Below are 51,046 nucleotides of genomic sequence, written 5' to 3'. Positions count from 1 at the left end.
GCCCGGATAGCCGGTCCAGGGCGTATCGAACTGCGACACCGCCTTACCGAAGGTGAAGCCGGCGAACTGGATGAAGGCGTAGTACACGCCGAGCGAGCCGTTGGCGACCGTGTCGGTGCCGGTGGTCCAGTTGAAGGTCGCATCGAAGTAGGTGCGAACCACGCCATACTCGGTCGCGGTGCGGGTATCGATGTTCAGATCCTGACGGGACCGGAAGATGTAGTCGTTGGCGAGGCGGTTCTTCTGGCCGGCGTTGCCGTTCCAGGCCGGCATGTTGTAGGCCGAGCCGCCACCGATCGTCACGTCGGCGCGCAGATAGCCGCCGAGCTTGATGCAGGTGTCGGTGCCCGGGATGTAGTAGAAGCCGGCGCCGTAGATCGAGCAGACCTTCACGTATTCGACCGCCTTGGCCTTCAACGGGAGATCGGCCGCCTGAGCGCCGCCGACGGCGAGGAGAGCCGCCGCTGAGCCGAGGAACAGGCCCTTAACAATGTTCATGTAAACCTCCAAGTTGCTCTGTCGGGAAGGTTCCGATCCGCAAAGTGCAAGCACCCGCTGTGGTCCCTTAGTCCCAGAAACCCGCCTAGCCGCTTCGCGCCTTTGGACACACCCGCTGAACGCGAGGGACTTAAGCGAACCACCTAATACGGGGCGACCTCGGGATGCCCCCCTCCGTCGCACCACGACAATTACCTAACAGTGATGCACAAGCAACAAGGGAGCCATGCTCGCGGCCCGTTTTCGAATGGGTGTTGCACAAATAACACTCAGAGCATTTCACCCCTCCATCTAAGTCACTGGCTTACAAGCATTTTTTCAGACACCCTCGACTACCGATGCCGCGTTGCAGCACTCGGCTGGAGGTGGATGAGTGGATCAGACAGGACCGTTCCGCGGTGCCGCGGCCGGCGAATCCTGAGAATCGATTCCTTGGCTCGGGCGAATCCGAGCGCGCGCCAACAATGCGATGGAACCGGAAGATCAGGGGTTTCGTCGCGATCGCGGCGCGCACGTCGTGCACAGGCCCAAAGGTCGCGCCCTCAATTCGCGCAATCCCGCTTGCGAGCGGCGACCGTGTCGGGCATATCGAGCGCACCGGAGACGTGGCCGAGTGGCTGAAGGCGGCGGTTTGCTAAACCGTTATAGGGTTGTAAAGCCCTATCGAGGGTTCGAATCCCTCCGTCTCCGCCAGCCAACTTCCGCCCCCATCGCGCAAACCTTCGACTCAGCGGCTCCGCCGTCGGGTGCCCCTTGCGCGCAAGCGCCGCAGTTCCAGGTCCCGCGTAAAAAGCAATTCCGATCTGCGGCAATGCGCGTCGTATCAAAAGATACAAACCCACGGTGGCTTCCTGCCTAGATTGCGGCGACGCGTTCCATCGCCGGAACAGCAAGTCGAGGAGCATCCGCCCAGCAATCAGCGCGCGGTGGCTCCATCGGAGGTATCTTGCCCTACAGAGCCTTTCTCGCACGCATCCGCCAGTTCTTCGACGGATCCGACGAACATCTCGATCTGATCGCGAACGGTCTGGCGGGCGGGAGCCTGAGACAGCCGTCCACGCCGATGACCGACCAGGAACTGGCGGAAGCGATCCGTGAATTCAAGAATGCGCCGCCCTCGCCCGATTCACTGAAGAAGCTCGGCGCCAAGCTGTCGCGCGATCGATAGGACTCGGGCGGTCCGCGCTCAATTCGGGATCGGCCGCGACGCCCGCCGCAGCAGTGCGAACACGCCCAGCGACACCATGCCGAGCAGCCCCGACAACACCACCGCACGGCCGTATTCGCCATTGAACACCGCGTTGTAGACTTCGAGCGAGATCGTGTTGGTCTTGCCGACGATATTGCCGCCGAGCATCAAGGTGATGCCGACCTCGCCGAGCGATCGCGCGGTGCCGAGCACCAGGCCGGCGACGATCGCGCCGCGGATGTTCGGCAGAATCACGAACAGGAAGGTCTCCAGCTCGTTGCGGCCGAGGGTGCGCGACGCCTCGCCGAGGCTGCGGGACACGCTGGCGATCGCCGCCTCGATCGGCTTGACCACCAGCGGCAGGCCGGCGATCACCGAGGCCAACAGCACGCCCTCGACCGAGAACACGAAGCTGAAGCCGAACCCGGCATCGAGCCACTGCCCGACCGGGCTGCGGCGGCCGAGCAGCAGCAGCAGGAAGAAACCGAGCGCGATCGGCGGAAACACCAGCGGAATCGTCACCAGCGCGTCGAGCACGGTGCGGCCCGGCCACGATCGCTGCGCCAGCGCCCAGCCGAGCAAGGTGCCGAGCACGATGTGCAGCACCAGGGTCGCAGCGGCGATCTCGAGCGACAGCAGCGCGGGGGCGATCAGCGCCGGATCGCGTAGCGCCTCGATCGCCGCTGCCAGCATCGCGGCTTACAATCCGTGGCGCTGCAGGATGGTACGAGCCTGCTCGGTGCCGAGGAATTGCACGAAGCCATCGGCGGCCTTCGCGGCCGGGGGCCGTACGCCGCAGACGATCTCGACCGGATCGTACAGCTTGCTGTCGACCGCGACATAGCCGCCGATGTTACCGGCCGCGCCGATCGCATCGGTGGCGTTGATGAAGCCGGCATCGACTTCGCCGCTGGCGACGTAGCTGGTCACCTGCGGCACCGTCGCGACCGGGACCAGCCGTGGATCGACCGTCGCGGCGAGCCCGCTGCGTTCGAGAAACTGCCGACCGGCCTTGCCGTACACCGCGCTGGCCTGATCCGGGATGCCGATCCGCTTGACCTCGGGCGCCGACACGTCTTCAGGCTTCGCGAGTGCCAGCCCCTTGCGATAGGCGATCACCAGCCGGCCGATGCCGAGCGGCGCGATCTGCGCAAAGCCGAGATCCTTGGCCTTCTCCAGCACCGCTTTGTCGCCGCACACCAGGACGATCTGACTGCTTTCCCGGGCCTGCGCCAGCACCTGGCCCATGTGGCCGTACACCTGCAGCAGCTTGTCGCCGGACTGCTTCTCGTAGGCCGTGGCCAGCTCGGCGATCGGCCGCCGATAGCCGGCGCCCGCCGCCAAGGTGATCTCTTCGGCTACGACCGGCCCCGCCCACGACATCATCGCAGCGCCGACAACCGCCGCCTTGGTCCACACAGACATCCCACCCCCCGCTTGGCTTGAACAATCGGACCCTTGCTAGCAGGCCCGGAGGCCGTTGTATATTTCACTATATAACGATAACCGCACCATGGCACCGGATGCAAGACAATGGCTGAGGAGATCGCGCTGCAGGTTCGGATGCCGCTGACCGGCCCGGCCGGACCGTTCGCACTCGATATCGACCTTAAGATCGCGACGGGAGCGCTGGTGGCGATTGCCGGTCCCTCCGGGTCCGGTAAGACCACCCTGCTTCGCGCCATAGCGGGGCTGGCACGGCCCGCCGAGGGTCGCGTCCGCGTCGGGACGGCATTGTGGTGCGACACCGCGGCACGGATCCACGTGCCGACGCGCCAGCGTTCGATCGGACTGGTGTTTCAGGACTACGCGCTGTTTCCGAACATGACGGTGCGCGGCAATGTCGACTATGCGATCGGTTCACGCGCGCGTTCCGATGAGGTCGACGAGCTGCTGCAACTGGTGGAGCTCGATGGGCTGGCCGACGCCATGCCTGACCGTCTGTCGGGCGGACAGAAGCAGAGGCTGGCGCTGATCCGGGCGCTGGCGCGGCAACCTTCGCTGCTGATGCTCGACGAACCGCTGTCGGCGCTCGATCCGGCGATGCGACGCAAGCTGCAGGACGATCTGTTGCGGCTGCATCGGCGCTTCGGCACCACCACGCTGCTGGTCAGCCATGATCCGTCCGAAATCCTCCGCCTCGCCGACCGCGTGATCCGGCTCGAGCATGGTGAGGTCGTGTTCGACGGCACACCTGCGGCGTCGCTTGTCGGCGCTGTAGGCGAAGATCCGCTGCTCCTCACCGGCATCTATCTCGGCGCGTGCGACAGCAGCGACGCCTGTGCGGTGCTGGTCGAAGGCCGGACATTGCGGCTGCGCCTGTCGGAGGTCTCCGGCCTCGGCGTCGGCGATCCGGTGACGCTTCGGATCGACGACGCCGTTGTCCAGCGGCACGCGCCCGGACACCGCGATCGTCTCAACGGTTGTCCGGCTTCGGCCGCTGAGTCGGCCGAGTTTCCTCGCATTTGACCACGATCTGAAATACGCCGCCGCATTGCGGACACGGGTAGTCGCGGAGCTCATAGCCCTCGAGCAATGGCCGCGCGCGCAGCAGCTCGGTCGCGGATCGGCAGATCGCGCAGTCACTGCTGCTACTCGGCACCGCGTCCTCCCCGGAAACGCGGCTGTATAGCCTGATCCGTGGGCCGCGTCGCAACTGATCAGGACGCGGTCCGCAGTTATTTCGTCGTCACAACGCAACGACGGTATTGGAGGCCAGCATCATTCCATTGCACAGAAATAGAACGGCAACTTCCGGGCCGTCGTTGATCAGAACTGCACACCGCGGGTCAGCGCCCCGTCGACCACGACGTTCGTCCCGGTGATGAAGCTGGCGGCACGGCTGGCCAGAAACACCACGGCATTCGCCATCTCCTGCGGCGTGCCCATCCGGCCGGTCGGGTTGAGAGCCAGCGCGGTGTTGTAGAGATCGGGGTTGCCGTTCTTGATCTGCTCCCACACGCCGCCCTCGAAATACGTATTGCCGGGCGAGACGGTGTTGGCGCGGATTCCCTTGCCGGCGAGCTGATACGCGAGACCCTGGGTATAGTGGATGATCGCCGCCTTGAAGGTGCCATACGGTCCGGCCGCGAAGTCGATCTCACGCCCCGACACGCTGGAGACGGTGACGATCGCCGGCTGCTGGCTCTGTTCGAGAAACGGCATCGCGGCGTCGACCAGCCGCACCGTACCCATCATGTCGGTGGCGAAGCCCTTGGCCCAGCTCTCTTCGTCCGAGCCGATGGCCAGCGCGCTGACGTTTGCGACCACCACATCGATGCCGCCGAGCTTGGCCGCCATGTCGGCGACCCATGCTTTCAACCCCGGGCCATCGGACACATCCACGGCGCCGCCGAAGGCCGACACGCCGGTCGCCTGCAGCGCCGCCACCGCGCTGTCGACCTCTGCCGCATTGCGCGCACAGGCCGACATGCGCGCCTTCGGCTGCGAAGGTTTCGGCGATCGCCCGCCCGATGCCTTTGGTGCCGCCGGTGACCAGTACCTTGGCGCCCTTCAATCCCAGATCCATGCTCGCTCCCCTTGGTTAGTAGTTGCCGGCGACGGCCTGCACCAGCGGCCGGTAGCTGTGCGGCATCCGCATCGCCACCAGATCCTTCCGCCGCACCACGTTGGTCGGATAAACGCTGTCGAGATTGGAGGTGTCGATCGTCGCGGTGGCGACGCCCTCCCCGCCTTCGATCAGTGCCTCGCGGCGCGGGAATTCGAAGGTGTCCGGTCCGAACACGCCGCTCAGCCCCGGATAGCCGCGCGCCGTATCGGCAACGTTGGCGAAAGCGAAGAACACGTTGTTTTCGCCGGCGCGGACCCGGAAGTGGTGCCAGTGGTGCGGATCGGCGCCGGTCGGGATCGGCGCCGGCTGAGAGACGCTGGTGCCGGCATGCGGCGTGCTGAACCGCGTCGCGATCGCCGCCGGGCACGCGATGATGTCACAGCCGCGCAGCGCCAGCACGCGGCCGGCTTCTGGAAACATCGCATCGTGGCCGATCAGCAGGCCGACCCGGCCGAGCGGCGTATCGTTCAAGACGAAGCTGTCACCAGCCGTAGCCCAGCTCCGCTCGTCCTCGGTCAAATGCGTCTTGCGATAGGTGGTGATGCCGCCGTCCGGGGCGATCAGCGCCGCGCTGTTGTACAGCACGTCGCCGTCGCGCTCGGCGAGGCCGCAGACAAGATGCAGCGACAGCTCGCCCGCCAGCGCAGCGAGCCGGTCAGTCGCCGGACTCGGCACAGCGACGGCAGTACGCGCCGGATCATCCAGCCCGGTAAGGCTCAATTCCGGAAACACCACCATCTCCGCGCCGGCGGCCTTCGCCTGTCGCGCCAGCGTCTCGATCCGATCGAGATTGGCGCTGATGTCGCCGCTCGGGGCGAACTGCGCGGCGCTGAGCCTGGAGCGCTTGCCCTTCGGCCAGGCCTCGTGGCCGTAAAGCCCAAAGAAGTCGTACGGATTCCAACTGAAGGTGCCGGTCAGCAGCTCCGGATACAGTTCCGGCCGCCGCTGCCGGAACACCGCCTCGCCGCCGATCCGCCGCGCCCGCGCGGTTTCAAGATCGATCTCGGCGAACGCCACGCCGTCGCCGCCGTCGATCACGGTGGCGATGCTGCCGTCCGGCGCGATCACGCAGCTTCCGCCGGAGAACTGCACGGTCCGCTCCAGCCCCCAGCGATTGCTCTCGATCACGTAGCAGGAATTTTCGAACGCCCGGCTGATCCAATACGGCGCAGGGGTGCGTTCGGCGAGCCAATTGGAGATGTGGCAGATGATATCGGCACCGCCTAGCGCCATCAGTCGCGCCGTCTCGACGAAATGGATGTCCATGCAGATCAACAGCGAAATCCGCCCGATCGGGGTGTCGAACACCTGATTGTGCAGATCGCCCGCCGCCGACCATTTCGGCTCGGAGATGTAAGGATGCGTCTTCCGGTGACGCCCGATCAATCCCTCCGGGCCGATCAGAACGGCGGAATTGAAATAGATGCCGTCCTCATCGACCTCCGGAAGGCCGACGACGATATAGCAATCGTGCTTGCGCGCCAGTTCGGCGAACCGCGCCGTGGTCGGCCCCGGGATCGGCTCGACGAACGGCGCTACCTCAGCGCGATCGAACCAGCAATAGCCGGTGGTGCCCATCTCCGGGGTGACGATCAGTTTGGCGCCGCCCACCGCCGCCTCCTCACACAGATCGAGCAGGCGCGCGATGTTGCGCTCCTTCTCGGCCATGATCGGCTCGAACTGAACGGTAGCGACCTTCAGCAGTTGCGACATCGCCGTCGCTCCCCTCACACCAGGAACGACTTCTTGATCGACGCTCCGAGCGTGTACTTCGGATCGACCATGTTGCCGAGCCGGACACGGCCGGCCTGCGTCAGAAGCATATAGGCGTCGATCTCGTCGAAGCCGTAGTCCGCCGCCATCCATCGGCACAGTTCGCGGTAGGCGATGCGGGCGGCATCCTCCATCGGCCGCGCCGAGCCGATCGTCATGATGAAATCCTTGGTCTCCAGCCGCGGCCAGTGGATCGGCCACCCCTTGATCAGATCGATCTGCACCGTGGTCACGGTCGGATGCTCGATCGCGACGCCGCAGAGTTCACCGTCGCCCTGGGCGGCGTGGCAGTCGCCGAGATACAGCAGCGCACCTGCGGTGTTCACCGGCAGATAGATGATGGCGCCGACGCCGACGTCCGGAAGGTCCATGTTGCCGCCGTAATAGTCCGGAACCAGCGACGAGATCGCTTCGATCTCCGGCGAGGTGCCGATGGTGCCGATGAACGGCTCATACGGCAGCGTGATCTTGTCGTTCCATTTGGTGCCGTGCTCGGCGGTGATTTCGAGCTTCTTGACGCGCTCCGGCAGCGGCGGATTGAGCAGCGCGGTGTTGCCGGTGCCGACCAGGCCGCCGAATTCCGGCATCACCACCGTGGTGCCGCGCGGCTGCGGCCCGCGCGGCACGATGCTCTCGATATAAACCGCCAGCGTATCGCCCTTCTCGGCGCCGTTGACCCAGATCGGGCCGTTCTGCGGATTGAGAAACGGGAAGTTGAGAATCTTGGACGGAACGTCGGTCTCGCTCTTGATCGCGCCCTCGAACGCGTCGTGGGTTTCGGCCGCAACCACGGCGCCGGGGTCGACGGTCAGCACCTTGTCGAAATACGGCCCGTAGACGTAGTGATACTTGCCCTGCTCGGCCTCTGTAATGGTGTGGCTCTTGCCGCGCACGCCCTTGGCGACGCCCTTGCGCGCCATGATCGATTCAGTCTGCCAGGCCATGTTGGTCTCCTTTGTTGAATTCGGTCACACCGCGAGGTGGCGGCGCATTTCGGCCTCGTCGTCGAGCGCGGCGCGGTCGAGGTCGGCGACGATCCGGCCCTTGTCCATGACGTAGCAGCGCTGCGCCATCGCCCGGATCATGTCGAGATTCTGCTCGACCAGGATGATGGTGACGCCGGTCTTGGCGTTGAGCGCGACCATGTCGCGGGCGATGTCCTGGACGATGTTCGGCTGGATGCCTTCGGACGGCTCGTCGAGCAGGATCAGTTCGGGATCCGCCACCAGCACCCGCCCGATCGCGAGCTGCTGCTGCTGGCCGCCGGACATCGTGCCGGCGCGCTGGCTCCAGCGCTCGCCGAGGATCGGAAACGTCTCGATCACCTCGCGCCGCTGCTGTTCGGTCAGCCGCCCCTTGATCGACGCCCCGACCGCGATGTTCTCGCCGACGCTGAGCCGCGGAAACACGTCGCGGCCCTGCGGCACATAGCCGATGCCGAGCCGCGCCCGCTTGAACGCCGGCAGATGCTCGATGGCGTCGCCGCGGAACACGATCGAGCCGTCCATCGCCGGGATCAGGCCGATCAGGCTCTTCATCAGCGTCGACTTGCCGACGCCGTTGCGGCCGATCACCGCGATGATCTCGCCCTCGCGGACCTCGATCTCGAGACCTTGCAGCACCGGCTTGCCGCCGTAGCCGGCCCGCAGCCCCACGGTGTTGAGGATGACTTCCTTACGCATGGTGATGAGCCTGCCCGAGATAGATCGCCGCGACCCGCTCGTCGGCGACGATGTCGTCGATCGAGCCTTGCGCGAACACCTGACCGAGATGCAGCACGGTGACGCGCTGCGCGACCTGGCGGACGAACGCCATGTCGTGTTCGATCGCCAGCACCGTCATGCCTTCGGCATTCAGCCGCTTGACCATCTCGCCGGTCTGGAACGTCTCTTCCGGCGACATGCCCGCGGTCGGTTCGTCGAGCAGCAGCATCCGCGGCTTCAGGCTGGTCGCCATGCCGATCTCGAGCCACTGCTTCTGGCCGTGGCTGAGATTGCCCGCGGTCTGCTTCTGCTCGGCTTCGAGGCCGAGGAACGCTAGCAACCGGTCGATCTCCCGGTCGAGCTCGGCGCCATGCCGCGTCCGTTGCAGCGCGATCTCCAGGTTCTGACGCACCGACAGCCCCTTGAACACGCCGGGCACCTGAAACTTCACCGAGAGCCCGCGCGCGATCCGCGCGAACGATTTGAGCGCGGTGATATCCTCGCCGGCGAAGAAGATTTCGCCTGAGCCCGGCGCGTATTCGCCGAGGATCAGCCGGAACAGCGTACTCTTGCCGGCGCCGTTGGGGCCGATCAGGCAGTGGATCTCGCCGGTCTCGAACGACAGGTTGACCTGATTGGTGACGTGCAGCCCGCCGAAATGCTTGTTCAGGCCACGGAGTTGCAGCAGCGCCATCAGTTCCGTCCTCCCTTGGCGCGGGCGACGAGCCGGCCGATCACGTTCATTGCTCCCAGCACCAGGCCATTCGGCGCGATCAACACGGTGAGCACCAGCAGAAGCCCCATCACCACCAGCGCATATTGGCTGCCGTAGATCGTCAGGGCCTGGAAACCGGCGAGCACCACCAGCGTGCCGACCAGCGTCGAGGTCAGGTCGCTGCGGCCACCGACCGCGACCCAGATCAGCGGCAGCGCCGCCGACGTCATCCCCATGCTCGACGGGGTGATGTACTGGCCCCAGGCGGTGTAGAGCACGCCCGACAGGCCGGCGAGCCCGGCGCCGATCACGAAGTTGACGAGCTGATACTTGCGGATGTCGTAACCGAGCATTTCGGCGCGCTCCGGATTCTCACGGATCGCCACGATGACGTTGCCGAACGACGAGTTCACCAGGATGCGCAAGCCCAGATAGACCACGACCACCAGCGCCAGGATCAGATAGTAAAGCCCAACATCGGCGAACAGCACGATCGGCCCATCGAACCATGGGATGGTGATCGGCGGCATCCCGCTCATGCCGTTGAAGCCGTTGAGCCGCGCCGCACCGATCCGCCATTCCGGGCCGGCGGTCTGGGCCATGAAGCGCTCCAGCATCAAGGTCACGGCGAGCGTGACGATGCCGAGGAACACGCCCTCGATCCGGCCGAAGAACATGAAATAGCCGAGCAGCAGCGCCACCACCGCGGCGATCAGGACCGCCGCGAGCACGGCGACGAGCGTGAAGCCATACGCCGCGCCGAAGTTCAGCGTCAGGATGCCGTAGCTGTAGCCCGCGATGCCGAAGAACGCGGTCTGGCCGAACGACAGCGCGCCGCCATAGCCCCAGATCAGGCACAGGCTGAGCGCAATGAACACCCAGACGAAGAAGTACGCGGTGTTGCCGACGGTGTAGCCGTCGCTGAACATCGGATACGCGATCGCGCCGATCAGCGCGAGCACGAACACCGACCAGAACAGCTTGCCGCGGCCCTTGGTCTGCGGGCCTTCGAGCCGGCGAAACACAGAGATCAAACCGTTCACCCTCGCCTCCCTCAGGTCCGTTCGCGCAGCAGGAAGCCGGAGATGCCTTTCGGCAGCACCCGAACCACGATGATCACCGCGACCAGCAGGCCGATCTGGCCGAACAACTGCCCTTGCCAGGAGGTCATCGCCGACTTCACCACCGCGAGCACGGCAGCCGCCGGCGCGGTGCCGAGGAAGACGTCGGCGCCGCCGATCACCACGGTGACGAACGCTTCCATCAGGAACGTCGCGCCCATCGTCGGCACCAGCGTCATGGTCGGCGCGTACAGCCCGCCGGCGAGGCCGGCGAGCCCGGCGCCGCAGGCGAAGGTCAGGCTGTAGATCCAGCGGGTGTCGACGCCGAGCGCATCGGCCATATGCGGCACCTGGATGGTGGCGCGTGCTTTGACGCCGAACGACGTCCAGTTGAAAAGCGCGTACAGCCCGCCGAGCACACCGAGCGCGGCCAGGAACAGCACGATCCGATAGATCGAATACGAATAGGCGCCGACCTGAAAGCTGCCGAACGGCGTGCCGACACCGGCCATGGTCGAGCCGATCACGATCAGCGTGCCTTGGGTCGAGATCAGGCTGAGCCCCCAGGTGGCGACGATGGTGTCGAGCGGTCGCTCATAGAGATGCCGCACCACGACGAACTCGACCAGCATGCCGACCACCGCTGAGACCACCGCTCCGGTCAGGATGGCGAGCGGCAGCGGCAGCCCGGCGTGCACGGCGGTGGCGGTGACATAGGCGCCGCACATGATGAACTCGCCGTGGGCGAGATTGATGACGCCCATCATGCCGAAGATCACGGCGAGCCCGCAGGCCGACAGCACCAGGAAGGCGAAGGCGTCGGCGAATTGATACAGCGCCGCGAAGGCGAAGGTGGCGATGTCCATCTGACGTCCAGCAAGGTGGCGTGGAGGGCCGCGGCACGGGCGGCAGCCCGATGAAGAACCGTTGACGGGAGAGAGCGACCGCTCCGGCGCGTCAGGGTGCGCCGGAGCGGTCCGCCGCACTTACTTGGGCGGCGGGTTCGACGGCGTGTATTGCGCCATCGGATCCTTCTTGGTCAGGTCGCAGCCGGCCTCACCCAGCCAATACGGCTTGATATCCGGCCAGACTTTCGGGAAGTCGATCGAGTGGTCGGCATTGACGTGCGCCAGGTAGATGGTGTGCGACATGTGCTGGCTCTTCGGATCGATGCAGACCTTGCCTTCCGGCGCGTCCATGCAGACGTCGCCCTGCGCGATCACCTTGCGGATGTCGTCGCGATTGGTCGACTTCGCCCGCTCCACCATCTGCTTGTAGAGATACACCGCGAGGTAGGAGTTCTCGGCCTCCTGATTGACGTACGGCTCGTTGGGGAACTTGGCCTTGAATTTGGCCAGGAACGCCTTGCTCTGCGGCGAGTCGATTTCCTCGATGTAGTTGGTGGTGACGTACATGTCCTTCAGGCTCGGCGGCTTGAAGCGCTTGTGCTCGTAGCCCTGGCCGACATTGACCGAGGACGCCATCGGCAGGTTGACGTTGGCGGAGGCGGCCTGTTCGTAATACGAAGCCTGCGCAGTGCCGACCAGCAGCGTCACGATGAAGTCCGGCTTGGCCTTCTGGATGTTCTGGATGCTCTGCGAGAACTGCGACACGCCGAGCGGGATGAACTCCTCGCCGGCCATCTCGCCGCCGTGCTGCTTGACGATGTTGCGCACCCACTCGGCCGAGATCTGGCCGAAATTGTAGTCGGCGGCCAGCGTGTAGACCTTCTTGCCGTATTTCTCCATCATCCACGGGATCAGCGTGGAGAACTGCTGCTCGGGCACCGCGCCGGTGACGATCATGTGGCCGTCGCAGACGCCGCCTTCGTACTGATTGTTGTAGAAAGCCAGACCGTTGAGCTGATCGACGATCGGCCGATACGCCTCGCGTGAGGCCGAGGAGAAGCCGGCGAACACCGCGTCGGCCTTGTCCCGTTGCAGCACCCGGCGCATGAACTCCTGGTAGCGGGTGTTGTCGGACTGGGTGTCGTACACCACCAGTTCGAGCGGCCGGCCCATGATGCCGCCGGCCTTGTTGATCTCGTCGGCGGCGAGCTGGATGGCGTGGACCTTGCCGATCGTCGCCACCGCGAAATCGCCCGACTGATCCTCCAGCACGCCGAGCTTGATCGGCTTCTCCGCGGCCAGCGCCGCGCCTGACGCGAGGACGAGCGTCCCCGCGAGGACTGCGGCATGCAGTCCCCGTAACCCAGTTCTGGTCATGTTGCTGTCTCCTACATCGCTCGTTTGTCGCCACGGTGCAGCGGCGGGATGCCGGTGTGGCCAGAGGGATCGGGCGGCCTCGCCCGTCGGCTCAGCAGATCCTCGCAATAGCTCTCCAGGCTCTGCCTCACGCGCATGCTCTCCCGGCGGATCTGGTCGTAAGCGCCGTCCTCGTCGAGGCCGCTGTCCTGCATCCGCTGGACCACGGCGCGCAGCACGGCACGACGGCCGCGGCGGCGCTCCTCGAGCGTCTGCAGGCGCTCCTGCATCCCGCCACGCAGGAGAAACTGGTTGATGCCCATGAACAGCGCCGAGTACACGGCGCCGCCGTGCACCGGCTTGCGCAGGAACGCGGTGGCGCCGAGATTGACCAGCGCCTTCAGCCGGCTCGGCGCTTCGACGCCGACCAGCCCGATCACCGGCACCGGCGGCAGGTGCGACAGCGGATTGAGCTCGATCGCCAGCACGCCGTCGAGATCGCCGTCGACAAACAGGATGTCGCGATCCGGCTGCAGCGATGCGAGGTCGATCTGAGCCCGGCCGTCGACGATCGGCAGTGCCTCGCAGCCGACGCCGAGCTTGGCCAGCGTCGGCTCCAGCGCGCCTTCCCTGCCCGTGCGCTCCATCACCACGAGCGCACGGCCGCCCTTGAAGTTCTGAACCGGTCGAAAGGTCATGACTTCACCAGCCTCAACAATGGGGAACGCATGGCGGCGGCGAACCGCGGCGAGGTTTGCACCAGATACGGATCGGGTGCGATCGGCTCGGGAGCTTCGAGCAGCACTTCGAACTGGCCGGACGCGGTCGACCGCCCGATCCGCGGCGTCAGCCAGGCGTGATACGTCTGCGGATCGATCCGCACCTCGCCTTGCGGCGCGACCAGGCGCTGATCGGCGACCGCCGCGCGCACCGCGCCAGCCTCGTCGGTGCCGGCCTGGTGCAGAGCGGCGGCGAGCAGCTTGACCGCGATATAGCAGGCCTCGGCATCGGCCGAGGTCGGCGGCGCATCCGGAAATTTCGTCGCGTAGGCATGGGTGAAAGCGTCGTTGGCCGCCCCGGTCAGCGAGGCGAAGTACACGCTCGACGACAGATGGCCGTCGACAGCTTCGGCGCCGATTTCGGCCAGCTCCGGCTCCGCCAGCGTGCAGCTCGCCACCGGGATCTCGGCGGCCTGGTCAATGCCGCGGGCCCGGCAGGCAGCACGAAACGCGCGGAAGAACGCATAGGCACTGGTGCCGATCAGATTGTTGAAGACGAAATCCGGGCGCTGCTCCAGGATCGCCGCGACGGCGCGATCGACGTCGGTGTCGCCGACCGCAAGATAGCGCTCGGCCAGCACGGTGCCACCGCGCGCGATCAGCGCTTCACGGAAGATCCGGTTGTTCTCCCACGCCCAGATGTAGTTCGAGCCGACGCAGAATGCGCGCTTGCCGTGCTTGGCGGCGAGATAATCGACCAGCGGCAACACGTGCTGGTTCGGCGACGCGCCGGTGTAGACCACATTGTCGGAGCTCTCGAAGCCCTCATAATGCGACGGGTACCACAACAGGCCATCGTGCTTCTCGAAGCACGGGATCACCTCCTTGCGGCTCGACGACGTGTAGCAGCCGATCACCTGCCGAACGCCCGACGCCAGCAGATCGTGGGCCAGATCGCGATACTGCGACAGGTCGCCGCCAGGATTGACGATGACCGGCTCGATCTCCGGCCCGTTTCCGCCGGCGGCCACCTCGCCGAGCCCGAGCAACACGCCGTTGAGCATGGTGCGCCCGACCGCCCCGTAGGAGCCGGTCGTGGAGAACATCACACCGATGCGCAGCCGCTTCGTCATGCCCGTGTCCAAAAACAAAAAAACGCCCACCGGCTGTCGAGCCGAGGGCGCTTTCGCCACCAACCAAACGCGCATCGATCAGCGCGGTGTCGGAAATGGTTCAGAACTCTTTGCGTCTCAGGGCTTAGTTGCCCAACGCTTGACGATTACGGTCGTCGAGTTCCTACTTCAAGTCAAGCGCATTGTTGATGCGAATCCTGCCGCTTTTCCCGCCTCCGTGCAGCAAATTGATGCAGCGCGATCGACCGCTTTCGGATTACTTCGCGTGCGATCAGAACCTGATACCCCGCTCGCCGCGCCTGAGCTTCCGCAACATTCTCGACTCCGAATGCAACCGCCGCTTCTCGATTTAAACCGGGAGTGGTAGAGCACCTGCGACCATCGCAGGGGCGGATATGACCGACAGTCTTCGAGGTTTCTACAAGGCCGCATTCGAGACCGCGCGCAAGAAGTCGCACGGCGTGGTGTTTCTGCAGGACGGCAAGATCCAGGGTGGCGACTCGACCTTCCTGTACCTCGGCACGTATTCGCAGACCGGCGTTGCCGTCGCCGGCCAATTGCGCGGTGTCCGGCATTCGTCGGATCATTCCCGGCTGTCCGTGTTCGGGGTCGAGCCGTTCGAGGTAACGTTCGACGGTGTCGCGAAGGATGGCTACGTCGCGATCGAGGGCTACGCGCACGAAACGCCCAGCCTGTCGCTGAAGGTGACCCTGACGCGCGTCGATGACTGAACATCCGGCTGTGCGGCAGCGGTGTTCGTCGGTGAGCACTGGTCTCCGGCAGGCGGCGAGCGTGACCGCATTCTTGGTATCGAAGTAGTCCGTCCCGACGATCGGTTCTTTCACCTTCAATCTCCGCTAACGCTCCAAAGTACGAGCCCTGCGCTTCCAACCAGTTGTTAAGCGGTTTCGCCGACGCTGCCACCCGCACCGGCGCACAACGGCGTCGGCGGCGCTCAAAAACAACAAACGGGTGGCAGTCATGGCTTCATTCGCTCAGGCGTTCCGCGCAGACGACATCGACACGCATGGCGCTCTGTACTGGGGCATCTTCGATTTCATTCATCAGTTCGTCGCGCTGCTCGAAATCGAACAGCACTAATCGATCCAGGTGATCGTCACGCGCAGCCCGCGTGCCTCGGCAGGCATCGACGGCCGGTTCGCGGCTCCGGCCGATCACTCCGATCAGTCGCGACATCCGCGCGCACTCGGCGGGGATGTCGACAAGGTCTCCAGGGAAGCCCTGCCAACCGCCGGGCCTCCCTGCGCGGGCCACTACGCGACATTGCACCCTTGCTATATTACCTCCAACCGTCCCATCGCCGCGCAATCTCGCCGCGTCACGCCTCGATATTAACCGTCGATTAAGCAAAACCTTGCGGCGCGCGGCCGCAGTCGCTTCGATGCCGACGACCTCGACCCATTCCGGCGCCGACGAGCGGCATCGCCGAGGGACGATCGGAGCGACGCACGGCCATGTTCCAGCGTTTGATGTTCTTCGTCGCAGGCGTCGACCGTGCAACGATGTTGGAATGCCCCGCGACTGACCGGATGTGGGCGACGCATATCGGTTTCTCGCTGTGCCTCTCCTTCACCGTGGTGTTCGGCATCGCCTACGTCGCCACCGGATACATGATCGATCAGTTGGCCGCCCGGATTGCGATCTCGATCGTGGTCGCCGCGACGGTTTTCATGTTCGATCGCGCGCTGTTTCAATCCGACTGGTTCGTCCAGGGCGCCTTCCATCCTGACGACGGCCTGTCGCATGCCGGCGGATGGCGTCACGTCGCCGGCCGGTTCGTCCGAATCGCGACGCGACTGACCATCTCGCTGGGGCTCGCCTGGGTGATCGCGCTGTTTCTCGAACTGGCGATCTTCTCGGACACGATCAGCGCCAAGATCGAACGTGACCGAATAGCCGCCAACCGTCCGGCGTTCGACGAACTCACCAGCTACAGCGCAGAGCTCGACCGGCAGATTGCAGAACGTTCGGCCAGGCTTGCCTCCCTCGAGCAGACGCTGCTGGGCGCATTGGCGGAGACCGCCGCATCGGACGGCGTCAACGCCTTGTCCGATGCGGAGATCGGACAAAAGGCCAAGGCCCTCGCCGACCGCGAAGCCGTGCTCCGCGCCGAGATCCGGCAGATCGAGGCGTCGATCCAGCAATACGCCACCGAGATGCACGCCGAGGAGCTCGGCCAGAAGCTCAGTGCGTCGAATTCCGGCCGCACCGGCCAAGGACCGCGGTTCGAGTTCGCCAAGCGCCAGAAGGACGTGCTGGAGACGACCCTGCAGTCGCGCCAGGCCGAACTCGCCCAGATCGCAGGTCGTGAAGAGGCGCTGCGCAAGACCGAGGCAGATCGGGTTGCGGCTGCTGCGCAGCGCGACGCGGAGAGCCGCGCTGCGCTGGTGACCAAGCGCGATGCGCTGCGTGCGCAGCTGGACGCTGCGCGAGACGAACTTCGGCAAGCGGAAGCCGACAAGGCGGCGCGGGTTGCGGAATTTCGCCGCGAGGTGATGGAGCGCAGCTACGTGCAGGCGCGCAGCGACCGAGCCGATCCTCTGACGAGGATCGCCGCTTACCAGGAATTGAAGAACGATCCCAAGGACGGCCGCACGATCACGCTGTTCTCGTGGATGACGCGGTTCCTGGTGATCTTCCTCGAGATCGTTCCGGTGATCGCCAAGATCTTCTTTTCCCCACCGAGCGTGTACGCCACGCGGGTGCGCGACGATGTCCGCCGGGCCAGGCAGCGGGTGCTCGAGCGGGCCGGCACCGAGCCGTCTCAGGCCGGGGCAGTGTCTCCGGGCACGTTGTCGGGCCTGATTGGCGGAAGCTTGCAGCCGTCAACGCGCGTGCGCATCGCAGCCGGCCGGGCGCCGTCGCCGACCAGTCCCGGGCCGAACACGTCCGGCGCTCCCCCGGCCAGCCCCGGACCGGCGCGCCAAGGACGGTGGGACCAAGTCGCCGGCCGTCGGACGGCGGGAGCGACCGCCGCCCCAGAACGAACCTCGCAGGAACGGGCCCCGCCGCAGCGACCGACGCCGATCAAGCCCGATCAGATCCCCCCGACGGAGCTGTCCGCCCCGTCACTGCGCTCCGGTGCCAGGCGTGCCGAAGCCGCGCCGAGCGGCGAGCTCCCGGCTCCAGCGTCCCGCCGCGGCGACGTCGGTCCGTCAGTTGCTGCCCCCTCGGGCAAGGCGCCCATGCCGCAGCCGGCCGCCTCGCAGACGACGAGCACCGCCCCTCCGCAGCCCGCTCGCCCCGGTGTCCCGCCGATCCGGCCTGCGACGTCCGATCGCTCGGCCGTCCCGAGCCCCGCCGTAGCCGGAGGGGAGAATGCGACCGATGCCGTCACCACGCTGATCGGCATGATGTCGGACGAGTTGAGCGCGACCGGCGTCAAACGATGAGAACGGCGGCCGCACGCTAATTGTCCGGCCCGGCCGCCAAGGCCAGCAGCTTCGGCACCTGATCGCGGATCGCTGTGACCACCTCGCGATCGAGCCGGTCGAGCCAGCGTTTCGGAATTGCAGCAAGTCCGTAGGTGGCGCCGGCGAGCATCGCCGCCAGCGCGCCGGTGGTGTCCGCGTCGTCGCCCTGATTGACGGTGGCGATGACGCAATCGGCGAAATCACCGGTCGCGAAGTAATAGTGCAGCACGGTGCGAAGCGTATCCACCACATAGGCGGTGGCGGGGCCGCGATACGGCGCAAAGCCGAAACAGCGATGTGCCTGAACCAGGTCGTCGGCGATGGCGCGGGCACGGATTTGTCCCTCGCCGGCCAGCAGCGCGTGCAACATCTTCACCAGGGTGAGCGCTGCGGCATCCGACAGCGGATGATGGTGGGTGACGCGGGCCTGGGCGATGGTCCACGCCTCGGCCTGCTGCGGCCGGCCGACCGTCGCCAGCGCCAACGGCAGGATGCGCATCGCCGCGCCGTTGCCGGCGTCGCCGTCGAAATATGGCCCCTGCATCTCGCCCGTCGTGATGTAGCGGCGGATGCCGCGCCGGCAGGTGCTGCCGACATCGACCGGCCCGGTCTTGAGCCATGCGGCAAATTCATCGCAGAGGTCGGCAAGCTCCAGGCCGGCGCAGCGGATCAGCGAGCGGCCGAGCGCCAGCGCCATCTCGGTGTCGTCGGTCACCTGCCCCGGCTTCAGCCGCAGCCAGCCGCCGCCGGTGATGTCCTTGTGCACGCCGTAGCGCGCCGCGATTTCGGATCTGGTCATGAACTCGACGGTGGCGCCGAGCGCATCGCCGATCGCGAAGCCGAGATAGGCGGCGAGCGCGCGGTCTTCCAGGCTCGGCGAGCTCATGCGGCGCCCTCTCAGAAGTAACTCGCGGTGACGCGATAGTCGCCGCCGATCACCAGATACTCGCCTTCGCCCTTCAACGGATTCATCGCGAGCAGCCGGTTGAAGAACAGGATCTTCGGCACCGGCACGCGGACCGTCAGGATCGTGTCGCCGAAACAGTCGGCGATGCCGCGATCGGAGGTGAACGAGGTCAGGTTGTTGAGCCGGATGATCGAGTGCCGCTTGTCGATGCGCTCGACGATCTGGTGCTCGTCGAAGTCGTTGACGCCGCGATACAGCGTGACATGGGTGCTGCCGGTGGCGGCGAAATGCGTCAGCGCCCATTGGCAGAATTCGTACAGCAGGTCGAGCTGAACCAGAATCGCATTGTTGTGGAAGCGGCTGGACATCTTTTCTTCGACATAGGCCGTCCACACCGGGCTGGCGATCCGCCGGATCGGCTCCTTGTGGAAGGTCGGAAACAGCCCGAACCGGCTTTCCACCCAGCCCTTGAGCACCGCGCCCTCGGCGCCGTTGCTGTCGAAACCCCACCCTTTGATCAGATCGAGATAGGACGAGCGAAAGCGACGGCGGCCGTCGCGGCCGCGGACGCGCTGCTCCGCATCGATCCCGAACAGCGCCGTCATGTAGCAGGCGAACGCCTCGCCGGCTTCCGGCAGATCGCGCGCTTCCGCAAGCATCTCGAACAGGCTGGGGTTCATCTCGCGCACGCCGGCGATGTGCAGCGGCACCGGCGCATCGTTGAAGCCGACGCCGGTGAGGAACCGCATCGGCACGCCGACGAGGTTGCTGGAATGCCCGATGCTGCCGCCTTCGTTCACCTTAGCCGGCCCTGCCGCTCCCACGCCAGCCCGCGGCGCGCCCGATCGATGACTCTGGCGGTATCGTTAGCCAAGACCACGCCGCCTGCCTATGCGCAACTCGGCGGAGCAGCGCGGCAGCCGCCGGCGCCGCTCAGCGCCGCCGCGCCAGCGTCTCGGAGGGCAGCTCACCATGGCGGCGCCGGTAGTCGTTGGCAAAATGACCGAGATTGGTGAAGCCGCAGGCGAACGCCACCGCCGTGACCGAGCGCGACGGCTCGCCCGACAGCAGCAGCTCGCGCGCCTTGTTGAGCCGGACCGCCTTGGCGAAGGCCATCGGCGAGTAACCGCGGTGCTTCTGAAACGCCTTGAACAGGCTGCGCACGCCGACATTGGTGACCGCAGCCAGATCGACGATGGTGATCGCCCTGTTCCACGACGCCTCGATGAACTCCTCGGCAACACGGACGTAGTCGGGAGCGGTATCCGGCGCGTCGCGGTCGAGCTGGCCACTGTAATTGTGCCGCGCCACGCTGAGGAACGACACCACCAGCGCCTGCTGGATCTCGCGCAGCATCAGCGGCGGCAGCGCCGGGGCGGCCGGATCGACGTGGCGCGCGGCGTATATCATCAGGTCGCGCAGCGCGCCCGCCCCCGCCCGGTCGCCGGGCAGATCGGGCTGAAACGTCAGCCTGCCGCGCGGCTTGACGCCGAGCAGCGCCTCCAGCGTCGCGGTGAGGGTCGCATCGGGGATGCGCAGGATCACCTGCTGATAGTCGGCACCGAATTCGATCCGGGTCGGCGTGGCCGCCGACGACACGCACCAATGCTGCGGATCGAGATCGACGCTGGACGCGCCCGCGGAGGTCCGGCTGCTGCCGCGCAGCGCGATCTGCACCCGGGCGAAATCGGTCTCGCCGAATTCGGCGGCCGCCGGCGCCGCATAGGCACAGAACCCGAGCCCGGCGGCCTCGAACGCGACGTAGCTGCCGAAGCCCTCGAACCCTTCGGCCTCGGCCGTGAACTCCCGGGCGCCATACACCGACAGCATCGCCTCGCGCATCGCTTCGGGATCACGGGTGTGAATGACGGGGGCGCGATTGAGCGGATAGTCGTTCTGGTCGGCGTTCGGACCAACGTCAAACGCGGGCTGGCGCATTCCAACAGACTCACTTCCCGGGATCTGGCTCGCGGCGGGTGACAAGCCAACTTGACAAGACTAATGCTCAATTCCGAGCATTACTGCTCAGAGCCGGTACGCCGCTGCTCTTTGGCCGTACCGGTCGGGGCCGCGGCATGGGCGAGCTGCGGCCGGCGAAGCCGCAGACCGTGACGATCCTCCCCGCATGGGGAACACGATTCGTCCCTTCCCGACATTGACCGGGCCGGGCAATGCCCCCTAAACAGACGTGGCTGGCGCCGCGACAACCGCAGCCGGCAGCCTCGCGCTCATGACGCAGCCGAGGACGATCGCACCAAGCTGGAAGGGTGGCCGAGCGGTTTAAGGCACCGGTCTTGAAAACCGGCGTGCCCGCAAGGGTACCGTGGGTTCGAATCCCACCCCTTCCGCCACGCCTAACTCTTTGATTTCATTTATCAACAGCCAGCTTCGGAACCCCGATTCTGTTACAATTCGATGTAACGTTTCGAGGCCGTTATGTACCTATGGAAACGAGGCGACGTTTACTGGTTCCGCCGATCGATCCCGACCGAATTGAAGGCTCATGTCGGCTCGTCCGACGCCGCGGTGAGCCTCCGGACCGGCGACCGCAGAAAGGCCCGGAAGCGGGCAATGAGGTTGGCAGTGGCAATGGACCAGTGGTCGGACGCAGTTCGACAAGCTCATGCAGATGATCCGGATCAGCCCGACCGCGCTCTCCTGCTGCGGATGCTCGACGACGCTATGGGTCTCGCGGAAGGCCAGCAGGCCATCATGAAGGCCAGGCGGCAGGCAGACGCCATTCAGGCCGCAGTGACCGATTACAAGTCGAAGGTCGAAACACTGGGGCAACTCTCCGGGATTGCTGATCGCATCTCTGCAATCAGCGACCGAGTAGCGGCCTTGCGGGCGGCGCCGGCTAAGGCGCGCTCAAACGAGTTCGCCGACTTGCGGGCGGTGTTTATGAACGAGTTCGGGAAACTTCGCGACGACGTTCAGAACGTGCATAAAAATCAATGGTCGTCTGATCTGCTGTCTACAAAAGTCGAAGCGTACGTCGCGGCGAAGGCTAAGGATCTTGGCGGCACGAAGCATGTTTCGACGATCGGGCCAAGGATCCAGAACTTCATTCAAACGATCGGTGATAAACCTCTCCGGGAGTACACGCGACAGGACTTCGAGCGGTATCGCGACATCTTGGATCGAACGCCGAAGCGCGCCTACGACCGGTTTAAGACATATGACCTTGCTGTCGCTACCGAACAGAACGAGAAGCGCCTGCGGCCTTTCGATGTTATCGACGACAAGACGGTGGACGACGACTATCTGACACCTGTGAAGACCTTCTTCACACACCTTGTCCGCCATTCATTGATTCCGGCGAACCCTGCGGTCGGAATCGTTTCGACGCGAACGCGCGAAAGCCGCCGCACCGAGCGGCCGGATGAAGGTCGTCTTGCCTTCACGTCTGATCAGATTAGCGCCTACTTCCGCTACATCGTCCGGACGCGTTCCCGCGCCACCGAAGACTATTGGTTGCCCATCTTGGCCCTGTACACCGGCGCCCGGCTCAATGAACTCTGCCAAATCGAACCCCGCCGGATCGTCATGCACAATCGACGTTGGCACATCGATCTGCTGACGGTCTATGACCGCGACGAGATCGAGCGAGCCGTGAAAGGACTCAAGCCGAAGGACAAGGCCGTCGCAAGACTGAAGCTCAAGACGGCATCCGCACGTCGGCAGATTCCGATTCACGATGATCTCATTTCAGCCGGCTTCATCGATTTGGTCGAAGAACGCCGTGAACACCCCAAATTCGTTCGCCTCTTCCCACGCCTTCGGACAGATCGGTACGGATACTATTCTTCTGCGGTCGGAAAGCGCCTGAATCGCGACCTCCAGCGCGCCGGCGCGAAGACTGCCGCCACCTCCTTCTACAGTCTTCGACACAATTTTTCGGCTGCCCTATCGAGAGCCCTTACTCCCGACCGAACGAAGGATAGGATCATGGGCCACCTGATCGACGGCGCCCAAGGTCACTACAACAACCCCAAACTTGAAGATTTCGAAACCGCCGTCATCGAGCGAGTCGACTTTCCGGGAGTCGATATCTCACCCTACCTTTCGCGAAAAAAACGATAAAAGGCAAATCTTCACTTGGAGGCAGCAGGTCGATTCGTCAGTTACCTCTTCACGCTTCATTTCAAACCATCGGGCTGCACTTCATCGATCTTCTGCTTCAATCCAAAGAACTCAGATAGAATTGTTTTCAGAGCAGCCAAGTTAGTTGTCTGACACTGCCAGACTACAAGTGTCCGCCAACCGCAACCCTCGAGTTCTTGGATCACTCGTTCATCTCGCGCTACGTTGCGCTCAAACTTGGTCCGCCAGAATTGCCTGCGGGATTTCGGCATCGTTGCCTTCTTGCAGCCGCGGTGCCGATGCCAGAAGCAGCCATGAACGAAGATCGCAATACGCCAACGAGGAAAAATCAGATCCGGCTTGCCGGGAAGATCCTTCTGTTGGATTCTAAACCGCAACCCCAGAGAATGAGCTGCGCGCCTCACCACCAATTCAGGAAGTGTATCACGTCCCTTTACCCGGGACATCAGCCAGGACCTTCTCTGAACGCTCAGGCGATCAACCATTCCTCATTCACCGACGAGACCCGCAATGGAGGCAAGACCGAGCTTCTTTCGGATCGACAGAAAGACGGCCTGGGAAACAATTGGCGACACGCTGTTACCAATCATCCGAAAGCTATGCCAGATCGTCGGATGAAAAATATGTCGATCCGGGAAGCCCTGCAATCGAGCCGCCTCGCGAACAGTTATGACCCGCGGCTCTTCTGGGTGAAGTGGACGGACCGCCTGCCGCGACCCCTTATCAGCGCCTGTACCGGCTCGAAGCGTCGGGCATTGCCCATCCCAAGCCAATCGCGGATGACGACCTACAGGATCGGTATCACCTGGTGCAACCGAAGCAAACCGTCGGGCAACGTCTGCCTTATGTTCCACCATTCGATGGCTCGCAAAAAGCCCGTCGTGGCTACGAAGCGAACGCGCATACTCGGAAGGACGACCACGCCTCGTGATACGCCAGTAATCGAAATTGTCTTCTCGGACCCCGAGAGGTTCTGCATCAACAAGATCCGCGATCGCCGACCTCACCGTCGCAGCCGGCCGCTCGAAGGCACGAATATCCGACAACAACAGAGGAGACTTAGCCTTTTTGTGTATGCCAACCACAAATACTCGGCGTCGACGAGTAGCGGCACCGAAGTCCGCCGCGTCCAATATCAGGGGACCCAAGATATCATATTGACCGGCAACCTGCTCGATGGCGCTTCCAAGAACCCCTCGGGAATCCTCGTAAACCAACCCCCTCACGTTTTCCATGACGAAGAACAATGGCTTCAACTCGGATACGATCCGAAAGAAGTGCGACAATAGCTTTCGACGTGGATCACTCGCATCTCGTCGGCCGATATCACTGAAACCCTGACATGGCGGTCCTCCGAATATGCCGGTTACTGACCGCCCGAGCAACTTTGTGATCTCAACACCCGTGAGCTTTCCCACGTCGCGTAGATACAAACGCGTCTTTGGAAAATTCGCATGAAACGACGAGGTCAGTGTGGCATCGACATCAAATGCGGCTGCAACATCGAAGCCAGCCTTGTGCGCTCCTAACGAGAAGCCGCCACAACCGCAAAAGAGATCAACAAGGGTCATTTCGGCTCGTCCCTGCCTTCGAAGACCGAAGGTTTGTCCTCACCCAACAAGCTCGCCGAAAATGGGATACTCCAAGTAGAAACGCTGATAAGCCGCAACCTCGCTTGGTCGCAGTTCAAACTCCAATCTCCTTGGATCGAGTCCCTCCTCCGAAGGGAGAAGCTTATCCAAAGCGCGCTTCTCCTTTTCAGTGAGAACTGGCAAATCGATATCAAACAACTCACGTCCAGTGGCAGCGGCAAAGGTGGAAGCGTCTGAGGCCCGCAATTTGTCTCGATCCATATGATCGGCAATCATCCCACCGACAGTCACCATGGTCACGCCATCGGCGTACCGATAGGACCAGATCGGCACGTACTCACAACCCGGCTTCTTCTCCAGAACCGCAGACTTAATCCGATCGTGCAGTATCTGCGCAGCTAGAGCGGGAAACTCATTAGCTGTCAGTCGGAGCTCACTATTGAGAAGCTCCTCATTCTCGCAAATGTCCGCCAGATATACATTGGCTTCCACCTCCTCACCCTGAAGCTTCTGGTTTCGCAATTGATCGACCGAAGCATTGACACTGACCAGAAGCATACTTCCAGAAACCATTTCGCCCACCGCCGTTTCGAGGTCTCCAGTCATTGCACTCTTGAGCGGACCGTCGTAGTCTAGCCAGACTATGCTCTGCTTACCGTCAAGAACATCGCCCAGGGCAATTGCCGCTTCATCCATCCGCACCTCGATACAGGCGAACGGCTTGTTGAATTCCACTCGCTTTTTTCTGCTCTTCTGATTCTCAATTGTGATCAGATCGCAAATATTCAGGTAGCGATGGACCAGGACGAAATCGGAAAACCACATTGAGCCGAAGCCCACGTATCTGAACTTCGGAATGTCGAACTGAGGCTGCAATTTCTTTAGCGTAGCTACAATTAGCTTGCGCTCGACGTTTTTGTTGGGACGGAGCATATAATTGATCGCTTCAAATGAACGTTTGCTCATCGCACGACTTCTCGCTTGAAGAAATATTCAAACGTCTGAATGCCAACTTCGGTCGGGGAAGAACCTACGATTCCCAATGCTTCCGCAGCTGCCTCGACATCTGCCGCTTCCCGCACATACTCAATGACGACGACGTCATTCTTGGTCGTCATAGGCAGACGCATTTGCTCGCTCACCGTAATCCTGGAAACAGGAACCTGTTTCGCAGCCCTCTCCATCTTCTTCAAACGCTTGGCGTCGGCGCGCCTTTTGTTTGTGTAGTCAACCCACCGTTTGGTCGCTTTGATCATTGTGGGAAGAGCTAGTTGATAGAAGGTATTGCTCGCCTCAACATCTCGCTTCGTCGTCTTCCATGGCAACTTGCTAGGCTCGGCACTATCAAAGCGAACAACGCCCATAAAGCCGATGAACTGCGGGTGCCAAGCTGGCACCGGTCTCATGCCCCACCCAGTATCCGACGACTTGTCGGCGCTCACCACGACGCGATCGTTACAGACTACATACCAGCCGTACACGCCACTATCTGGATTTCGTGCAGTCGCGGAAGTGTCATCAGGAGGCGGATCCGCCAAACCCGCGGTTATCTCTATCTTTACGCCCTCATGAATTTCAACGTGCTTGAATGGGGCAAACTCGTCACTTACTCGCATTCGAGGCATCACGGGGACGATATCTGCGGTGTTTACCCTCACCTTCAATCCGCGACTAAGAATGAAGGCGTAGTCGCGGGCAATCATTCGGCGCAAACGCTCAATAAAGGCTGGGCTGTCAAACTGTCTGCCGATTCCCGGGTAGAGCTCTTTGACTTCGATCACGGTACCCGCCGGCACCGTACTGCCATTCCTGACCACACGCGTGAGAGGAAACGACCACTCGACGAGCTGACGACCGTGCTCCAAGCGTATTTGAGGATCACGACGCCATTCATCGACATTGAGATTCAGCTCGAAGGATTCCGAGCCTGTACTGGACTTTATTTCGACCAAATTTCCCATCTTGAACATGGCGCGCTTCATGCCGATACCATACAAACCGATGGTCCCTTCTTGAAGAAGTGGCGCATCGTCTGGACGACCGAAGCGGAACGCATAGTCCTCAGCGACTTGGATCGGAATGCCACCCGAGGCATCGGAAATCCGGAAGCTATCGCGACCGAAGGAGATCTCGACTAGGTGGCCGACAAATGGTTGATCATGATCCAGTTGGACGCCCTGACGTCGCGCCGCCTCTCCGATCCCGTCGACGGAATTGTCCAATAGATCAAGGATGCAATCGACCAGGTCGATATCCCTGGTCAGCATCGCGATAAAGAAACTCTTCGATGGATTCGCGTTTGCGAGCAAATCCTCGTTTCCGCTGATCGGCATCCGCCTACCCCCCAGATCAAACCGATAGCCTACCCTCGGTTGAAAACCAAGTGTTCGGCTCACTTTTTGGATGATTCGCCGCGCAATCCAAAGGGGGCCGGAGATCCGTCATCCCGACCGAACGTGAGTTGGCACGTCGTTTGATCGGTGGCTGGGATAGCCACTCTCTGTACAATCCAAGCGACTTCCTCAAATCGGATCGCGTGCCCGTGGGCATGGTCTTGAATTGTTCAACCTCTTCGAGCGCAGCAAGTTCAAGAGCGCCGTTTTTGAAGGTCCGTCCGTCGAGCAGACGACGTGTACGGTTGAGCCGACTTTTGGCATTGCGAACTGCCGCCTTCGTGTACCCACGCGAATCGGCCAGCCAGACGCCAAATCGACCCAGAAGCGCAGGGATAGTCTCGCCAGATTCCCTTGCGAGGATCACCCGAGCGACAGCTTCGGCCAACGGAGACGGCACCGCGTTCGCGATCATTTGGTCCACCTCTCTTGATGTCGCGGCAGACCAGTCCCAATCCGACGGAAAGCCTTGGATCCGAGAGACCTGCTGTTGGGTCAGCAGGGCCGCATCGATCGCCGAAATCGGATCGTCCGGGTGTGGATTCTTCAAATACTTCGGACGGGGTCGTTCTCGCGACGTCCTGATCACGGCCGGCGCTGGTTCGTCCAGCGTCCGAACACCTCGTCCTTCGTAGTATGGTCGAGTAAAGAACGCGCCGGCGCGAAGCAATCGAAGATCCTCAACGTCATTCGTCAACATCTCTCGCATCGTCATGGCTCGTTCAGATCGAGCGGCAGCAATAGCAGAATCCAGAAAGCCGTGCTGTTCACCAAGCCTGCCCACGACAAAAAGTCTTCGTCGTCGCTGCGGCACACCGTAGAAGCTTGCATCCAGTCTTGCTTCGGTCAGGCCATATCCCGCTTTGACGATGATCGCTCGAGAGTCAACCCAGGACTGCGACCGAGCGGCCAAAGGGACGTTTTCCATCAAAATCCATTCTGGTCTCGCGATCACGACGAGCATGGCGAACGCCCTGGTCAGCGCCGCTCGCTCACCCTCGACGCGCTCTCCGGCGGCCGAAAAGTCCTGGCAGGGAGGGCCACCGACAATCATGTCCGGAGCGAGGGAAGCGATCATAGGCCCGACGTGGAAGATGTCCTTGAGATCCATCTGCCAGACGTGCGGACCGACATTTCTTCGATAGACATCGATTGCCGGCTTCCAAGAATCGTACGCTTGAATGACGTCGATACCGGCACGCATCAGGCCGAGGCTCATCCCGCCCGCGCCCGCGAAAAGTTCAACAGCCCGCATTCCACACTCGACAGAACGTAACTGAAAAGTCAGTTACGGAATCAACCGTTGAAATTTGATTGAGCCACCGGCGGACAAAGCTCATCCGCTCGAAATCTGCGAGCCATCTTTCCGAAACTTCTACTCAAATGAAGGATCGCTACCTGGATCCGAACGTCCTGGCCCTGGTGCTCGCTTGCATCGCGCGTCGACCGCTCCAATCATCAAGAGATAGACCCCGGGTCATTGCGGTCGGAAGCCGCTCGCCGGGGTCATCTGTGGAGCAACTCGAATGCTGGCTTCGGCCTCGTCTTGTGTCAACGACACACTCAAAACATCAGTCTCTCTTCCACGATTCCGCTTCGCCGATGCGAACGAACGGACGGCCTTCGGCCCCGCTCAGCATATTCGGGCGGTTCATCCCGCCAACCAGCGAGGTACTCGGCTTCGTAGGGGCTTCGTGATCTGGGGGCAAGGCGTCAGGTGGCGCGACGGCGCTGGTCGCGAATACAATTGGAAGCAATGGTCGTCGAGATTGGTAAATGCCGAGGTTGAAGCGGAATCCCTGATAGCATCAGGGCACCAAGGCACCGTCAACCAACTGTACTTTTCGATGCAGTCATTCCGGAAGCCGAATTCCCGGAAGACTTGGAATCTTGCAGCCCTGGGCTGCTGCTTCGTCGACCTCGACTACAAGGCGAGGTCGCGATGGAACGGCAAAGATCCGCTCGTGGTCTTGCGAGCGGCGCTGGCCGCGCTCGACGATGCGAGCATACCGCCACCTTCTTTTGCAATGGATTCTGGAAACGGAATCCATGCGGTTTGGCTTCATGATCTCCTGCCTCCGACGGCGATTAGAAGGTGGAATCTGGTTCAGGAGCGACTTGTGCAGGCTTTGCAGTCATTCGGCGCCGATCCTGCCGCAAAGGATGCCTCCCGGGTGCTGCGCCTCGCAGGGAGCTGGAATCCGAAGGCGAAGAACGGCCGCGGCCATGTCCATCTGATTTGGATCCAAGGCGCCGAACTGGCGAAGCCATATCGTTATGAATTCGACTCCATGGCTGATGAAATTCTGCCTATGAGAAGAGCCGAAATCAGGTCCCTCCGTGCGGAGCGTGCGAAGCGACGAGCGACATCGAAGACGGGCCGGAAATCGGCCGTGCGACGAGATTCAGCGAGCTACGCCGAGACGATCCTCGAAGATCTCGAACGCCTCCGGATGCACCGATACAGCTCTGCCTTTGGGCGGCTTCCCGTCGGTCAGCGTGATACTTGGCTGTTCGTGGCATCCATGGCGTTGTCCTGGGTGACGCCGGCCGCCGCGCTCGAAGGCCAGATTGTGGCACTCGCGTGCGAAGTCTCGGGTTGGAGCGAACGCGAAGCCCGCTCCCGCATGGGTTCCATCATCCGACGAGCCAAAGATGCAGCGGCCGGAAAATCCGTCGAATTTGAAGGACGTGAACTCGATCCCCGCTATCGGATGAAAGCCGAGACAATCGTACGGTGGCTCTCGATTTCCAACGAAGAGATGCAGGCGGCCGGCTTAAGGGTCCTGCTGGATGCATCCTCTCGTCGTATCCGGAACGTCGAAGCCTGCCGAGCGCGTCGACTTAAGAACGGCGCGACCTCGCATGAGACGAAGCGAGCCGAGCGAATAAAACTTGGAAAACGCGCGTTGTGGCTGGTTCGCGACGGCCTGACGCGGAAGCAGGTCGCCACCGAAATCGGTGTCTCGGAAGGCTTGATCGGCAAAGCCATCGAAGAGGTGCGTCGTACGATGACGTCGACGAGCCAAAACGCCTCGAATACCGAGGCAATCACGATTCGACATGTATATGGTGGATATTCCCCCCCGAAGGGGGGGATGCCCGTACCAGGGGGTACGGGGTGCTCGCACCCCGCCCGGCAGAACCAGAAAAGACATATCGATCCTTCGGATGGAGGCACGGCCCTGCGGCAACCGAAGACTCTCGCTGCCCTCGGCAGCGAAACGGACCTGCGACCGCCAACAGCCGCGAAGCAGCCTCCGACAGGACAACAGATGGATGTGAAGCAGAACCTGAGCTGCTCCTCCTCCAGAACCGATCGAGGCGACGGAAGGCGTGTTCTGGACGCTTCTACGACTGAATCTACATGGATGCCTCCACGGTTCTTACGTCGAACCGGCTGACATCGTCGCGAGAGCGTGTCGCGTTGGAATTCCGGGCGCTGCCTTGTGGCTTAAGGAAGCGCGCAGCCGACAATTTGCGGGGATCAAGCGATCTGCTATGCGCCAACGAGGATCATTCTGACGCGACCGTGCACCAGATCTGAGAGCGTCGATGGATCGAGAGGTCCACTCGTCGAGTTTCTGAGCGCTGAAATCAATCCAGAGGCCGTTGCCGACGCCGGCCTACGTCGTTGCCGAAATCGCTCGCATGACCGGCCGCGACGTCCGGTGCGATGATCGACTACGTGCCGCGTGACCGCGACATGTCGCCGCGGCTCGAATCCTTGTCAACAATTGTGAATCCTTGCTGAGCAAGAACTCGATTCTTCCCGGCTCCGAACGAGTCCTTTTCCCTTATTTTTCGGGCATTTCGCCCGTTCCGGGAAGCACTGGACCGCCGCTACTTCACTGCTGTAGCGTCCGCGTCGTTGATAGCAACAACGTCGGAGGTTTGGATGACATCAGCGCTCAGAATTGACGATCTCGAATTCACGTATGACGATGATTTGTCGTCATACGCGTCTTACGTCGCCGGAATCGACATCGTCGTTCAGCCGCTCCGAGACGGCTTCGCGGCGGAGATCATCGACGGAGTCGACGTCTACCAGCTCGGCACATTTCCGAGCGATCGCTGGGCAAAAGTCGCCGCTCTTCAAGCCGCGATGAAGTTCGTAGAACCCTAACTGAGATGTCAGTTACAGCTTTTCTTTCAATTTGAAACGGCTTCTCTGTCGAGCAATTAACCTGACGGACGGCGTCGGGGTGGCAGACAGTTGACAGACTGCTACCCCAACGCCATGATCTCCTAGTTACCCGCCGCACAGGCGGCTCGTTGACCGCCGCACAGGCGGCTCGGAATTATATCGTCTAGCCTTTCAATGAACCGGGTGGCTTTAAGGTCGCCCGGTTCATTCGTTCGTGGATCAAAGAGCTTCCGTTGACACTTCGCTTAGTCATGACACATCGCGAAAGTGTAATACGGTGCATTACGAAGGTTCGCGGATCGCAAGCCCCCGGCGAGCCTGTCGGCAAGGCTTCGCTTGGCCTCCTGAAATCGAAGAAAGCCAGCCATATCGTCTAACGTCGATAAACTGGCCAGGGGGAGGCACGCCTCCCCATGGACCCCCACCAAAAGCGCATCCGTCACCCTTTGCGTCTCCATCGTATGACGACATGGATTGCGTGACACTCAGGCCAACATCGGACAGCATGGCTTGTCTGGCATTCGCCGGTGATCTCATCATTGCGTAGTACTCACGATCGAGCGACTACGTCATGTCCGTCCCTCCCGTTCTATTCTTCCGCGCCGACCCCGCGACCCGCGCCGCAGTTGCTTCCGCCGCAGCGAACGCCGGATCGACGATATCCGGCTGGCTCCGTGAAGCCGCCCGGATGCGGCTCCCGGATGGCGGTGCCACCCTTCCGCCCTTGCCGCCGAGCCCGCCGCGCCGCCGACCGCGCGCCCCGGACGATGACGTCGCCGCCGTCGCCAAGCTGACCGGCAGCGTCGGCCAGCTCACCGGCGCGACGATTCAGCTCGCCCGCTCCCTGCGTGAAGGCGGTCACGCTCCGGATCACGACGTCGTCGAAACGATTCTGCACGATCTGCGCGCAACGCAAGCTGGGCTCGTCAAAATCGTCGACCGCCTGCGAGCGGCGGATGTCGCTCCGTGATCGCCGGCGCCACTCGCGGATCAGGCGGACCGGCCCTCGCCCGCCATCTGCTCAAACAGAAGGACGGCCAGAAAGTCGAAGTGATGCCCGCCCGTGGCCTCGCTGCCGAGCATCTGCGCGATCAAATCCGTGAGCTCGTCGCATCCTCGGCTCATGGCCGCACTGACCGGCCCGTTCATCACGTCCACATTGATCCGCCCCCGGACTGCGCCGACCCGGACGCCGTGATCGCCTCTTTCCTCAAGCATTACGAGCGCGAATTCGGACTTGAGGAATCTCCACGCGCGGGTGTCTTCCATACCAAATCCGGCCGCCGACACGCTCACGTCGTCTGGTCTCTCGTCCGCGACGACGGCTCCGTGATCTCGCTCGCGCACGATCACGCGCGCCGCGAAAAAATATCGAGAGTCGTTGAGTTTGAACACGGCTTGCCGATGACCAAAGGCAAGCACAATCGGTCCGCTGCCGCCGCGCTCCGGAAGGAAGGCCGTGAAGACGTCACGACCGCCATGGAGGCCGCCGGTCTTCTCGATGGTCGCCGGCCGGTCGCACATTCAACACCTCGGCAGCGCTCTCAAGCCGAGCGTACCGCCGTCCCGCTGGAGGAAATCCGAGCCCAGGCATTTGCGGCGTGGAGAGGGTCATCTGACGCGCAGTCGTTCGCCGTCGCGCTCCACGCCTTCGACTTCAGCGTCGCCACCGGCGAGAAGGGATTCGTCCTTATCGACCGCTCCGGAAGCGTCCACTCTTTGAATCGCGTCCTCGCTGCCGCCGCGCGGCAGACCGGCGGCGAGAGAATCACCGCGGCCGCCGTCCGGAGACGGCTCGCTGGAATCCGTTTTCCAACCATTGATGAGGTCAAAAATGCCCAATCAGAACGACGAAATCCTGACTCAAGCGACCAGAGCACGGGAGACCTCGGAGCGCCTGCTTCCGCTTCTGAGCCTTCTCGACGAGCCGGAAGGCGAGACGAGCCCGTTGGACGAACTGAGGGGCCTACTTCAAGCGATCGTTCAGATTCTCGGACACCACACCGAGACGTTGCAGCGGCTCGAAAGCGCCTGCGCGAGCGGATCGCCGCGCAACGCATAGGCAGCATCGATCTACAAGCAATAATTGCAGCAAAGGGGGCAGTCATGGCGGAGATCAAAGCCCAGAATTTCAAAGCAAAACTCTTGTCGGAGATCGCTCCGGAGGGCTTCGATGTGCATGCATTTACACTTGATCTGCGCATGATCAAAAAGCCCGCGCCCGGCAAGGCGGCGCGGATCATGACGACGGATGGCGGCTGGATCGAGTACGATTCTGTTCGCCGATCCGTCCGGACTTGGGGGCCCATCGGCCGCGCCCAAATCCTCGCCGGGGCACTCGCCGCAAAGGTCGGCTGCGAGGTTCAGCACCTTGCGAAATCGACTTCTGTCGCGGCTCACGCTGACGCGCTCAAGGTCACCAAAGCGGCTGAAGACACGGTGAAATCGCTGGTGATCTTCTGGTCCATGCGCGGCTACAACGCGACCGGCGGACCGGACGGCTGTTGGGTTAACGCCGGGACCTCGCGGATCTGCGACACCGGCGACCGCCTTGACGTCCATGGCGGGCTCACGGACGAAGCGATCGCCGCAGTCCTCGTCAAAGCTCGGGATTCTTGGGACGGCGGCATGTGCTTGGACGGCGACGACTGGACCCAGGCCGAGCAAGATCGGCTGTGGATCGCTGCTCAGCGTGCAGGCGTCGAAGTCCGGAACTGCGAACCGTCCGACGCGATCCGGTCAAGGTGGCAACGCGAGCACGAAACCGCCGCGAAGACGACGAAAACGTTCTCTTCTGCCAAGTCTGCAATCGCCGTCGCCGGCGATGTCCGAAACGCCGCCGCCGGCGACCTCGCCGCCCTCAACCGCCTCCCGAAAGCTTTGCAGGCTTTCGTCGTCGCGCATCTCGACGACGAGCAGCGCAGTCAGCTGTCCGCGAAATCCATCGCCGATATCACGGCCGCGCTGAAGAGGTTCGGTGATCTCGGGGAGACCGAGCTTCAGGAGTTCGAACGCGCCGGCCGCGAGTTCACACCGCCGAACCCGCGTCGCGATAATCACGACCGCGAGGCCGGGTACACGTACTCACGATGACCGTCGCTCCGCATATGCTGCGCCGCTACATTGTCGACCGGGCGTCCGGGCGCATGCCGCGGTCGGAATGGACCTACTACGCCCCCGAGGCCGCCGCTTGGATTCGCGCTGATGAGAGGACCGCGCGGCGTCACGAGCATCACCGGCGGGTCCGGATCGACGGTCTGGCCTGGTGTGATGTCCTCGGCCATCGCACCGTCGTGGCCGACGACGCGGCCTTACAGGCGTATTTCCTGACGATCACGCCTGACGATTGGCAGCGTCTCGCGATCGATGTCTCCGAGCATCCGACCCGCTGCCTCCGGGAGTGGCGCGCCGCCGGCGCGCTCATCCTCGCCACCGTCGATCCGGAAACGGAGGCTTCCGGAGGACCGCTCTCAGACTGGCCGACATCGCGCGGCACAGGCCCGCGGAGCTTGCTGACGCGTTGATCTAAGGGGGTCTCTTTCCGGATGAGCAATCATCCATGTGACCCCCGCCGAGGCCATAAAACCACCGCGCAAAAGCTTCGAATTGTGGCAGGCTTCCGCCACAATTTCTGAAATGGTCTTTTAGTACCGCTTCCCCGTCGGATCACTCGCCCCTTCCTCGACCTGGCACACCGGCCCGCCGGGCGGCCCCTCCGGGGCCTCGCAAGGGGACCGAGGCTCCTCCAGCCTTCGGCCTACGTGCGCCCGCACCACTCCCCTTGCGCCAACGTACCGGCGCGCCGAATTGGCCTTCAGGGCGAGCGACGCGACGGGAAAGATCATCACCGGCTGGGCGGTATCTGCCGCGCCGGCGGCAGGATGCCCAGCTTGAAGGGGGCTCGCTCCGCTCAAGGAAAGGCGTTCGCTCCCTCCTGCCATCCCGTGTTGCGCCGGGCCAATCCACCTATGGCGCGTCGATGCAGAAGCGATGTCATTTCGCACGAGAACAAATGACGAACTTGGGGGTGGAAGTCGATGCCTCTTTTCCACGTAGTGGCGGCGTCCTAGGTTGCGCTGATTCAACTTGAGGTTGGAGATGCCAGACTTTACCGCAGAACGACCTTGCCGAATTCTGGCTCTCGATGGGGGCGGCGCGAAAGGTTTCTATACGCTCGGCGTGCTCCGAGAAATCGAAGGCCTGATCGGATGTCGGCTTTACGAGAAGTTCGATCTGATCTTTGGGACGAGCACCGGCGCGATCATCGCTGCCCTACTGGCGCTCGGCTACTCCGTCGAGGAGATCCATGGGCTCTACAGGGAGTACGTCCCGACGATAATGCAGAAGAAGACCCCGTGTGAAAAATCGGCGGCCCTCGCCAAGCTATCGGAAAAAGTATTCAAGGAGGACAAGTTCGACTCGGTGAAAACCGGCGTCGGCGTGGTCGCTACTAAGTGGGAAATCGAGCGACCAATGATCTTCAAAGGAAGCGTGGAACAGGCGCACGGGCGCGTTGGAACGTTTGTACCAGGCTTCGGAGTAACGATCGGCGAAGCCGTTCAAGCATCATGCTCTGCTTATCCATTCTTTGAGCGAAAGACCATCAAGACCGCGATGGAAGATGAAGTTGAGCTGATCGATGGCGGGTACTGCGCTAACAACCCAACACTCTACGCCATAGCTGATGCACTGAAGGCTCTGAAGGTCGAGCGCGAGCATATCAGAGTCGTGAGCGTCGGTGTCGGCGTGTATCCGGAACCGAAGCCAGGGCTCAAGATGTGGTTTGCGCAAAAGTACCTTGTGAGCGTCCAACTTCTTCAGAAGACATTAGAGATAAACACACAATCGATGGATCAGCTCCGCCACATCTTGTTCAACGACATCAAGACCGTGCGGATCAGCGACACCTTCGAGAAGCCAGAGATGGCGACCGACCTATTCGAACACAATCTTACGAAGCTCAACATTCTGCGCCAGCGCGGCGCCGAGTCATTCGCATCACGAGAAAATGTCCTGAGAGAGTACTTGCTGTAGGGGTAATGCATGGCGATTTCTGAGCAACAACTTGACACTTGGTCGAAGCAAGGTCCCACCTCACAATTTACCGCGACCTACGAGACGCTTCGCGAAGTATTGAACCATCACGAGTCACCCTATTTCCTCAAGAGTTTTGAGATCTTTCTCCAAGGGTCCTACAAGAATACGACGAATGTTTATGGCGACAGCGATGTTGACGTTGTCATCCGGCTAGACTCCGTCTTCTACACTGACCTCTATTTTCTGAATGCTGAGGAGACGGCCCGCTACAACTCGCAGAGATCGCCAGGGAATTACTCGCTCGACGACTTCAAAGCATCTGTACTCTCCTGGCTCGTGAAGAAGTACGGGAACGATGTGAAGCCAGGAAAAAAGGCGATCTTCATTAAGGGAAACGGAGGACGCCGCGACGCCGACGTTCTCGTATGCGCGAAGCTGCGACGCTACTACACCTTTCCGGCGTACGGTGAACCCGTCTATGTCGACGGCATCTGCTTCTTTCTTCCGGACGGTATCAGGATTGAGAACTTCCCTGAACGCCACGCCGAGAATTGCACCACCAAGCATCAAGATACGAAACAGTGGTTCAAGCACACAGTCCGCATATTCAAGAACCTGCGAAATACGATGATCGAGAAGCGTATCATCGCAGACGGGCTTGCGCCGTCGTACTTTATCGAAGGAATGCTCTACAACGTCCCGAATGATCGCTTTGGTGGAAGCGAGCAACTCAATTTCAAAGACGTTCTGGAATGGCTTCTCGCCGCGAAACGGGAAGACTTTTCCAGCGCTAACGAGCAGTTCAAGCTACTTGGAAACGGACACGTGACGTGGCCAACAGCGAACTGCACGGCGTTCCTGAATGCTGTCTGGACCTACAACAATGCTTCCTAGCCAGTAAACAGTTCAACTGGGCGAGCCGATGGTGGGCAATTCGGTGAGTCCGTCCTTGTGTCTGTTTCGGTCTGCATCCCGTATGATGTGCCTAGCCTCTAAAACGGCATTGAATGCGGGGCGAGCATCCCGGTTGGTTTGCCAAAACTAACGTTGAGATGTCCCCAACTGGTTCGCCTGAAGTACGGGAATGGCCACCTGAGCAGCCATCCGGACAGCATCGATCTCCGCTCCTAAATTGTTGACATCGCCCGCCAGAAAATGGGACATGCGCCTGTAACAAGATCGGCTTTGGAATTCTGGCTTCATCGTTGAAAAATCAATCGGTTATACGGAAAGCGGCGGCGCATCCCACCCCTTCCGCCATTTCTGGCCAAGCGTAAGCCGCCCGAAGTGCCTCCAGCCGGAGGCACAAAAGTTGAAATTACAAAGAATTCCGCACCTTAAGCAGCGCCTGGACGCTAGACTTCAGCCGAACGATCCGGACTGGAGTGGCCTTTTGTCCTCGAAAGCGTCTCACATTTCGTCCAACAAAACGTCCAACGGCGGAGGTTGTCATGCCTGACTTCCTCACCCGCCGTAATGGATTTTGGCACTTCGTGCGAAGGGTCCCGATGGAGTTCGCGGCCCTGGATCGGCGCGGCATCATCCGGCATTCGACGAGGGTGCCGGTGTCGGGCGACCGGACGGGCCGAAGGGCCATCCGGGTCGCAACCCGGCTAAATGCCGAGCTTGAGGCCTATTGGCACCAATTGGCCGGGGACAGGTCTGACGACGCGATGAGGGGCTATGACGAGGCGCGGCGGCGCGCCCGGTCGCTCGGATTTGAATATGCCGACGGCGATCAAATCCTGACGTTTCCGTGGGAGAAACGCATGGAGAGGATCGAAGCCCTTTTGACGCGCGGGCTGGAAACCGACAGGGGTGCCCGAACCGCATTGCTCGGCACGCAACCGCGCCCGTCATTCATGCTCTCCAAGCTATTTGAAGAGTATGAGACCGCCACCAAAATCGAAACGCAGAATTTCTCCCCCAACCAGATGCGGGTCTGGCGTGGCGGACGAATGCGCGTGGTGCGCGAGCTTGTCGATCTCGTCGGCGACAAGCCCGTGACCGAACTGACGCAGGACGACGGCCTCGACTACAGCGAATGGTGGCGCGAGCGGGTCATCACCGGGGAGACCAACGCAAAGTCGGCCAACAAGTCGATCAGCATGCTGAACCGTATGCTGAAGGAAATGAGCATCCGTCGACGGCTCAATCTGCCTGAGATATTCAAGGGGCTTCGGCTTCGGGGCGAGGTCGATAACCAGCGTCAACCTTTCGAGACGGATTTTATCCAGAATAAGTTGCTGGCCGAGGGTGCGCTTAAGGGGCTGAATGAAGAAGCCCGACACGTTATCTATCTGCTTGCCGATACGGGCTTGCGCCCGTCGGAAGCCGTAAACCTTCAGGCTCACGCTATCCACCTCGACGCGCCAATCCCCTATGTCGAGGTGTTACCGGATGGCCGGGTGATGAAAACCGAGGATTCTCGCCGCCAGATTCCGTTGGTCGGCACGGCATTGGCTGTCATGAAGCTGAGGCCGAGTGGATTTCCGAACTACCGGGACAAGTCGTCGTCCCTTTCAGCCCTCGTGAACAAATACCTTCTTGCCCATGGGCTGCGGCCTTCGAAGCTGCATTCGCTCTATTCGCTTCGGCACAGCTTCAAGGATCGCCTGATCGCGGCGGAAGCTCCTGACAGTCTGATCGACAGCTTGATGGGTCACCGGACCGGCAAACCCAAATACGGCAAGGGGCCGCCGTTGGAGCTCAAACTCAAATTCATGGAGTCCATCGCATTCAAGCCGCCGTCGCGGCTGTGAGCCATGAGCAACCGGCGGGCGCGATGTTTTGCGCCCTCCATGCGCTTGAATTCTTCGAGCTCCTTCTCGAATTTCTCGAACAGCGGCAGATGCACATCGCCATCCAGTTCGATGAAGTACGCCAGCAGTACGAGCGCACGTTCCGTGCGCTCGATGCGATTCAGCGATGATGATTCATCCGGCTTCATGGCAATGCTGCCGTTCAGTAAACTCCGCGCGTTAGTATTGGCAAACCTCCGCGCTTCACCAGCGCGAATGACCTCTCCGTCCGCAGTCTTACCGAAGTTTCCCCGGCAGGCGCCCTCAGACGGTTGCCGTCGGGCCGTTGCGAACGGACTTGCGTCGACCTGCCGCTCGCGGGGCCTTCCGCTCCGCGCTCTGATCCGGCGCAGGATCGGCTACCGGTTTGAGCGTAATGTCGAGCACAATCTCGGGCTCGGCCAGCAACAGTTTGCTCTGGTCATTGCCATCCTGGTCGCGCCAGAGAAGGCGGGAGCGGTAAGGCTTTGTCGGCGTGAATCCTTCCGCAGGCTCAAAAGTCTCGACCCGGAAATGCACGCGCGGATTGATCGCGATGCCCTCGCCCGGGATGACGCTGAAGCCCTTGTCAGCCGCAAACGCCTCGACGGTCTCTTCCGTGAGGATGCTATCGCGATTGATCAGAACAACGCGCGCCTTGAAATCTCGCGACGTCTGAAGCCGTGATGCCGATCCCGGCTGATACTCTTCCACAAGTGCGACGTGATCGACTGGAACAAGCCGCTTACCGATGATGAACATATTCGACATGGCACACCTCCTTGTTGCGATGATCAAGGAGACGGTGATGGCGCGCGATTGGCGAGAGGCTCGCTTTCTTTAAAGAGGATTTTCCGCGCGAACGCCTGGAAACGTGCGTGAAGCCTCGTCAACTCCCCGTATTGGATGGGAAGGGCGAGGAAAGCCTTGCACTAGCTTGTAAGACGCGGGCAGTCTGACGACAGAAGAACGGTTTAGATTCAGATGGTTAGGCTACGTTTTGCATGATTTTTCAATGAAATTCCTTGCAATTGAGGCCATTCCGGTGTATATTTTGGTCTATGAGTAAGCTTCAAGAACTCAAAAGGCATCTCAAGCCCGGGGAGGTTTATCGGCGCGAGGATTTAGCTCGCTGGTCGAACGCCGTCGATCGCCACCTCCGCCAGCTCGTCGATGAAGGCGTTCTTACGAAACTGGCGGGAGGGCTCTATGCCTATCCCAAGGAGACGCCTTTCGGTAAGGCCCCAGCGAACGATGATAAATTGGTGGAGACCTTCCTAAAGGATCACCGTTTTCTTCTGGCCTCACCAAATGTCTACAACAGCCTGGGCGTCGGCACGACCCAGCTTTACGACACGACGATCGTCTACAATCACAAACGTCACGGCGACTTCTCACTTGGGGGTCGACGATTTGCTTTTCGCGTCAAGCCTTCCTTCCCCAAGACGCTCTCGAAGGAATTCCTGCTCGTCGATCTCGTGAACAATATCGACCAACTCGCCGAGAGCAAAGACGACGTCCTGGAGCGAGTGAGAAAGCAAGTCGCATCATTTGATGCATCCCGCCTCCAGCGCGCGGCGCGTGACTACGGCAATGTACGCACCAAGAAATTCTTCGCTCAGGCCCTAATGGCACCTCATGCCGACCGACTTCTTGCATCGCCATCCACAGTTCGCTGATCTGATCCGGATCGTCGTTGCCGACACTGCCTCACAAGATTTTCGTGGCTAAGGTTGCGGGATAGGATTCGTCCGCCCCTAAAATCGTCCACCGCGGAGCCGTGCCAATTCAGCAGCAACACGATCAACCGACAAGCCCGTCACGCCGAAGCGCTCATAGAGCGAGGCGACAAGTGGATGCACGTACAAGGCAAGGTGGTCGTCGATCTCGGCAACGGGAACCGTTGCCTCTAGCACTGCCTCGTCGCTACGAGCCGCACCACCTTCCATGAACAGGTCTGACATTGGATTGGCCCACGAGCGAAGCACGCGACCGGAAAGCCCAGTGTAGAGAACGCGGAGCTTCACCTTCACCTTGCGCCTGTCCTCGGCCAGTTGGTTTGCCAGGGCCTGGGCATGAAGCAACGCCTCGCCAATGCGCCACACCGGTAATGTGGTGTCAAAAACCGTGCGGGACGGAAATGTCTCCTGCCCGTCTTCTTGATAGCCTCGAATAATGAACGCTCGTCCGTTGGGCGAAGCACGCCAAAAATCGCAGTGCGCGGGATCGGCAAAGGACCGTTGGCCACCGGCTTCTTCGGGCTTAAGCCAGCATTCAATGACCCCGTCCTGCTCGTGAGGCTCATATTCCGGGCGCGTCATGAAAAGAAACAGCGGCCACCCCGTATGGCGAATGACAGCTTTCTGCAACAGATCACGAAACTTATGGAGCTCGACGCTCTTCAGATCTCCCTCAAGAGCGTAATCGATCCGGTACCAACCATTGGAGAAGCGGCCCGGCGAGTCCGCCGGGAGCTTTGACGTCAGTTCGCGCCAGCGCTTGAAAGCATCCTGAACGAAGCTCTCCTGCGCCCCACCTTTGTCAGGCTCCTTCACAAGACCAACGACACGAAGAATGTCGAAGGCCTTTTCAAGCGTCAGGGATCGTTCGCCCCGATCGAAGCTCACAATGGTGGGAATGCTGACGCCCGCCAGCGCGGCATGTTCGCGCTGGGTCATTTTCTCCGCCTTGCGGCGGCGGATCGCCTCGGCAACCAGTTCTTTCCAGTCGAGGGAGATCACTCCCCGAGAATTCGAAGGCATGATCCCCTCACGATTTCAGAGTAACGATGAACAAACCCGTCCGGGGCTTCGCCATCGGGCGGTTCAATGATGGAAGCCGCACGCTTTGCTGCCTTCCTCAGATCGTTGAACACGAGCTTGATGGCATTGTCGGTCAAACCGACGCTCTTGCCGAAATCCGTGAGAAGTTTTGGCGCAATGGCGTCAAGGTTAGGCTTTTTGCCATCAATTGTAAGCGCTATGGTCTGGTCGAAGCCATCGTAGACCGCGGTGTTGACGACGTCGTAGGCAGGAGAAAGCCGCAAGCCGTCAGCCGTCTCCAGCAACGAAAAGTTTTTGAGGTGAGCGTCGCAGTTACCAACCAGCACATATACGATGAGGCGGCGAAAGAAGCGGGAGACATCGATCTCCGGACGGGCCGAATGCTTCTTGATGACGCCGGCAACGTCTTCGTAGGAAGCATCGTACTTTCCTGCAAAATCTCGCCCGCTCGGTTTGTTCAATATCTGAGCGAAGTCTTCTAATCTCAGCTTGCCTCCGTCCGCAGTGCGATCGAACCTTTTGACGATAAGGGCCTGCTCGTTCAGTACCGCGACATTGGCCAGTTCAAACTCGTTCACTTCCTTCTTGCCAAGAAGTTCAGCAGCCCAACGCAGGCTCAAGTTCTCGTTGCGGACCAGCGTGCGCAGATTCTCTCTTTCGGAGTTGAATTTGGCGATGTAAGGCGCAAGGCCCTCACGTCCGGCAGGCGTGAAGGTTTGGCCGTCCTTGACGACAAGTAGCTTGCGCTGGATGCCCGAAATAGTCCGGCCGGGATTTGCAGTGACCTCTGCAACCTCAACGTCGTCGCCTTTGTCTCCAGCAAACCGGCGGACGCCGACGGCACCAATGCAGTCCGCGCCATAACGGAGCAACAGGCCAAAATCGTCCTCTTCCTGAATTCGCGCTGTTCGCGCCTGCTTCTCGCGAAGCCAGCCCTCGGGACCCAGATGCTGAAAGAAGGGATGAACGCCCTGGGCCCATTCGTGCTCTCGTTGGAGCGCAGGCAGCACGCAGGCAATCGAGGTGTTCCAATCCTTTGCATAGGTAAAGCGGGTCCCCCCGCTGGCCGTCTCTTCCAACGTGCCAGCAGCGGTGTCTTTGAAAAGAACCTCGGCTTTCCGAAGCGTCATGCTAAACTCCACTTTCTCTGGCATTGATCCGGTCCAAGAAAATGCCATCTAAGGCAGCTATGAATTCCTTATCTGACGCTCAAGTCAGGTAACTAAGCTATACCTTATCACAGAACGATTGAGCATTCACTAAGAAGCTTTAGCTTCATTTTTTCCCGTAAATTCAGTAAGTTGGGGCCTCGTACAGCTAGACTTTAGCACCCTGCGCGCACGCGACGAACTTTTCGGCCGTATTGGCCGCTCCGAAATCAGACTAGGGCATTGATATTACTATGTTTATATGACTAGCCCGCGATTTTTGGCCGATGATTTGGCCGGTCCTGCGGACCTCAATCAGGGGGCGAGCTTTTCAGTATCGCTCAGCGGCTCGTCCGGGCTCTTAGGTCGGATCGGCCCCTCGCCCGAAAAGAAACGCGCGATTTTGTCCATCGCCAGCTTGTGGTCTTCCGATTTGAAGGGATGGCCATTGCGCCGCTGTGCTCGGGAATCCGTCAGGATGTTCGCATTTCGCATGCCCTGACTGCGGGAAGGACTTTCAACAACTGAGCCAGAAAGATACCTCAGATCGACGAGCAACTAACGGCGCACATCTGGGGCTCGATCACTCCCCACGCATCGCTCGAATATCCTTCAGCAAACGGCAAAGCGTGAGCGGTGTCCCTGCAAAGGGAACGAAGCCAAGGTGCTCATAGAACCGTTGAGCGGCCTCATCCTTGGCATGGACGACCATGGCGCGCACTCCGGCTATGTCGGCTGCTTGCAGCGTCCGACGCATGGCATCCACCACAAGTGCCGCCCCCAGCCTTTTGCCCTGCCATGCCTGATCGACGGCCAAACGGGCGAGGATAATGACAGGCACAGGATGACGGGGCAGCCCCTTTGCGAGGCGCTCCGGTGCTTCGTCATGCGCAACCTGGCCGACGACTAACGTGTGATAGCCTGCAGTGTCAGAACCGGTCGTTGCACGCAGGTCTGCGAGATGCCGGCGCGCCGCCCGGGCAAAGCGTGTAGCTTGATGAATCGATTCAGCGCTTCATTCCCGCAATCGAAAGACGTGGGATCGTGGGCGAGCGCGAGTTTGGCAAGCCGAACGTTGCGGCAGCCTCTTCACCGCATCTTTCGGGCAAGGCGGGCAACTCGCTCAACTTCGTTACGCATCGGGCCAAAAGAGTATTTTCTTCCGAGCAACACGAAAGTTTCGGTTTTTGGATCGACAAGGCGAAAGATGTGCCCCAGCACATCGTCGGCAAGGTCAGCATCTTGAACCATTGGACCAGGGAAGATGTAGCCGGCAATGTCGCCGAGCAGATATTCGTCCAGCCGCTCGTCAAAATGCTCCAATGAATTACGCAGTTCACGGTCCGCAAGTGGGGAATCGTCGCGGATTGAAAAGAGCTGGCGCAATCGAGCTCCCCTCGCCCGAGCAAGCGTCTCATTCTTGACCGGAAAGAAGAAGCGGGACAAAGCAGCTGCGTGTCCTAGTGCTTCATGAACACTGGACACGACGACAGACGAAGATTGGGGTTCCTTCGCACAATCAAAGAAGCGGGCAAAGGCAGCTTCGGCTCGTTCGGCAGAGTAATAGATCGCCTCTCCATAGAATGCGACATAGATGGGCTGAATTCCGTCGCATTGCATGACGGTAAGATTGGCCCGCCTGTCGCGTTCATTTTTATCCAGCATCTTGGTTGCCATAAGAAGCGTCCATCCTACGTTGCTGTGCCTGATTTTGATAGTTCAGCGGCGCTCCTTATCGAGGAGACCTATAAGTCGGGGGACAATAGCGTTGAAGAATATCGAAGGGAGAAATCGAGGAAGGTCGGGATTTTTGAATGGCAGCCCCGATCTCGAAATGACTTTCATACAGAACGTATACTGGGAGGCCGTTCTAAGTACATCAACTCAGATGACTCTCATTTCGTTTCCGAGATAAGCAAGCCGTGCTCCAGCGTCGGATTCAAAACGCCGATCTCTTCCCCATCGATCTCGAAATCTTCCCTTATTGTTTTTGAGAGTATTTATGCGCTGACACGCGCCTTGAGTCCGGCATAGCCTTTCGGACGGTCTGGGTACCGATGAAGGAGCGCGATGCCTGAACTTGAAACGGGAAGAACAGCACCAACCGAGCATGCGGATGGGGTCGCATCCCGTGCGCCGACGCAAACGGCTCTGGCGGCAACGCCGGAAAAAGGTCCGGCTTCGTCGCTCTCCGGTGACATCCTGTACGGTGCTGATGGCATCGCCGAATTCCTGTTCGGTGACCGCAAGCACCGCCGCAAGGTCTACAATCTGGTAGAGACCGGACAGCTTCCGGTCTTCCGGCTTGGCGCGAACATCTGCGCCCGCAAGAGCGTTCTGGTGGACTGGATCAGTCGTCAGGAAAGCGCAGCCACTTTGGCCGCCGCCGGTCAGGCCGAAGCCCACCAGATCACAGCTCGCTAACGCATCCCAGAAATCCAGCCGGTCGACTCCCGCCCTTCCGGGGTCGGGCCAAAGATCGTGCAGCTTCGCTTGCCGTCGGATTCCGGCGGGCCCACCGTGAAGGCAACGCAGCGCTCGATCGGACGGCACTTGCTGGCGCACGCCTCGACGCTGGTGACGGGATAGGTCAGCCTGTTCGACCCCAGCGTGGTGCCGCCGGTCAGGATTGCATCACAGGTGATCTTGAACCCTGCCGGTTTAGCGTTGTCGGGCAGGCACGCGTCCGGTTTCGGCTCCGGCGGCGGCGGTGGCGACGGCTGGGTTGTCTTGATGGGCGGCGGCGATGGCGGTGCCGACGCTGGCGGCGACTTCGGTGGAGCCTTCGTCGTGGTGGCCACCATGGTCGCCGACGGGTTCGACACCCAGGCATACATCCCGAGCGCCACGGTGATGCTGGTCAGCCCCATAGCCGCCGCCAGTCTCGACCGGCTCCAGAAGCTGCGCCGTCCGGATGGCTGCTCCCGGCGAATGACCGCTTGCGGGGCTACGCGTGTCCAATCTTTTCCGAACTTTTCCCCGTGGGGCTCGATGATGATCAGGTCGTTCGAACCGACCGGCTGACTTTCTTCATCGTCAACAGCCGGGATGAGCGACCTTCCGGAAGATGAACCGGCGGGCAGGCGGGGCTGACCTTCATCCGGCTGCGGCTGCTCCGATGCCGGGTCTTCGGTCGCTTGCCCGGCGGACGCGGCCTTGCGGCGTTTCAGATCGCGGGTCCGGCGCAGCGCTTCGGCCAGCTCAAGGCGGGCATCATCCCAGGCGTTGTTCTCCCCGAACAGTTCACGTTCGAGGTCGTTGGTGTATTGCGGGAAGTGCCTGTCGGCCATCCAGTTGCCGAGCGTTTTCTCGGTGATGCCCAGCAGGCCGCAAATGGCGGCGGCCTCCCACTTCCGACCGGCCTTGGCGGACGGGTCGCCCTGTGGCCGGGTGCCGTAAACAAACAGGTGCCAATAAACGAGATCGCCGAAACTGAAATCCTCGCGATCCTGCGGCAGTATCTTTGAATATCGCGCCACTTTTCCGAACTTTTCCGCCTGTTACGGGCCTTTCGGGGACTTTTCCGGACACCTCGACCGATAATCGGATCGTCTCCAACCCCCGAGAGGTGTCCCATGTCCTCATACCAAAGCACCCGCCAGAATGAGCGGTATTCCCGGCCTGTCTCCGTTACTTCGCAGCCCGATAATGCCGGGGGTCGTCTGCGCCGTCCGGCCTCCGCCGACGAATGCTTCGATGCCATGGCCCGCCATCACGAGCGCGTCCGGATGGATGGCGCGCTGAAGTCTGCCCCGGCGCCCGCTCCGATCCACGAGACTGCCAAAGGCGCGGTGGTCAAGCCGGACAACGGCGACATTCTTTATGGTGCCAAGGCCATCGCCCTGTTCATCTTCGGCAACGACGACAACCGCTCCCGCCGCCGGGTTTTCAACCTCTGGGCCCATTACCGCGACCGGAAGGAAGCGGCGGGCTTCCTGAAGCTGAACGGGGCCGTCTGCCTCTCAAAAAGTCAGTGGCGCGCCTTTCATGGGCTGGGCTGATGTTCGCCCGGTCGCCGGACAGAACCCGCTGGTCCCGGCCTCAATGGTCCGTCGGGCGCTGTGACAAACGGGGCCGCCTTCGCCAGAGTTTGGGCACGCCGTTTCAGGCGTGCCGCCGCCAGCGCCTCCCTCTTTCGCGCGCAGACGGCCAGCCGCAACGATTTGAGGGCGGCACCCCGCTCGGAACGCAGCGCCGCGAGCGCGGCCTGCCGCTCCTCCGGTCGGGTGCTGAACGCGACGGCAGCAAGGCGGGCTCCATAGTACTGAAGCAGCTGCGCCACCTCGGCCGTGAGCAGATTTTCGAAGGCGGCAGCGATGCGTGCGCATTCGACAGCAGCCGCATCGTGGCATGAGCCGCGCCTGAACCGGAGCCACCGCCTCCCGGGTCTGGAGGCGCTCCCTGCCCCAAACCCGCGCTCAGTCCCGTTCGCGCTTCCGCTCGCGGCGCTCCTGCCACCAGGCCAGCAGCTTCTCGGCCTCGGTTTGCGCTTCCTGACCTCTGATCTGTTCTTCGTTCTGGCGCGCGCGCTGATTGAAAGCTTCCTTGCTTCGTTCGCGCGGCGCTTCATCCGCTCGTTTCACGGCTGGTCCTCCACCAAAGAAACCATCGAACAGTCGCTCGCCGATGGCGGCGATGCCGCCAAGAGCGCCGAGCCCAAGGCCGCCGGTCAGGCTCGCGCCATCATGGACGCGATTGGATTCACCATCATGGTGGTGCCGATGATGATGATCATGATCATCATCATGCTGAGGCTCAACGGCGGGCCTCTGCTCACCCGGCGGCGACGTCACCTCACGTCCGGCAAGACGGAAATATCCCTCCATATCGTCGGGTCCGATCCTGCCCTCCTTGTCTTCGGCGGCGTACGCAAGGTCGAGCAGATGGGGCGACGCTTCGCCTTCCTTCTGCCGCGCGCGAAGCTCGGCGCGTTCTTCCTTCTGGTGAAGCAGAAGATCCTTGTATTCTTTGTCGCGCCGCTCCCGAAGCTCCTTGCAGGCTTCCTCGCGCCTCTTCTCCAGCTCTTCGGTCTGGCGGGTAACGATGTCCGTCTTCATCTCGGCAAGGCTCTCGGCATCAAGACCCCGCCGTTCGGAATCGAAATAGGTCATCCATTCGCCGCGGTATTCGGCACGGACATGGCGATAGACCCTGTTCCGGGCGCGACGGAATTCCGGCTTGCCTTCTGCAAAGAACGCTTCGCGCTCCTTGCGCTGGTGCGTTTTCAGCAACACCCATTCGTGACTGTTGCGCTCGTAAAAGTCGCCGCGATCAAAATAATCCGGCGTCTCCCAAATCCGCTCGACCTCCGCCTTATCGTTCTCCTGCTCCGCCTCCTTCATCTGCTGCCAGACATCGCGGGTGGGCGACGGCTCGCGCTCCTCATAGGGGCGAAGGCGCTGCTCACAATGAATGCGAAACTGGCTGCGCTCGTAATTCAGGGCCCAGAACGAGGCTCGGACCTGCTCGAAGCCGGCATTGATGCTGCGCCCGTCTTCCGGCGACACCGTATTGAGCATGACGTGAACGTGCGGGTAATGCTTGTCGGTGTGGGCCACCAGCAAGGCCTGCCGATCTTCCCAGCCCATATCCTTCAGGAAGTCCTGAACCGCCCCGATCATCTCTTCGCGGCTCGGCTTTTCCGACGGATGCCAGTTCAGCGAGAAATGCTTCACCGGGTTTTCCAGCTTTCGGCCGCCCGCCGACACGCCCGCTTCCCTTTTCAGGTCATTGGCGGCGCGAACCGTCCACAGCATCTCGTCGACGGCATGGGGGATTTCGTCATTGGCGAGATTGAGCGTGTGGGTCCATCGCACCCTTTCCGAACTTTTCGCCTTGCCGGAATCATGGGTGAGGTATGCCGCAAGCCCGGCGAAGGATTTTCCGGGCCGGTTGAACTTAACGATCATCGCCGCCGCTCCGGATAATCAGCGTGCGGATGTCCTGAAGAAGAGGCTCCAGCGTGGGCGGGCAAGGCTCATCGAAGCTGTTCATGCGCCGCACGATCTGGTTCAGGTTGTTGCCAAGCCGGGATAGTTGCACGCGAAACGCCGGATCGCCCTGATGGCCGACCGTTACAATCGCCGCGCTCGCCTGCCATTCGGTCAGAAGACGCGCACGGCTGTAATCCACGGGCCTCATGCCTTTGGCCGCCGCACACTGACAGACGAATTCAAACTCCCGCTGGGTCAGCTTGATATTCATCTGGCGGTCCCGGATTTCGATCTGTCGTGGTCTTGCCATTGCCGGACTTCACCGTTGAGCGCATGCGTCCTGGGTCCAGGGGCCACCACCGGCCCCTGGCGAGCTTCGTTTCCGGTAACGGAAACGACAACTCGCTATCCTCTTCGGCCGAGCTATACGCCTCGCGGTGCTGAATGCCGACCTGCAAAACTTTGCAAAATGAAGCGCGTGTACGTGGGGTGCCAAGGCTTGCCCGGCATTACCAAACATTCCCGGAGTGATGAGCGCGGCCTTGTGGTTTCCTTCTTTGAAAGGAGAGAGCCATGCGTCATCTGGGATTGAAGCTGATCTTGTTCGTGGCGGTCTGGTATGAGCTGAGCGTCGAGTTTCGCATCAGCCCGGACGCCGCGTTCCTTGCAACCATTGGCCTGCTCGTGGGCGGCTGGCTTGCGATGCGTCTTGCGGGGCAGGCTGCGTATCTGATGGGTCCGCTCACCTCCGGCCTGCTGATTCAGGTGCTGCTATGGTTCGTGCTGTTGTGGTGGTTTGCACCGGCGGTGTTCCATGCGATCCCGGTGGTGTTTGACCTGCTGATCGTGGTGGGGCTTGCCTTGGCCGGGGCACGCTGCCGGGTGTTGTTTGAGGAAGAGAAGAAGCGCGGGCGGAAATTCGTGCCAGCTGAACACTCGGTTGCCGTGCTGCTGGCGGTGTTCGGCGCAATGGCGGCCTGTATGATCTCGCTGCGGCAATGGGGTTCGCTGTGGCCGTTGGTGGCTTATGTGCTGATCCCGGGGCTTCCCTTCGCCTTCGGCTGGCGCGTGGCACCCCTTGCCGCTCCCGACCGGTTTGACGCCAAGGTCGGTGACGCGGGATCGTTCCGCGACGCCGGTCTCAGTGAGGAGCGATAGCCATGAGCGGCGCATTTGCCATTCCCTATGGCTACAATGCCGAGCGCGGCACCTTCTCCTGCTACACCGACAACCGGCATCTCTGCACCTTTGGCCCGACGCGGAGCGGCAAGGGTGCCACGGTGATTGTTCAGGCGTTGCTTCAGGTGCCGCACAGCGTGGTGGTGATTGACCCGAAGGGTCAGAACGCGGCGGTGACGGCACGTCACCGCAAGGCCATGGGACAGGACGTTTATGTGCTGAATCCTTTTGGCCTTCATGGCGGTCCGCCATGGAATTTGCCGCGGCACCGCTACAATCCCCTCTCCCAGCTCGACATTCACAGCCCGAACGTGGTGGCGGATGCCGCGGCGCTCTCGCAAGCGCTGATCCTGACGCAAGGGCGCGATCCGTATTTTGATGACACGGCCCGCGATCTGGTCACCAGCCTGATCCTCTATCTGGTCTCGACCTTGGGCAAACGCGCAACGCTCGGGCACATGCGGAAGATGGTGACGGACATTGCCGCGCGAGGCCCCGCCGCCGCGATGCTGCTGACCTCGATGGAGGCAAGCCCCTACCCGTTCATCAGCCAGCCGATCGGGCGGTTCAAGGACATCGAAGCGCGGGATATTTCGAGTGCCATCAATACGGCGATTACGCAGACGGCGTTCCTTGACGATCCGGCCTTTACCGATGCCTCACGAGGCGGCGCGCTGACCGGCAACGATTTCGACCTGGCCCAGATCAGACGAAAGCCGACAACCGTCTATCTGATCCTGCCGGGACGCTATATGGACGCCTACGCGCGGTTTCTGCGGTTGATCATCACCTCGGCGATTGAGCAACTGACTACAGATCCCGGTGGTTATCCCGTCCTGATGATCCTCGATGAATTCGCACGGCTCGAACAGCTCCCGGCGGTCTCGAACGCCTTCAGCTTTGCGGCGGGCTATAACCTGCAACTCTGGCCGTTCCTGCAGGACCTGCTGAACCGCCCCGGGTTTGCCGGAGGCCGTTTGGTTTAAGTTATGCCGCCATGTCGGGCTGTTCCATCATGGCGTAGTAGCGTTGCTCTGCTTCGG

The 51,046-nt window shown here is 61.6% G+C and carries 53 protein-coding genes, 2 tRNA genes and 2 pseudogenes; 25 read left to right on the top strand and 32 right to left on the bottom strand.

All coding sequences use genetic code 11. The features are described from left to right. Nucleotides 1-498 (bottom strand): porin (locus tag DWA33_RS21495; RefSeq protein WP_147270277.1); only part of this gene is annotated, 498 nt, incomplete at its 3' end. 599 nt (nt 499-1,097) lie between these two features. On the opposite strand from DWA33_RS21495, the gene DWA33_RS21490 reads away from it, so the two are divergent. After that, nucleotides 1,098-1,191: transfer RNA gene (locus tag DWA33_RS21490), tRNA-Ser, on the top strand. A 253-nt stretch (nt 1,192-1,444) separates the two neighbouring features. Beyond that, nucleotides 1,445-1,666: a hypothetical protein gene (locus tag DWA33_RS21485; protein WP_114360542.1), complete on the top strand. Its 222-nt coding sequence runs from the start codon at nt 1,445-1,447 to the stop codon at nt 1,664-1,666. An 18-nt stretch (nt 1,667-1,684) separates the two neighbouring features. Here DWA33_RS21485 and modB read toward each other — a convergent pair whose 3' ends face one another. Continuing rightward, a complete protein-coding gene (modB, locus tag DWA33_RS21480; protein ID WP_114360541.1) occupies nt 1,685-2,380 on the bottom strand; it encodes a molybdate ABC transporter permease subunit in 696 nt (231 codons plus the stop codon). 6 nt (nt 2,381-2,386) lie between these two features. Next, nucleotides 2,387-3,112, bottom strand: coding sequence for a molybdate ABC transporter substrate-binding protein (gene modA / locus DWA33_RS21475; protein WP_114360540.1), 726 nt, complete (start codon nt 3,110-3,112; stop codon nt 2,387-2,389). 108 nt (nt 3,113-3,220) lie between these two features. Here modA and DWA33_RS21470 point away from each other — a divergent pair, with 108 nt between their 5' ends. Next, complete coding sequence (locus DWA33_RS21470) at nt 3,221-4,156, top strand: ABC transporter ATP-binding protein (RefSeq protein ID WP_114360539.1); 936 nt, start codon at nt 3,221-3,223, stop codon at nt 4,154-4,156. Nucleotides 4,157-4,456: 300 nt separating this feature from the next. Here the strand turns inward: DWA33_RS21470 and DWA33_RS21465 are convergent. The 10 genes and pseudogenes from DWA33_RS21465 to DWA33_RS21420 all read right to left on the bottom strand — a co-directional run bounded on the left by DWA33_RS21465 (nt 4,457) and on the right by DWA33_RS21420 (nt 14,566). Then, nucleotides 4,457-5,216 (bottom strand): annotated as a pseudogene (locus DWA33_RS21465) (SDR family NAD(P)-dependent oxidoreductase). Nucleotides 5,217-5,231: 15 nt separating this feature from the next. Further along, nucleotides 5,232-6,971, bottom strand: coding sequence for a nitrilase-related carbon-nitrogen hydrolase (locus tag DWA33_RS21460; protein ID WP_114360538.1), 1,740 nt, complete (start codon nt 6,969-6,971; stop codon nt 5,232-5,234). A 14-nt stretch (nt 6,972-6,985) separates the two neighbouring features. After that, nucleotides 6,986-7,975: an acetamidase/formamidase family protein gene (locus tag DWA33_RS21455; RefSeq protein ID WP_114360537.1), complete on the bottom strand. Its 990-nt coding sequence runs from the start codon at nt 7,973-7,975 to the stop codon at nt 6,986-6,988. Between the two features lie 24 nt (nt 7,976-7,999). Further along, nucleotides 8,000-8,713, bottom strand: a complete 714-nt coding sequence (locus tag DWA33_RS21450) for an ABC transporter ATP-binding protein (RefSeq protein WP_114360536.1) — start codon at nt 8,711-8,713, stop codon at nt 8,000-8,002. After that, entirely contained in the window at nt 8,706-9,428 is a 723-nt protein-coding gene (locus DWA33_RS21445; RefSeq protein WP_114360535.1) for an ABC transporter ATP-binding protein, read from the bottom strand. The genes DWA33_RS21450 and DWA33_RS21445 overlap by 8 nt, the downstream gene beginning before the upstream one ends. After that, a complete protein-coding gene (locus tag DWA33_RS21440; protein WP_114360534.1) occupies nt 9,428-10,492 on the bottom strand; it encodes a branched-chain amino acid ABC transporter permease in 1,065 nt (354 codons plus the stop codon). The genes DWA33_RS21445 and DWA33_RS21440 overlap by 1 nt, the downstream gene beginning before the upstream one ends. 11 nt (nt 10,493-10,503) lie before the next feature. After that, nucleotides 10,504-11,376 (bottom strand): ABC transporter permease subunit, encoded by an 873-nt coding sequence (locus DWA33_RS21435; protein ID WP_114360533.1) that lies wholly within the window; start codon nt 11,374-11,376, stop codon nt 10,504-10,506. A gap of 120 nt (nt 11,377-11,496) precedes the next feature. Next, the gene (locus DWA33_RS21430; protein WP_114360532.1) at nt 11,497-12,735 is read right to left on the bottom strand and encodes an urea ABC transporter substrate-binding protein; all 1,239 of its coding nucleotides are present in this window, start codon (nt 12,733-12,735) and stop codon (nt 11,497-11,499) included. 11 nt (nt 12,736-12,746) lie between these two features. Then, nucleotides 12,747-13,412: an ANTAR domain-containing response regulator gene (locus tag DWA33_RS21425; protein WP_114360531.1), complete on the bottom strand. Its 666-nt coding sequence runs from the start codon at nt 13,410-13,412 to the stop codon at nt 12,747-12,749. Beyond that, complete coding sequence (locus DWA33_RS21420; protein WP_114360530.1) at nt 13,409-14,566, bottom strand: transporter substrate-binding domain-containing protein; 1,158 nt, start codon at nt 14,564-14,566, stop codon at nt 13,409-13,411. The genes DWA33_RS21425 and DWA33_RS21420 overlap by 4 nt, the downstream gene beginning before the upstream one ends. Here DWA33_RS21420 and DWA33_RS24995 point away from each other — a divergent pair. Further along, nucleotides 14,529-14,933 carry a hypothetical protein gene (locus tag DWA33_RS24995; RefSeq protein WP_147270275.1) on the top strand — a complete coding sequence of 135 codons (405 nt, stop codon included), beginning with the start codon at nt 14,529-14,531 and terminating at the stop codon, nt 14,931-14,933. The genes DWA33_RS21420 and DWA33_RS24995 overlap by 38 nt on opposite strands. 28 nt (nt 14,934-14,961) lie before the next feature. Further along, a complete protein-coding gene (locus DWA33_RS21415; protein WP_114360529.1) occupies nt 14,962-15,297 on the top strand; it encodes a hypothetical protein in 336 nt (111 codons plus the stop codon). A gap of 256 nt (nt 15,298-15,553) precedes the next feature. On the opposite strand, the gene DWA33_RS25295 is transcribed toward DWA33_RS21415, so the two are convergent. Further along, nucleotides 15,554-15,763: a hypothetical protein gene (locus tag DWA33_RS25295; RefSeq protein WP_167443250.1), complete on the bottom strand. Its 210-nt coding sequence runs from the start codon at nt 15,761-15,763 to the stop codon at nt 15,554-15,556. 278 nt (nt 15,764-16,041) lie between these two features. Here DWA33_RS25295 and DWA33_RS21410 point away from each other — a divergent pair, with 278 nt between their 5' ends. Then, nucleotides 16,042-17,979 (top strand): DUF4407 domain-containing protein, encoded by a 1,938-nt coding sequence (locus DWA33_RS21410; RefSeq protein WP_114360528.1) that lies wholly within the window; start codon nt 16,042-16,044, stop codon nt 17,977-17,979. Nucleotides 17,980-17,995: 16 nt separating this feature from the next. On the opposite strand, the gene draG is transcribed toward DWA33_RS21410, so the two are convergent. From draG to DWA33_RS21395, 3 genes are all read right to left on the bottom strand, one after another. Further along, the gene (draG, locus tag DWA33_RS21405) at nt 17,996-18,886 is read right to left on the bottom strand and encodes an ADP-ribosyl-[dinitrogen reductase] hydrolase (RefSeq protein ID WP_114360527.1); all 891 of its coding nucleotides are present in this window, start codon (nt 18,884-18,886) and stop codon (nt 17,996-17,998) included. 11 nt (nt 18,887-18,897) lie between these two features. Then, nucleotides 18,898-19,707, bottom strand: a complete 810-nt coding sequence (locus DWA33_RS21400) for an NAD(+)--dinitrogen-reductase ADP-D-ribosyltransferase (RefSeq protein ID WP_181902437.1) — start codon at nt 19,705-19,707, stop codon at nt 18,898-18,900. Between the two features lie 133 nt (nt 19,708-19,840). Further along, nucleotides 19,841-20,845: an AraC family transcriptional regulator gene (locus tag DWA33_RS21395; protein ID WP_114360525.1), complete on the bottom strand. Its 1,005-nt coding sequence runs from the start codon at nt 20,843-20,845 to the stop codon at nt 19,841-19,843. Nucleotides 20,846-21,168: 323 nt separating this feature from the next. Here DWA33_RS21395 and DWA33_RS21390 point away from each other — a divergent pair. Both DWA33_RS21390 and DWA33_RS21385 read left to right on the top strand, forming a co-directional pair. Further along, a tRNA-Ser gene (locus DWA33_RS21390) sits at nt 21,169-21,258 on the top strand. Between the two features lie 85 nt (nt 21,259-21,343). Continuing rightward, a complete protein-coding gene (locus DWA33_RS21385) occupies nt 21,344-22,990 on the top strand; it encodes a site-specific integrase (RefSeq protein ID WP_114360524.1) in 1,647 nt (548 codons plus the stop codon). Between the two features lie 56 nt (nt 22,991-23,046). Here DWA33_RS21385 and DWA33_RS21380 read toward each other — a convergent pair whose 3' ends face one another. The 5 genes from DWA33_RS21380 to DWA33_RS21360 are packed head-to-tail and all read right to left on the bottom strand — an operon-like array spanning nt 23,047 to nt 28,251. Further along, nucleotides 23,047-23,496: a very short patch repair endonuclease gene (locus DWA33_RS21380; protein WP_114360523.1), complete on the bottom strand. Its 450-nt coding sequence runs from the start codon at nt 23,494-23,496 to the stop codon at nt 23,047-23,049. A gap of 3 nt (nt 23,497-23,499) precedes the next feature. After that, entirely contained in the window at nt 23,500-24,582 is a 1,083-nt protein-coding gene (locus tag DWA33_RS21375; protein ID WP_114360522.1) for a DNA cytosine methyltransferase, read from the bottom strand. Nucleotides 24,583-24,621: 39 nt separating this feature from the next. Further along, a complete protein-coding gene (locus DWA33_RS21370; protein ID WP_116080238.1) occupies nt 24,622-25,569 on the bottom strand; it encodes an O-methyltransferase in 948 nt (315 codons plus the stop codon). Continuing rightward, entirely contained in the window at nt 25,566-26,936 is a 1,371-nt protein-coding gene (locus DWA33_RS21365) for an ATP-binding protein (protein WP_114360520.1), read from the bottom strand. The genes DWA33_RS21370 and DWA33_RS21365 overlap by 4 nt, the downstream gene beginning before the upstream one ends. A gap of 16 nt (nt 26,937-26,952) precedes the next feature. Beyond that, on the bottom strand, nt 26,953-28,251 hold the full coding sequence (locus DWA33_RS21360) for a DNA cytosine methyltransferase (RefSeq protein WP_114360519.1): 1,299 nt from the start codon (nt 28,249-28,251) through the stop codon (nt 26,953-26,955). 271 nt (nt 28,252-28,522) lie between these two features. On the opposite strand from DWA33_RS21360, the gene DWA33_RS24990 reads away from it, so the two are divergent. From DWA33_RS24990 to DWA33_RS25785, 4 genes and pseudogenes are all read left to right on the top strand, one after another. Further along, complete coding sequence (locus DWA33_RS24990; RefSeq protein ID WP_147270274.1) at nt 28,523-30,400, top strand: hypothetical protein; 1,878 nt, start codon at nt 28,523-28,525, stop codon at nt 30,398-30,400. A gap of 494 nt (nt 30,401-30,894) precedes the next feature. Next, a complete protein-coding gene (locus DWA33_RS21355) occupies nt 30,895-31,122 on the top strand; it encodes a hypothetical protein (RefSeq protein ID WP_114360518.1) in 228 nt (75 codons plus the stop codon). Between the two features lie 709 nt (nt 31,123-31,831). Continuing rightward, nucleotides 31,832-32,113 carry a hypothetical protein gene (locus DWA33_RS21345; protein ID WP_114360516.1) on the top strand — a complete coding sequence of 94 codons (282 nt, stop codon included), beginning with the start codon at nt 31,832-31,834 and terminating at the stop codon, nt 32,111-32,113. Nucleotides 32,114-32,196: 83 nt separating this feature from the next. Next, nucleotides 32,197-32,484 (top strand): annotated as a pseudogene (locus DWA33_RS25785) (relaxase/mobilization nuclease domain-containing protein); the annotation flags it as partial. A 270-nt stretch (nt 32,485-32,754) separates the two neighbouring features. Here DWA33_RS25785 and DWA33_RS25545 read toward each other — a convergent pair. Next, nucleotides 32,755-32,985: a hypothetical protein gene (locus DWA33_RS25545; RefSeq protein ID WP_244601367.1), complete on the bottom strand. Its 231-nt coding sequence runs from the start codon at nt 32,983-32,985 to the stop codon at nt 32,755-32,757. Between DWA33_RS25545 and DWA33_RS25540 the strand changes: the two genes are divergently transcribed. The 7 genes from DWA33_RS25540 to DWA33_RS25290 all read left to right on the top strand — a co-directional run bounded on the left by DWA33_RS25540 (nt 32,978) and on the right by DWA33_RS25290 (nt 39,112). Further along, nucleotides 32,978-33,205 carry a hypothetical protein gene (locus tag DWA33_RS25540; RefSeq protein ID WP_244601366.1) on the top strand — a complete coding sequence of 76 codons (228 nt, stop codon included), beginning with the start codon at nt 32,978-32,980 and terminating at the stop codon, nt 33,203-33,205. The two genes, DWA33_RS25545 and DWA33_RS25540, sit on opposite strands and share 8 nt — an antisense overlap. Nucleotides 33,206-33,249: 44 nt before the next feature. Continuing rightward, nucleotides 33,250-34,236, top strand: a complete 987-nt coding sequence (locus DWA33_RS25535; protein WP_244601365.1) for an LPD7 domain-containing protein — start codon at nt 33,250-33,252, stop codon at nt 34,234-34,236. After that, complete coding sequence (locus tag DWA33_RS21335) at nt 34,233-34,667, top strand: hypothetical protein (protein WP_114360514.1); 435 nt, start codon at nt 34,233-34,235, stop codon at nt 34,665-34,667. Before DWA33_RS25535 ends, DWA33_RS21335 begins: the two co-directional genes overlap by 4 nt. A gap of 574 nt (nt 34,668-35,241) precedes the next feature. Then, entirely contained in the window at nt 35,242-36,177 is a 936-nt protein-coding gene (locus tag DWA33_RS21330) for an anti-phage phospholipase (RefSeq protein WP_114360545.1), read from the top strand. Between the two features lie 9 nt (nt 36,178-36,186). Then, on the top strand, nt 36,187-37,074 hold the full coding sequence (locus DWA33_RS21325) for an anti-phage nucleotidyltransferase (RefSeq protein WP_114360513.1): 888 nt from the start codon (nt 36,187-36,189) through the stop codon (nt 37,072-37,074). Nucleotides 37,075-37,631: 557 nt separating this feature from the next. Continuing rightward, complete coding sequence (locus DWA33_RS21320) at nt 37,632-38,942, top strand: tyrosine-type recombinase/integrase (protein WP_114360512.1); 1,311 nt, start codon at nt 37,632-37,634, stop codon at nt 38,940-38,942. Then, entirely contained in the window at nt 38,939-39,112 is a 174-nt protein-coding gene (locus tag DWA33_RS25290; protein ID WP_167443252.1) for a hypothetical protein, read from the top strand. The genes DWA33_RS21320 and DWA33_RS25290 overlap by 4 nt, the downstream gene beginning before the upstream one ends. 133 nt (nt 39,113-39,245) lie before the next feature. Here DWA33_RS25290 and DWA33_RS21310 read toward each other — a convergent pair whose 3' ends face one another. Further along, nucleotides 39,246-39,731, bottom strand: coding sequence for a hypothetical protein (locus DWA33_RS21310; protein ID WP_147270272.1), 486 nt, complete (start codon nt 39,729-39,731; stop codon nt 39,246-39,248). Nucleotides 39,732-40,021: 290 nt separating this feature from the next. Between DWA33_RS21310 and DWA33_RS21305 the strand changes: the two genes are divergently transcribed. After that, a complete protein-coding gene (locus DWA33_RS21305; protein ID WP_114360510.1) occupies nt 40,022-40,639 on the top strand; it encodes a hypothetical protein in 618 nt (205 codons plus the stop codon). 78 nt (nt 40,640-40,717) lie between these two features. On the opposite strand, the gene DWA33_RS21300 is transcribed toward DWA33_RS21305, so the two are convergent. From DWA33_RS21300 to DWA33_RS24980, 5 genes are all read right to left on the bottom strand, one after another. After that, entirely contained in the window at nt 40,718-41,701 is a 984-nt protein-coding gene (locus DWA33_RS21300; protein WP_244601364.1) for a helix-turn-helix transcriptional regulator, read from the bottom strand. Then, entirely contained in the window at nt 41,698-42,873 is a 1,176-nt protein-coding gene (locus tag DWA33_RS21295; RefSeq protein ID WP_114360544.1) for a type II toxin-antitoxin system HipA family toxin, read from the bottom strand. The genes DWA33_RS21300 and DWA33_RS21295 overlap by 4 nt, the downstream gene beginning before the upstream one ends. 333 nt (nt 42,874-43,206) lie before the next feature. Next, nucleotides 43,207-43,449: a hypothetical protein gene (locus DWA33_RS24985; protein WP_147270270.1), complete on the bottom strand. Its 243-nt coding sequence runs from the start codon at nt 43,447-43,449 to the stop codon at nt 43,207-43,209. Nucleotides 43,450-43,474: 25 nt separating this feature from the next. Continuing rightward, entirely contained in the window at nt 43,475-43,732 is a 258-nt protein-coding gene (locus DWA33_RS25530) for a GNAT family N-acetyltransferase (RefSeq protein WP_244601363.1), read from the bottom strand. 248 nt (nt 43,733-43,980) lie between these two features. Then, the gene (locus DWA33_RS24980) at nt 43,981-44,568 is read right to left on the bottom strand and encodes a hypothetical protein (RefSeq protein ID WP_147270269.1); all 588 of its coding nucleotides are present in this window, start codon (nt 44,566-44,568) and stop codon (nt 43,981-43,983) included. A gap of 393 nt (nt 44,569-44,961) precedes the next feature. Between DWA33_RS24980 and DWA33_RS21280 the strand changes: the two genes are divergently transcribed. Continuing rightward, nucleotides 44,962-45,315, top strand: coding sequence for a helix-turn-helix domain-containing protein (locus DWA33_RS21280; protein WP_208639127.1), 354 nt, complete (start codon nt 44,962-44,964; stop codon nt 45,313-45,315). Here DWA33_RS21280 and DWA33_RS21275 read toward each other — a convergent pair. Next, complete coding sequence (locus DWA33_RS21275) at nt 45,312-46,370, bottom strand: hypothetical protein (RefSeq protein WP_114360507.1); 1,059 nt, start codon at nt 46,368-46,370, stop codon at nt 45,312-45,314. The genes DWA33_RS21280 and DWA33_RS21275 overlap by 4 nt on opposite strands. A 96-nt stretch (nt 46,371-46,466) precedes the next feature. On the opposite strand from DWA33_RS21275, the gene DWA33_RS21270 reads away from it, so the two are divergent. Together DWA33_RS21270 and DWA33_RS21265 are read left to right on the top strand one after the other, a co-directional pair. After that, a complete protein-coding gene (locus DWA33_RS21270; RefSeq protein ID WP_147270267.1) occupies nt 46,467-46,892 on the top strand; it encodes a hypothetical protein in 426 nt (141 codons plus the stop codon). A gap of 89 nt (nt 46,893-46,981) precedes the next feature. Continuing rightward, on the top strand, nt 46,982-47,245 hold the full coding sequence (locus DWA33_RS21265; protein WP_114360505.1) for a hypothetical protein: 264 nt from the start codon (nt 46,982-46,984) through the stop codon (nt 47,243-47,245). A gap of 64 nt (nt 47,246-47,309) precedes the next feature. Here the strand turns inward: DWA33_RS21265 and DWA33_RS21260 are convergent, their stop codons facing one another. After that, on the bottom strand, nt 47,310-48,800 hold the full coding sequence (locus DWA33_RS21260; RefSeq protein ID WP_114360504.1) for a relaxase/mobilization nuclease domain-containing protein: 1,491 nt from the start codon (nt 48,798-48,800) through the stop codon (nt 47,310-47,312). Beyond that, nucleotides 48,790-49,095, bottom strand: a complete 306-nt coding sequence (gene mobC, locus DWA33_RS21255; protein WP_167443251.1) for a plasmid mobilization relaxosome protein MobC — start codon at nt 49,093-49,095, stop codon at nt 48,790-48,792. Before mobC ends, DWA33_RS21260 begins: the two co-directional genes overlap by 11 nt. Nucleotides 49,096-49,397: 302 nt before the next feature. Here mobC and DWA33_RS21250 point away from each other — a divergent pair, with 302 nt between their 5' ends. Beyond that, nucleotides 49,398-49,982, top strand: coding sequence for a hypothetical protein (locus DWA33_RS21250; RefSeq protein ID WP_114360502.1), 585 nt, complete (start codon nt 49,398-49,400; stop codon nt 49,980-49,982). Nucleotides 49,983-49,984: 2 nt separating this feature from the next. Further along, nucleotides 49,985-50,989, top strand: coding sequence for a type IV secretory system conjugative DNA transfer family protein (locus tag DWA33_RS21245; protein WP_114360501.1), 1,005 nt, complete (start codon nt 49,985-49,987; stop codon nt 50,987-50,989). Nucleotides 50,990-51,046 lie beyond the last annotated feature (57 nt).

It is taken from the genome of Rhodopseudomonas pentothenatexigens, from assembly GCF_900218015.1.
GTDB lineage: Bacteria > Pseudomonadota > Alphaproteobacteria > Rhizobiales > Xanthobacteraceae > Rhodopseudomonas > Rhodopseudomonas pentothenatexigens.
The sequence above is the reverse complement of the archived record's forward strand: the minus strand, read 5'-3'. Positions and strand labels throughout refer to the sequence as shown.

Excerpts from the sequence above, each read along its gene's own strand:
- DWA33_RS24980 (WP_147270269.1), bottom strand. The coding sequence starts at position 44,568 with ATGGCAACCAAGATGCTGGATAAAAATGAACGCGACAGGCGGGCCAAT.
- DWA33_RS21425 (WP_114360531.1), bottom strand. The coding sequence starts at position 13,412 with ATGACCTTTCGACCGGTTCAGAACTTCAAGGGCGGCCGTGCGCTCGTG.
- DWA33_RS21445 (WP_114360535.1), bottom strand. The coding sequence starts at position 9,428 with ATGGCGCTGCTGCAACTCCGTGGCCTGAACAAGCATTTCGGCGGGCTG.
- DWA33_RS21385 (WP_114360524.1), top strand. The coding sequence starts at position 21,344 with ATGTACCTATGGAAACGAGGCGACGTTTACTGGTTCCGCCGATCGATC.
- DWA33_RS21245 (WP_114360501.1), top strand. The coding sequence starts at position 49,985 with ATGAGCGGCGCATTTGCCATTCCCTATGGCTACAATGCCGAGCGCGGC.
- DWA33_RS21435 (WP_114360533.1), bottom strand. The coding sequence starts at position 11,376 with ATGGACATCGCCACCTTCGCCTTCGCGGCGCTGTATCAATTCGCCGAC.
- DWA33_RS21370 (WP_116080238.1), bottom strand. The coding sequence starts at position 25,569 with ATGAGCAAACGTTCATTTGAAGCGATCAATTATATGCTCCGTCCCAAC.
- DWA33_RS21410 (WP_114360528.1), top strand. The coding sequence starts at position 16,042 with ATGTTCCAGCGTTTGATGTTCTTCGTCGCAGGCGTCGACCGTGCAACG.
- DWA33_RS21470 (WP_114360539.1), top strand. The coding sequence starts at position 3,221 with ATGGCTGAGGAGATCGCGCTGCAGGTTCGGATGCCGCTGACCGGCCCG.
- DWA33_RS21250 (WP_114360502.1), top strand. The coding sequence starts at position 49,398 with ATGCGTCATCTGGGATTGAAGCTGATCTTGTTCGTGGCGGTCTGGTAT.
- DWA33_RS21415 (WP_114360529.1), top strand. The coding sequence starts at position 14,962 with ATGACCGACAGTCTTCGAGGTTTCTACAAGGCCGCATTCGAGACCGCG.
- DWA33_RS21280 (WP_208639127.1), top strand. The coding sequence starts at position 44,962 with ATGCCTGAACTTGAAACGGGAAGAACAGCACCAACCGAGCATGCGGAT.
- DWA33_RS21270 (WP_147270267.1), top strand. The coding sequence starts at position 46,467 with ATGTCCTCATACCAAAGCACCCGCCAGAATGAGCGGTATTCCCGGCCT.
- DWA33_RS21375 (WP_114360522.1), bottom strand. The coding sequence starts at position 24,582 with ATGACCCTTGTTGATCTCTTTTGCGGTTGTGGCGGCTTCTCGTTAGGA.
- DWA33_RS21325 (WP_114360513.1), top strand. The coding sequence starts at position 36,187 with ATGGCGATTTCTGAGCAACAACTTGACACTTGGTCGAAGCAAGGTCCC.
- modB (WP_114360541.1), bottom strand. The coding sequence starts at position 2,380 with ATGCTGGCAGCGGCGATCGAGGCGCTACGCGATCCGGCGCTGATCGCC.
- DWA33_RS21355 (WP_114360518.1), top strand. The coding sequence starts at position 30,895 with ATGACATCAGCGCTCAGAATTGACGATCTCGAATTCACGTATGACGAT.
- DWA33_RS21260 (WP_114360504.1), bottom strand. The coding sequence starts at position 48,800 with ATGATCGTTAAGTTCAACCGGCCCGGAAAATCCTTCGCCGGGCTTGCG.
- DWA33_RS21380 (WP_114360523.1), bottom strand. The coding sequence starts at position 23,496 with ATGGTTGATCGCCTGAGCGTTCAGAGAAGGTCCTGGCTGATGTCCCGG.
- DWA33_RS21295 (WP_114360544.1), bottom strand. The coding sequence starts at position 42,873 with ATGACGCTTCGGAAAGCCGAGGTTCTTTTCAAAGACACCGCTGCTGGC.
- mobC (WP_167443251.1), bottom strand. The coding sequence starts at position 49,095 with ATGAATATCAAGCTGACCCAGCGGGAGTTTGAATTCGTCTGTCAGTGT.
- DWA33_RS21455 (WP_114360537.1), bottom strand. The coding sequence starts at position 7,975 with ATGGCCTGGCAGACTGAATCGATCATGGCGCGCAAGGGCGTCGCCAAG.
- DWA33_RS21450 (WP_114360536.1), bottom strand. The coding sequence starts at position 8,713 with ATGCGTAAGGAAGTCATCCTCAACACCGTGGGGCTGCGGGCCGGCTAC.
- DWA33_RS25540 (WP_244601366.1), top strand. The coding sequence starts at position 32,978 with ATGCCCAATCAGAACGACGAAATCCTGACTCAAGCGACCAGAGCACGG.
- DWA33_RS21310 (WP_147270272.1), bottom strand. The coding sequence starts at position 39,731 with ATGTCGAATATGTTCATCATCGGTAAGCGGCTTGTTCCAGTCGATCAC.
- DWA33_RS21320 (WP_114360512.1), top strand. The coding sequence starts at position 37,632 with ATGCCTGACTTCCTCACCCGCCGTAATGGATTTTGGCACTTCGTGCGA.
- DWA33_RS21460 (WP_114360538.1), bottom strand. The coding sequence starts at position 6,971 with ATGTCGCAACTGCTGAAGGTCGCTACCGTTCAGTTCGAGCCGATCATG.
- DWA33_RS21360 (WP_114360519.1), bottom strand. The coding sequence starts at position 28,251 with ATGCGGGCTGTTGAACTTTTCGCGGGCGCGGGCGGGATGAGCCTCGGC.
- modA (WP_114360540.1), bottom strand. The coding sequence starts at position 3,112 with ATGTCTGTGTGGACCAAGGCGGCGGTTGTCGGCGCTGCGATGATGTCG.
- DWA33_RS21330 (WP_114360545.1), top strand. The coding sequence starts at position 35,242 with ATGCCAGACTTTACCGCAGAACGACCTTGCCGAATTCTGGCTCTCGAT.
- DWA33_RS21365 (WP_114360520.1), bottom strand. The coding sequence starts at position 26,936 with ATGCCGATCAGCGGAAACGAGGATTTGCTCGCAAACGCGAATCCATCG.
- draG (WP_114360527.1), bottom strand. The coding sequence starts at position 18,886 with ATGAGCTCGCCGAGCCTGGAAGACCGCGCGCTCGCCGCCTATCTCGGC.
- DWA33_RS24990 (WP_147270274.1), top strand. The coding sequence starts at position 28,523 with ATGCTGGCTTCGGCCTCGTCTTGTGTCAACGACACACTCAAAACATCA.
- DWA33_RS21345 (WP_114360516.1), top strand. The coding sequence starts at position 31,832 with ATGCGGCTCCCGGATGGCGGTGCCACCCTTCCGCCCTTGCCGCCGAGC.
- DWA33_RS21420 (WP_114360530.1), bottom strand. The coding sequence starts at position 14,566 with ATGACGAAGCGGCTGCGCATCGGTGTGATGTTCTCCACGACCGGCTCC.
- DWA33_RS21305 (WP_114360510.1), top strand. The coding sequence starts at position 40,022 with ATGAGTAAGCTTCAAGAACTCAAAAGGCATCTCAAGCCCGGGGAGGTT.
- DWA33_RS21395 (WP_114360525.1), bottom strand. The coding sequence starts at position 20,845 with ATGCGCCAGCCCGCGTTTGACGTTGGTCCGAACGCCGACCAGAACGAC.
- DWA33_RS21430 (WP_114360532.1), bottom strand. The coding sequence starts at position 12,735 with ATGACCAGAACTGGGTTACGGGGACTGCATGCCGCAGTCCTCGCGGGG.
- DWA33_RS21335 (WP_114360514.1), top strand. The coding sequence starts at position 34,233 with ATGACCGTCGCTCCGCATATGCTGCGCCGCTACATTGTCGACCGGGCG.
- DWA33_RS25295 (WP_167443250.1), bottom strand. The coding sequence starts at position 15,763 with ATGTCGCGACTGATCGGAGTGATCGGCCGGAGCCGCGAACCGGCCGTC.
- DWA33_RS25535 (WP_244601365.1), top strand. The coding sequence starts at position 33,250 with ATGGCGGAGATCAAAGCCCAGAATTTCAAAGCAAAACTCTTGTCGGAG.